The 57,310-nt window shown below is 60.2% G+C and carries 51 protein-coding genes and 2 pseudogenes (1 of these 53 running past the window's edge); 20 read left to right on the top strand and 33 right to left on the bottom strand.

From position 1 onward, the window contains the following. Positions 1–275: 275 nt before the first annotated feature. Complete coding sequence (locus U5G49_RS25430; RefSeq protein ID WP_193443550.1) at positions 276–710, bottom strand: hypothetical protein; 435 nt, start codon at positions 708–710, stop codon at positions 276–278. A 205-nt stretch (positions 711–915) separates the two neighbouring features. On the opposite strand from U5G49_RS25430, the gene U5G49_RS25425 reads away from it, so the two are divergent. After that, positions 916–1,812, top strand: a complete 897-nt coding sequence (locus tag U5G49_RS25425; protein ID WP_193443552.1) for a GGDEF domain-containing protein — start codon at positions 916–918, stop codon at positions 1,810–1,812. 134 nt (positions 1,813–1,946) lie between these two features. Here U5G49_RS25425 and U5G49_RS25420 read toward each other — a convergent pair whose 3' ends face one another. The 9 genes and pseudogenes from U5G49_RS25420 to U5G49_RS25380 form a co-directional block, all read right to left on the bottom strand. Continuing rightward, on the bottom strand, positions 1,947–2,252 hold the full coding sequence (locus U5G49_RS25420; protein WP_018246403.1) for a hypothetical protein: 306 nt from the start codon (positions 2,250–2,252) through the stop codon (positions 1,947–1,949). Positions 2,253–2,456: 204 nt separating this feature from the next. Continuing rightward, positions 2,457–2,762, bottom strand: coding sequence for a DUF982 domain-containing protein (locus tag U5G49_RS25415; protein WP_130653676.1), 306 nt, complete (start codon positions 2,760–2,762; stop codon positions 2,457–2,459). Positions 2,763–2,844: 82 nt separating this feature from the next. Next, positions 2,845–3,048 (bottom strand): hypothetical protein, encoded by a 204-nt coding sequence (locus tag U5G49_RS25410; RefSeq protein ID WP_370091309.1) that lies wholly within the window; start codon positions 3,046–3,048, stop codon positions 2,845–2,847. After that, a complete protein-coding gene (locus U5G49_RS25405; RefSeq protein ID WP_193443554.1) occupies positions 3,039–3,995 on the bottom strand; it encodes a ThiF family adenylyltransferase in 957 nt (318 codons plus the stop codon). Before U5G49_RS25405 ends, U5G49_RS25410 begins: the two co-directional genes overlap by 10 nt. Further along, positions 3,995–5,578, bottom strand: a complete 1,584-nt coding sequence (locus U5G49_RS25400; protein WP_193443557.1) for an aKG-HExxH-type peptide beta-hydroxylase — start codon at positions 5,576–5,578, stop codon at positions 3,995–3,997. Before U5G49_RS25400 ends, U5G49_RS25405 begins: the two co-directional genes overlap by 1 nt. Before the next feature lie 103 nt (positions 5,579–5,681). Further along, complete coding sequence (locus tag U5G49_RS25395) at positions 5,682–7,376, bottom strand: S8 family serine peptidase (protein ID WP_193443559.1); 1,695 nt, start codon at positions 7,374–7,376, stop codon at positions 5,682–5,684. 31 nt (positions 7,377–7,407) lie between these two features. Next, the gene (locus U5G49_RS25390) at positions 7,408–8,436 is read right to left on the bottom strand and encodes a phosphatase PAP2 family protein (RefSeq protein WP_193443561.1); all 1,029 of its coding nucleotides are present in this window, start codon (positions 8,434–8,436) and stop codon (positions 7,408–7,410) included. Positions 8,437–8,477: 41 nt separating this feature from the next. Beyond that, on the bottom strand, positions 8,478–10,433 hold the full coding sequence (locus U5G49_RS25385) for an SARP family transcriptional regulator (protein WP_193443564.1): 1,956 nt from the start codon (positions 10,431–10,433) through the stop codon (positions 8,478–8,480). A gap of 164 nt (positions 10,434–10,597) precedes the next feature. Beyond that, positions 10,598–10,723, bottom strand: a pseudogene (locus tag U5G49_RS25380) (ABC transporter ATP-binding protein); the annotation flags it as partial. Between the two features lie 209 nt (positions 10,724–10,932). On the opposite strand from U5G49_RS25380, the gene U5G49_RS25375 reads away from it, so the two are divergent. Further along, positions 10,933–12,708 (top strand): adenylate/guanylate cyclase domain-containing protein, encoded by a 1,776-nt coding sequence (locus U5G49_RS25375; RefSeq protein WP_193443566.1) that lies wholly within the window; start codon positions 10,933–10,935, stop codon positions 12,706–12,708. Between the two features lie 493 nt (positions 12,709–13,201). Next, positions 13,202–14,224, top strand: coding sequence for a class I SAM-dependent methyltransferase (locus U5G49_RS25370; RefSeq protein ID WP_193443568.1), 1,023 nt, complete (start codon positions 13,202–13,204; stop codon positions 14,222–14,224). Positions 14,225–14,367: 143 nt separating this feature from the next. On the opposite strand, the gene U5G49_RS25365 is transcribed toward U5G49_RS25370, so the two are convergent. Then, positions 14,368–14,637 (bottom strand): hypothetical protein, encoded by a 270-nt coding sequence (locus U5G49_RS25365; RefSeq protein WP_193443570.1) that lies wholly within the window; start codon positions 14,635–14,637, stop codon positions 14,368–14,370. Positions 14,638–14,827: 190 nt separating this feature from the next. Between U5G49_RS25365 and U5G49_RS25360 the strand changes: the two genes are divergently transcribed. Continuing rightward, positions 14,828–15,748, top strand: a complete 921-nt coding sequence (locus U5G49_RS25360) for an ArdC family protein (RefSeq protein WP_284199214.1) — start codon at positions 14,828–14,830, stop codon at positions 15,746–15,748. A gap of 43 nt (positions 15,749–15,791) precedes the next feature. Here U5G49_RS25360 and U5G49_RS25355 read toward each other — a convergent pair whose 3' ends face one another. From U5G49_RS25355 to U5G49_RS25305, 11 genes and pseudogenes are all read right to left on the bottom strand, one after another. Then, positions 15,792–16,037, bottom strand: a complete 246-nt coding sequence (locus U5G49_RS25355) for a WGR domain-containing protein (RefSeq protein WP_113543791.1) — start codon at positions 16,035–16,037, stop codon at positions 15,792–15,794. Between the two features lie 96 nt (positions 16,038–16,133). Further along, positions 16,134–16,283, bottom strand: a pseudogene (locus U5G49_RS25350) (type IV secretory system conjugative DNA transfer family protein); the annotation flags it as partial. Between the two features lie 58 nt (positions 16,284–16,341). Continuing rightward, positions 16,342–18,582, bottom strand: a complete 2,241-nt coding sequence (locus U5G49_RS25345; protein ID WP_193446638.1) for a bifunctional diguanylate cyclase/phosphodiesterase — start codon at positions 18,580–18,582, stop codon at positions 16,342–16,344. 124 nt (positions 18,583–18,706) lie between these two features. Beyond that, the gene (locus tag U5G49_RS25340; protein WP_018448473.1) at positions 18,707–19,519 is read right to left on the bottom strand and encodes an ABC transporter ATP-binding protein; all 813 of its coding nucleotides are present in this window, start codon (positions 19,517–19,519) and stop codon (positions 18,707–18,709) included. After that, on the bottom strand, positions 19,516–20,505 hold the full coding sequence (locus U5G49_RS25335; RefSeq protein ID WP_193446639.1) for an ABC transporter ATP-binding protein: 990 nt from the start codon (positions 20,503–20,505) through the stop codon (positions 19,516–19,518). The genes U5G49_RS25340 and U5G49_RS25335 overlap by 4 nt, the downstream gene beginning before the upstream one ends. A gap of 1 nt (position 20,506) precedes the next feature. Beyond that, positions 20,507–21,364 carry an ABC transporter permease gene (locus U5G49_RS25330; protein WP_018246418.1) on the bottom strand — a complete coding sequence of 286 codons (858 nt, stop codon included), beginning with the start codon at positions 21,362–21,364 and terminating at the stop codon, positions 20,507–20,509. A gap of 3 nt (positions 21,365–21,367) precedes the next feature. Beyond that, entirely contained in the window at positions 21,368–22,372 is a 1,005-nt protein-coding gene (locus U5G49_RS25325) for an ABC transporter permease (RefSeq protein WP_018246419.1), read from the bottom strand. A 112-nt stretch (positions 22,373–22,484) separates the two neighbouring features. Further along, complete coding sequence (locus U5G49_RS25320; RefSeq protein WP_018246420.1) at positions 22,485–24,389, bottom strand: ABC transporter substrate-binding protein; 1,905 nt, start codon at positions 24,387–24,389, stop codon at positions 22,485–22,487. A gap of 187 nt (positions 24,390–24,576) precedes the next feature. Next, positions 24,577–26,085, bottom strand: a complete 1,509-nt coding sequence (gene arfA, locus U5G49_RS25315) for an arabinosylfuranosidase ArfA (protein ID WP_193446640.1) — start codon at positions 26,083–26,085, stop codon at positions 24,577–24,579. 210 nt (positions 26,086–26,295) lie between these two features. Continuing rightward, positions 26,296–27,222: an ArsR/SmtB family transcription factor gene (locus tag U5G49_RS25310; RefSeq protein ID WP_182565565.1), complete on the bottom strand. Its 927-nt coding sequence runs from the start codon at positions 27,220–27,222 to the stop codon at positions 26,296–26,298. Positions 27,223–27,356: 134 nt separating this feature from the next. Further along, positions 27,357–28,646 carry a cytochrome-c peroxidase gene (locus tag U5G49_RS25305; RefSeq protein WP_193446641.1) on the bottom strand — a complete coding sequence of 430 codons (1,290 nt, stop codon included), beginning with the start codon at positions 28,644–28,646 and terminating at the stop codon, positions 27,357–27,359. A 198-nt stretch (positions 28,647–28,844) separates the two neighbouring features. On the opposite strand from U5G49_RS25305, the gene U5G49_RS25300 reads away from it, so the two are divergent. Further along, positions 28,845–30,389 carry an acid phosphatase gene (locus tag U5G49_RS25300; protein WP_193446642.1) on the top strand — a complete coding sequence of 515 codons (1,545 nt, stop codon included), beginning with the start codon at positions 28,845–28,847 and terminating at the stop codon, positions 30,387–30,389. A 55-nt stretch (positions 30,390–30,444) separates the two neighbouring features. On the opposite strand, the gene U5G49_RS25295 is transcribed toward U5G49_RS25300, so the two are convergent. Next, on the bottom strand, positions 30,445–31,203 hold the full coding sequence (locus U5G49_RS25295; RefSeq protein WP_018246425.1) for an IclR family transcriptional regulator: 759 nt from the start codon (positions 31,201–31,203) through the stop codon (positions 30,445–30,447). 156 nt (positions 31,204–31,359) lie between these two features. Here U5G49_RS25295 and U5G49_RS25290 point away from each other — a divergent pair, with 156 nt between their 5' ends. From U5G49_RS25290 to ligD, 9 genes are all read left to right on the top strand, one after another. Beyond that, positions 31,360–32,067 (top strand): 3-oxoacid CoA-transferase subunit A, encoded by a 708-nt coding sequence (locus tag U5G49_RS25290; protein WP_115156816.1) that lies wholly within the window; start codon positions 31,360–31,362, stop codon positions 32,065–32,067. After that, positions 32,064–32,753 carry a CoA transferase subunit B gene (locus U5G49_RS25285; RefSeq protein WP_193446643.1) on the top strand — a complete coding sequence of 230 codons (690 nt, stop codon included), beginning with the start codon at positions 32,064–32,066 and terminating at the stop codon, positions 32,751–32,753. The genes U5G49_RS25290 and U5G49_RS25285 overlap by 4 nt, the downstream gene beginning before the upstream one ends. A gap of 9 nt (positions 32,754–32,762) precedes the next feature. Further along, on the top strand, positions 32,763–33,968 hold the full coding sequence (pcaF, locus tag U5G49_RS25280) for a 3-oxoadipyl-CoA thiolase (protein ID WP_193446644.1): 1,206 nt from the start codon (positions 32,763–32,765) through the stop codon (positions 33,966–33,968). A gap of 85 nt (positions 33,969–34,053) precedes the next feature. Further along, a complete protein-coding gene (locus U5G49_RS25275) occupies positions 34,054–34,536 on the top strand; it encodes a GNAT family N-acetyltransferase (protein WP_112908607.1) in 483 nt (160 codons plus the stop codon). A gap of 132 nt (positions 34,537–34,668) precedes the next feature. After that, positions 34,669–35,883, top strand: a complete 1,215-nt coding sequence (locus U5G49_RS25270) for an MFS transporter (RefSeq protein ID WP_193446645.1) — start codon at positions 34,669–34,671, stop codon at positions 35,881–35,883. A 197-nt stretch (positions 35,884–36,080) separates the two neighbouring features. Continuing rightward, entirely contained in the window at positions 36,081–36,875 is a 795-nt protein-coding gene (locus U5G49_RS25265; RefSeq protein ID WP_024319955.1) for an SDR family NAD(P)-dependent oxidoreductase, read from the top strand. A 95-nt stretch (positions 36,876–36,970) separates the two neighbouring features. Continuing rightward, entirely contained in the window at positions 36,971–39,127 is a 2,157-nt protein-coding gene (gene glgX, locus U5G49_RS25260) for a glycogen debranching protein GlgX (protein ID WP_018246432.1), read from the top strand. 8 nt (positions 39,128–39,135) lie between these two features. Next, on the top strand, positions 39,136–40,143 hold the full coding sequence (locus U5G49_RS25255; protein ID WP_193446646.1) for a DNA topoisomerase IB: 1,008 nt from the start codon (positions 39,136–39,138) through the stop codon (positions 40,141–40,143). Next, positions 40,140–41,018, top strand: a complete 879-nt coding sequence (gene ligD, locus U5G49_RS25250) for a non-homologous end-joining DNA ligase (RefSeq protein ID WP_018246434.1) — start codon at positions 40,140–40,142, stop codon at positions 41,016–41,018. Before U5G49_RS25255 ends, ligD begins: the two co-directional genes overlap by 4 nt. Positions 41,019–41,030: 12 nt before the next feature. On the opposite strand, the gene U5G49_RS25245 is transcribed toward ligD, so the two are convergent. The 3 genes from U5G49_RS25245 to U5G49_RS25235 are packed head-to-tail and all read right to left on the bottom strand — an operon-like array spanning position 41,031 to position 42,427. After that, on the bottom strand, positions 41,031–41,756 hold the full coding sequence (locus U5G49_RS25245; protein ID WP_193446647.1) for a glutathione S-transferase: 726 nt from the start codon (positions 41,754–41,756) through the stop codon (positions 41,031–41,033). Positions 41,757–41,762: 6 nt separating this feature from the next. Beyond that, positions 41,763–42,053, bottom strand: coding sequence for a DUF3175 domain-containing protein (locus U5G49_RS25240; RefSeq protein ID WP_193446648.1), 291 nt, complete (start codon positions 42,051–42,053; stop codon positions 41,763–41,765). A 59-nt stretch (positions 42,054–42,112) separates the two neighbouring features. Then, a complete protein-coding gene (locus tag U5G49_RS25235; protein WP_193446649.1) occupies positions 42,113–42,427 on the bottom strand; it encodes a plasmid stabilization protein in 315 nt (104 codons plus the stop codon). A 163-nt stretch (positions 42,428–42,590) separates the two neighbouring features. Between U5G49_RS25235 and U5G49_RS25230 the strand changes: the two genes are divergently transcribed. Further along, a complete protein-coding gene (locus U5G49_RS25230) occupies positions 42,591–42,959 on the top strand; it encodes a hypothetical protein (RefSeq protein ID WP_193446650.1) in 369 nt (122 codons plus the stop codon). 97 nt (positions 42,960–43,056) lie between these two features. Here the strand turns inward: U5G49_RS25230 and U5G49_RS25225 are convergent, their stop codons facing one another. The 4 genes from U5G49_RS25225 to U5G49_RS25210 form a co-directional block, all read right to left on the bottom strand. Beyond that, positions 43,057–45,774, bottom strand: coding sequence for a hybrid sensor histidine kinase/response regulator (locus U5G49_RS25225; protein ID WP_193446651.1), 2,718 nt, complete (start codon positions 45,772–45,774; stop codon positions 43,057–43,059). A 216-nt stretch (positions 45,775–45,990) separates the two neighbouring features. Then, positions 45,991–46,164 (bottom strand): hypothetical protein, encoded by a 174-nt coding sequence (locus tag U5G49_RS25220; protein WP_003548963.1) that lies wholly within the window; start codon positions 46,162–46,164, stop codon positions 45,991–45,993. A 317-nt stretch (positions 46,165–46,481) separates the two neighbouring features. Beyond that, the gene (locus U5G49_RS25215; RefSeq protein ID WP_193446652.1) at positions 46,482–46,736 is read right to left on the bottom strand and encodes a DUF2934 domain-containing protein; all 255 of its coding nucleotides are present in this window, start codon (positions 46,734–46,736) and stop codon (positions 46,482–46,484) included. A gap of 144 nt (positions 46,737–46,880) precedes the next feature. Continuing rightward, a complete protein-coding gene (locus U5G49_RS25210) occupies positions 46,881–47,522 on the bottom strand; it encodes a UdgX family uracil-DNA binding protein (RefSeq protein ID WP_193446653.1) in 642 nt (213 codons plus the stop codon). 214 nt (positions 47,523–47,736) lie between these two features. Here U5G49_RS25210 and U5G49_RS25205 point away from each other — a divergent pair, with 214 nt between their 5' ends. Further along, entirely contained in the window at positions 47,737–49,200 is a 1,464-nt protein-coding gene (locus tag U5G49_RS25205; protein ID WP_193446656.1) for a phospholipase D-like domain-containing protein, read from the top strand. A 92-nt stretch (positions 49,201–49,292) separates the two neighbouring features. Next, entirely contained in the window at positions 49,293–50,108 is an 816-nt protein-coding gene (locus tag U5G49_RS25200; RefSeq protein ID WP_026231006.1) for an endonuclease/exonuclease/phosphatase family protein, read from the top strand. 250 nt (positions 50,109–50,358) lie between these two features. On the opposite strand, the gene U5G49_RS25195 is transcribed toward U5G49_RS25200, so the two are convergent. Together U5G49_RS25195 and U5G49_RS25190 are read right to left on the bottom strand one after the other, a co-directional pair. Further along, complete coding sequence (locus U5G49_RS25195) at positions 50,359–51,282, bottom strand: nucleotidyltransferase and HEPN domain-containing protein (RefSeq protein ID WP_193446654.1); 924 nt, start codon at positions 51,280–51,282, stop codon at positions 50,359–50,361. After that, a complete protein-coding gene (locus tag U5G49_RS25190) occupies positions 51,279–51,707 on the bottom strand; it encodes a WGR domain-containing protein (RefSeq protein ID WP_326522710.1) in 429 nt (142 codons plus the stop codon). Before U5G49_RS25190 ends, U5G49_RS25195 begins: the two co-directional genes overlap by 4 nt. 593 nt (positions 51,708–52,300) lie before the next feature. On the opposite strand from U5G49_RS25190, the gene U5G49_RS25185 reads away from it, so the two are divergent. After that, positions 52,301–52,624, top strand: coding sequence for a DUF736 domain-containing protein (locus tag U5G49_RS25185; protein ID WP_322790939.1), 324 nt, complete (start codon positions 52,301–52,303; stop codon positions 52,622–52,624). Between the two features lie 338 nt (positions 52,625–52,962). Beyond that, on the top strand, positions 52,963–53,130 hold the full coding sequence (locus tag U5G49_RS25180; protein WP_164903098.1) for a hypothetical protein: 168 nt from the start codon (positions 52,963–52,965) through the stop codon (positions 53,128–53,130). 319 nt (positions 53,131–53,449) lie between these two features. Here U5G49_RS25180 and U5G49_RS25175 read toward each other — a convergent pair whose 3' ends face one another. Then, on the bottom strand, positions 53,450–53,620 hold the full coding sequence (locus tag U5G49_RS25175; protein ID WP_193446655.1) for a hypothetical protein: 171 nt from the start codon (positions 53,618–53,620) through the stop codon (positions 53,450–53,452). 648 nt (positions 53,621–54,268) lie between these two features. Here U5G49_RS25175 and traA point away from each other — a divergent pair. Next, positions 54,269–57,310, top strand: partial view of a Ti-type conjugative transfer relaxase TraA gene (traA, locus tag U5G49_RS25170; RefSeq protein ID WP_322790943.1) — the 5' portion only. It continues 1,596 nt past the right edge of the window; only the first 3,042 of its 4,638 coding nucleotides appear in the window; the start codon lies at positions 54,269–54,271; its stop codon lies beyond the right edge, outside the window.

Here is a 57,310-nt window from a genome sequence, read left to right as displayed (position 1 = left end):
TTTCCCCAGCACGCTTACATAGTGGGTGCTGCTGGTGAACGCCTTGACCCAAATCCCTCGGGGGCGTGGTGGTCGGCCAGCGCAAAAGACCTGGACCCGCCAGTTGACCAGCAGGAACCAACTGCTTCAGAAATCTGTCCCTCAAAATGTCGGCGATAGTCGATGCCCCAGGAGCAACGACCCGACCGGTCCGGCCTCGGTCGTCGCGCGTGCCACCCGCGACGGGGATCGATGCATCCCCGACCAGCACGTCAGATGGTGGCCTTTCGCCTCAATCAGGCAAACAACGCACGAAGCTGAGCGAAAAACCCACTTGGTTTGGAACCTGACATCTTCCGCAAACGGCGAGCGACGACTGCCGCGCTGACGCGTTCACCGAAATGGCAGAAGCAGACAAGATCATGCAATTGCTCATCGCTGAGTTCGAAGAACCGTTTGGCTTCTCCATAGCTGTCATTTTCCATTCCCGCCGCCCGCAGAATGGGATCAGCGAATGCAACGGAGATCGGGGTGCCGTCATCCCTGAGAGCAAGCCGATCGGCCATTGGCTGATATTCGGTTTCGTGAAGCGTCTTAAGAAACGGTCTGGGGCTGCCTTCGAGACTTTCGGCCCACCGTTCAAGCCGTTCGCGCCTCGGCATTTCGAGGCGCTTGCAGGTCGTGCTGACCTTTGCAATGGTTTTCAACTGATCGAGTGCGTACTGTTCCATCTCGGCCTCCTATCTCCGGAAAAATAGATGGTCCGCCTCCCAAAAATAGCGTCGCTCAGGTCTCAGCAGATGTCCAATCACGATTGAAAACGGCATCTCGTTGACGCTTCCGTAATCAGTAGAGGCGCCTTCTGCTTGCTGACGGGCTCTTTTCTCATAGGGTTTCTGCGCCATCTCATACCAAGGCAACCAGACAGGGTTCGGTATGGACGAGATATTCGAACAGCTTCTGCACCTTTCCGCACGCACCGAAACGCTGATTGCCGTCTACGATGGTCATGACCGGCTGCGATACGCCAACAGCGCCTTTCGTTCGGTTTATTTCATCGAGCCGGATGAAACTCCACTCTGGCCGGATCTCATGCGGCGCAATTTTGAGCTGCGGCGAGGCACGGTCATTCAAACGAGCAATTTCGACGAATGGCTGCGGTCGACACAGTCGCGCCGTGGCAAGATGGGCTATCGAGCTTTCGAGACGGACCTGTGTGATGGCCGATGGTTTTGGATGACCGAGGCGGTCCAGAAGAACGGTTGGATGTTGTGCATTGCGAGCGACATCACCAGTTTGCGAGCGCATGGCAGAACTGTCAGGCAAGATCGCGATCAGGCGATCAAGGCGTCTTACACTGACGAACTCACCGGTGTCTCCAACCGCCGCTTTGTGATGGCCCGCGTCGACGACATGCTGGCAACCGCCCAGCACGGAGACAACGGATGTCTTGCCGTCTTCGACATCGACAATTTCAAACACATCAATGATCGGCTTGGTCACCACGCCGGGGATGTCGTCCTGCGCGATTTTGCTCATCGCATTCATCAGAATGTTCGCCGCAACGATTGTTTTGGGCGGGTCGGCGGAGAAGAGTTCCTTCTCGTGATGCCGGCAACCGGTCCGGAAGATGCCATTGCCATGGTCGAGTGCATGCTAACGGTGATCCGCTTCTCCCGGCCTCTGCCTGAATCTCCCGACTTCAGCTACACCTGTTCTGCTGGCATCGCCACTTGTGTCCCGTCTGAGAGCGCGTCGGACCTTTATCGACGCGCTGATCAAGCACTCTATGCTGCCAAGTTAAGCGGCCGGGACAGGGTGCGCGCAGCGTAGGCGCCTCGGCTAAGGTTGAACCTCAATTTGGCGTGCCGTTCCAGAGCAGGGGCTTCGTGGCGCGCCGCAGTCGTGTCGGACGGCAATCTGGACCTCTCGCGGCGGCAGGAACCATTTTTATTCGGCCGGGTCTCTTAAATCCCTGACCCGTAGAGCTCCTGGTCATCGTCACCTTCCCAAGGGGAGGGCATCGAGGTGCGATTGAGGTTGGCCGAGGGCATCGGCATCCAACACTTCAATTCCGGCTCGGCATATTCGATGATGTGCCCGGGCGAGGAATCGGAGGCGCGCCAGCCTTCTGCACCGAACTGATCGCCATTCGACCAATAGGCGAGGTCAACTTCTGCCGGCCCCTGTTCGGACTGGCGAATCGTGACGAGGATCCGGCTGCCGTCTCTCGGTGCGCTTGCCATGTCGCGCCAGCGGTCTAGGTCGTCCATCGTTTCTCCTCCTGCCTCGCTGCAGGCTGCGAGTGTCGCCTCGCCATCGGAAACGGTCAATTGAGACTTTGCTGAACCGATCGCCTGTCGGATCCAAAGAGCTTCTTCGGCTCGCTCCGCAGTAAGAGCTCCGCAGAGCCCACGGCGATAGCCGCAGCGGCGCGATGGGAGCGGGATTGCGCTGAGCGCGTGAACGGCTGTCAACTATCTGACCTGGCTGACTGGATAGATCCTGAAAATACCAAGGCTGTTATCAGTCGTGATCGCCGCAACACCCGCTTCATATGCGGCGCGGACGATCGCCTCATGCAATTTCTCGGGGTCGGTATCGCCGGTAAGGACCTCCAAACAGGTTCTCACCGCCGTGAAGAATTCTTCACCATCGTCGATGGGCCATTCCTTCAGCAACAGCTGGGCAGCCTCGCGAGCGGTGCAGATCACCTTGCGATCTTTCCCTTCGTCAAAAACAAGAATTATCGTTGGGAAGCTTCTCGACATATCGAACCTCATTGTGCCTGAACTCCTCCTGGCGACCAGTACCAATGCGGGCGATGGTTTCGCACCGAGATTGGCCACACGTGCTCGTCAACCATCAGCTAGCCAGATTGGCTTTTAGCGCACGGGCCGCCGCCTCAAGGAGTCGCTTGAATTCTTCGATGGTCACGCCATCGGCGCGCATCACCATGGCGATCAGTGGATCGCAAAGAGCTTCGGATATCGTCAGCTCATCGTTCTTTCCGGTAGTTGCGCCAACGGAGCAACAATATCCCGACGAAAATAGCGTGTTCATGGACATACCTTGGATTCGGGGTGTTCGCAGCGAGAACGCAGCTCGGCCTGATCGCTTTTGAGGTCCGATATCCATCTGCGTCCCCGTGCGGCGGAGTGTCTCGAAAGGCATTTTTGGGCAATCCGCGACACGGCAAGGCCGGCGATAAATGCGTTCTCGGCAGCGGCCGGTGGAGCGAGAAAGCCGTCGTCGGTTGTGACCTCGGCGCAATGGCAGACGGGACATGCGTCCTCATGCACTGCGACCGAGGGACCTGCCATGCCATGTACTTGGGAGCGGCCGACATGCAGATAGGGCGGCAGGCCGGCTTTCGATGCGTGGCAGGCCGTGAGGAACTCCTGGGCCGGATGAGAATCGTCGCGGGCAAGAACGACGAACGGATTGTGGGCGTAATCTGCGATTAGTCGGAGCGCTGCGGCCCCTTCCGCAAATTCCGGCAGCGCGAAGGCATTGGCCGAGAAACACGCGGCCAGACAGGTCGCCAGCTTGTCCGTCTTCAGCCGGCCGAGATCAGCTTCGCTCGCCCATGGCACATGGTTCAAGTTGTTCTCGTCGATACGATCCGCATCCGCGAGAAAGAAATGGCGCGCGCCGTGGGCCGCAAGCTGGATGGCAATCTGCGAGCCCAAGCCGCCGCATCCGATAATGACGAAGTCGATTTCGCGAAAACCTGCGAAGTCGCGTTGCCGATGGCGAAGAGCCGTCAGGAAGGCGTCGTCGTGATCCATTGCGGTGGAGACATATTCGTCCTCATCCATCATATTGGAACCCTCCAACGAGACGCCGAACGCAGGCCTGGTAACATTGGGGCTCCGTTCCTCGGCAAGATCGACACTATTGCCGGTGAACAGAGCCCCTCTGCCGCCCCACCCCAGGCTGTGGGCGAAGAAGTTCGGGAAGTCGACGGGCGCGCTAGCGGCGGCCGGTAGTCGTTGGGACCGATAATTAACCATCAGATCGCCTCCATCTCGCTGGGCGCAACTTGGCGGATCGCCGCGGCGTAGTGACCGTAATCCTCGCCCATCGCATGGTCGGGGGTCTTCGCAATCACGTGGAATTTGCCGTCGTACCAGAGGCTGACATTCTCGCCGCTGTCATCGATCTCCCGCCGGCCCATCCGAGGATCGATCGGCTCCTTGCCGCGCAGCAGCATCTGTCCGATATCCCAGGCTTGGCGATCGAGAACTCGCTGGCACTCGGCCAGATGCGCCTGGCGGTGCGCAATGGGTTCTTCGGCAAGCAACTGGCTCACGAGGAACAAGATCCGACTGCTCCAGGAAGGAATGGCGGCGATGTCTGGGAGGTCGAGGAGGACATCGCCGCCGAGACGTTCGATACCTTTCCGAGCGATGTCGATGAGCGGGACTTGCCGCGCGGCATAGGCAATTATGAATGCCGTCTTCCAGGCGCGGCGCTCAGGATCCGTCTCGGTGGATAGGCATGCCATGCGCAAGGCGCATTCCCAGGGAATGGTGTAGGCCGTATGCAGGATGCTCTCGAGCGTCTGTAGGTCCTTCTTGTATGGGGAAACATATTGGAACTCGCCAGGCAGGGATGCTGCCGCCGAGGTCGTATAAAACCCGAGCAGGATATTCCCCGCCTCATGAAGCAGTTGGGCCGCTGTCGCGGCATGATCGCCGGCGCGCAATCTCTCTCTGGAAAGGACGATGAGCGCGCTGCCCGGCAATTCGTTCGAGCTCGAAAAGGAGCACTGCGGTTCGCGCCGGACGCCAACGTAAAGCGTGTGCAGGCCGGCGATCAGGCGCTGATGGCCGTACTCGTCCAAGTCCGCGATTAATGCGAAGGCCTTCTCCAGATGGTCGGCGATGCGATCCAGTTCCGCGTCGTCGGTGATCGGGTAGCCGGGCCGGGGATAGTCCGGCATGCATTGGCGCAGCAGGGCTTGCATGATACGGCTTCGCGCCGGGCTTTCGATGTGCACCAGGCCGATGCCGCAAGAGAGCCGGCACGCTGGCTGACGTTCGAGTTCAAGATCCGATGCGATCAGATCCGGCTGCAGATAGCGGCCGACGACCTGCACATCGGGGCGGGCCGCCTGCCATTCCAGACTGCGCGCGAGCGCACCCATCCAGGCTGCAAGTACGGATGAACGGTAAGGGTCGGCGCCGACCGGTCCGGCAACCGCTGGCGGAAGCTCCGGCAGGCGCGTGTATCCGCCATCGGCAAGGTCGGGGAAATAACCTGACAATGCCTCCACCCCAGCCGAACAACCGGCGAGCTTCGAAGCCGCCGCAAGCGTGCGGCCATATTGCAAGCGTCGCTTCAAAAGGTTGCGTGTTGCCACGCGCTGCAGGGAGACGGTACTTGCCATCAGGGGATTGCGCTTGAGCAGGAGGCGCGCCTCATCTGCCAATTGTTGTATGCGGGACGCGGACATCGGCAGCCTCCGTGAGTTTGTCTTCGGGCAGATCAAGATTGCATCTCGGGCAAAAATGCCGGAGTTCGAGACGACGCCGTCCGTCATCGGAACGTTGTGCGTCGTCTGTTGAGAGCCACTATTCCCCAAGGGCGTCATTCGCCCGCCAGTTCCGCGTTAAAAATCCGTAAAAATGACGTAAACAAAGAAAAAGCCTCCTCGATCGAGGAGGCTTGGAATTCTGGATAAGGCAGCCGCGGGGTCAGATCGCCAGAGCCGCCTGCACCGCTGCCCGCGCATTCGGCAGGCCCGACCCGAAGAAATAGGCCATCTCGACGGCGTCCTCGCTCTCGGCGTTCATACAATCCGCCGTCAATTTCCTCGTTCCGGGCGCGACAATGGTGTCCAGGCGGGACGCAGCTTTCAGAATGGATTTCACTTGAGGCCCCGAGAGGCGGTCACCGGCATTGTGGCGGCTTTTGTAAGCCCGCTGTATCAGGGCGCATAACCCGCCCACCTGCGCCGACGCGCCTGATGTGCCTCCGAAGGGAGTGTAGTATCCGCCTCCGATGCCCGGATTGGTTCCGAACGGCACGATGGCCGACCACGGATCCGAGCCCTGATTATAGCCGAAAATCCCCGACAGGTCCGTCGTCAGCAGCGAGAAGTGCGAATAGTAGTATTCCCGTGTTCGAAAAGCGCTGTAGTCGTGCTGCGCGGCAAATGGAGAAAGCCGGTCGAGGCGCAACTGATGCCTGTTGAAGACCTCCCCGTCGTCGGAGGGGGAGACTAACGTCAATCCTTCGCCGTAATTGCTATAGCCCGAACGGAAACCTTCGACGGTAACGGCCCCAACTGCAATGACGCCGTTGTTGTCGGCGGCAAGACTTGCCGGATATATCAGCTGGCTCTCGCCACTGTTTCCTGCGGCGCAGACGATCGGGATGTGCCGGCTGATGGCGAGGATGAGTTGCTTGAGGACATGCCACGGACGATCCGGATTGGAGCCTTTCTGCGCAGCCTTCGGCTCCAGTTCAGGTCCACCTTGATCAGCAAGGGCAATGCGCGCGAAGAGATTGGCGGCATCCTGGTTTTTCCATAATTCCAGGTCGGCCTTCAGCTCGTTCTTCGGATCTACGATGCTGCGTCTCGGGTCAGGCAGACCGCGCGGCAAGACGATCACATCTGCTTTCTGAAGATAGGCATAAAGGAAGGCCGCAATGAACTGCCTGACATCGTCTTCGAAGGACGTTCTGATCGAGATGAGCCTTGAGAAAGGATCAACGCCGAAATAGGGGATGACATTGCGATTGCCGCTCGTGCGCAGCTCGTCACTATCACCGTAGAAGGCTCCTTCCGGCGGAAGGCTTGGCGTGCCTTCTTCCGCAACAACGGCGGGTTCTCCGACGATCAGCCCTGCACAGCAGGTACCATGCGACGCAAACAGCGATTCCGGATTGTAGAGCCGCCGGAGAACACCCTCCGACGTGGCATATTCGGCAACCAGGTCACTGAGATAGTCCCGGTCGTCATTCGAAAGGCCGATATTGCCGAGCGGAGCGATGTCGAGCCCGGCAAAGAAGGCATGTCTTTCCTCGCGGTCAAACGACGTCGTCGTATCGAGTATTTCGAGCACGCGCGCGCCGTAACGATGGGTCGTCAAATCAATTGACGCCTCCCGGTCAAGCCGGGTTGCCAGATTGGGATGATCCGGAGATACGCCGACATCGATCAGCGCGACCCGCGCGGGTCGCAACGGGCCGGCGGAAGCGATGGCATCCCAGACCGTGCCGGTGATGAGGGGATCGGGGAGCGCGCGTACAGCGCTCGCATCGAGCGCTGGTGGAGCAGGCAGAGCCGATCCGTATTCCGCGTCGACCACGCCAAGGGCAGTCAGGTGCCAGAGATAATAGTAGTTGATCGGTGCGGGCTCAGGCATTTGTGTTTGATCCGTCATGTTCATGATCCCTGTTGTGCAACTGGCGATTTCAGACCCATTCGTCGTGTACGGCCTGGAACAGAGGACCGAACGCGTCGTGGAGGTAGGGAGCGAAACGTCGGGCGAGATCTCGTCCTGCCAGCGTATCGCTCGGATAGTGCAGGCCGGCCCATTCGCGATTTTCGGCGACGTTCTGGGCGATGCGGGCAAGCTCGTCGGTGGCCGGATGTTCCGGCAGGATCGTCGAGAACGCAAAGGCGATCGAAAAGCACTGGAACGAATGGTTGCTGGGATAGGACTCGTGGACCGGCACGGCCAGCAACGGCCGCAGCATCGGCTCGAACTGGTTTGGCCGCAGCCGGTTGAACTGGCTCTTGTAGATCAGTCCGACATATTCGCAGGCCGTCAGGATCGCCTGGAAAAGGCCTTCCGTCTGCTCGAAACCGCCGAGATCCTCGATATGCAATGCGCGGGTGAATTCTCCCACGGAGATCGTCGACTCGATTTGGATATCGGGCAGGCGTCGCATGCGTTCGCGGTCGCGGCGTTGCATAGAGAGCAGCACCGTCGTTTCGAGGCGGGTATAATCCGGGCCGGGCGGCGGAAGTATATCCAGCATTTCCCACGTGAAGCGCCGCGCCGCGGTATAGGCGTTGCGTGACGGCTGCTGGTGCAGCCTGCGCAGCTCGAAGGAGGGAATAAGCTGCGACACGCCGAGGCTGCCGCCGTCCATCGTCGACTTGTTCTTGTTCTTATTCTTATTTTTATTCTTGTTTTTGTTCAGCGACGCCTTGTTGAGCACCGACTTGTTTGCGACGCTCTTGTTGAGGACAGAGGCTACGGCCATCGTTGCCATCATGGGCCCGGGCAGGGGCGATCCATCGTCATCCGTGCCGAGGAAAAGCACAGCTTCGGGGGCTTCATCAGGTGCAGCCGGTGATGCACCGGCGAGAGGATCAGCACCGGCATCGTCCCTGGGTTCGCATGGAAGGACCGTATCCGGCTCAATCCTGAATTTATAACTGTTTAGAAATGAAACAATTTTCGATTGCGATTCCTCAGTAGTGTCCGCTTCCATTGGAGCCTCCTTGCGCGATGATAGGAAGATTTGTCCGGAGTTCAGCGCAGCTTGGCGCCGGCCTTGAGCAGGCCGTCGATCAAGATCTGGCCGCCGCCTGTGTCGAGCAGCGGATAGCCGCTGCCGCGGAAGGCGTTGATGGAGAAGCCGCCCTCGACCGCCTGAAGACGCTGCAGGTAATGCCGCGCGCCGCCGAGATTGTTGGAATGGGCGTGACTGGAGGCAAGATAGCGCAGCAGACTGTTGAAGTTCGGCCGGGCCCGCAGGGCTTCTTCGCCTGCAGCTATGGCTGCGGCATGATCGCCCGCAAGCGCTGCTGCAATGCATTTGGTCGTATCAAAATAATATTTATGCGGACTGTAGACGCCGAGCTCTTGTACCCAACGCGCCATGGCCACCGCCTTGTCGGGCTGGCCTGCATAGCAGTGCAGCATCGCGTAGAGGTCCCAACTGAGCGGCAGGGCCGGATTCAGGCGGATCGATTTTTCGAACAGGTTGGCCGCATAGTCGTATTCGCCGAACAGGAACGAATGGACGTGGCCGACGAGCGCGAGCGACACGGAATTCTGCGGGTCGAGTTCCAGCGCTTTGCGCGCATATGCCTGAGCTTCCTCGATCAGATGCGCGTCAAGCGCGTTGAAACGTTGGCCAACCTGGAAAGTCCGGATGAATGACAGCCAGGCAAAAGTCGATGACCGCGGCTGATACTGGATCTGTTCTTCCAGGCGCCGCTCCGCATTATCCAGATCGCTGCGCGACAGCCGAAAGATCGCATTGACGGCGTCGATCAGGAGGCCGTCTTGCGACAATCGACGGTCGTTTGCCTGGGTCTCCAGGAAATAGGCCAGTTGATCGACGGCCTGGCTGATCAGCGCAGCGGCGGTGCCGAACTCGCCCCGCTCGAACTGCGTGCGGCTGATTGCCTGACTGCTCAGCCAATGAATGCGGTTATTGATCAGGTGCTTCATCACCAGTTCGATCATCACCATGTCACCGTCAAACGTGAGGCGAAGCTGTAGGCATATCGGAAGGCTGATCCGCTGTTCGCTCTCTTCAATATCCGGCAAGGTGAAGGAGAGGTCGCTGACGCCAATCGCCAGCCCATCGGTGATGGCTTTTGCAATGAGATTCTGGAACCGGGTCGCAGCAATCTGTCCGCCCTCTCCAACACCCACCACGATGGGGGGCTGAAGGACCATGACCCATTGCCAGTCACCGTCTGCCGGCTGCCGATATGGGTTGCTGCCGGCGATTTCCGCGGGTTTGCCATGTCTTGGCACATCCGGGGCACCCGTCAGAGGTAGCAGGGCGGAATGTTTGGCGATATCGCGGCTCGGCTGCTGTCGCGGCTCGAAGACGTCGTGGACTTCTCCGACATTGAGCCGGCTATACCAGTTCTGCCGTTCAAGCGTTAACCAGTCCTCGAATTCCGGATCGCGGATGTCTATACCTTCGAGCAACTCGTCGGTGATTTGATCCGCGGACCGGTTTGTCCGAACCACCAGTTCGGTATCAAGCACGAGTCGGTCCATATCCAGCCAAACGGTATTCTTATCCGCAATCAAGAGATCACGTGCGGACCCGAGAGTCTTATGAATGTCCAAAAGGGCCTGGCGCAGACTGGCTGCCGCCTGGTCGTCGGAGCGATCACTCCACAACTTGTCCCGAAGCCAGATTCTCGAGCGCGAGCCCCGGGCGGACAGTGCAAGCATCGCCAGAAGAGCCTGGGCTTTTTTGGATTTCGGAGTAACCGACCGCCCTTCAGCATCCACAAGGGCAAAAGGCCCGAGCAGGAACATCCGAAACGGATCGTGCCCCTTTTTCATGCGATCCACCGGCCCCGCCCCCGTTGCCTCCGATGCGCTCGTTTGGCAGGTCGAAGACCTGGCATCCAGAGACCAGTCTGCCATACCTGCGGCGCCTGGCAAGCAACCGGGAAGGGAAATCGGGATTCCGAAAGGAAGATCGATGCTTTTGCGATAATCGAACTGAAGCATAACCGGCTGAAATCCCTCTGCGTAACTTCGCAAACCGGTCGTAGCGCCCTACCGTCAAAGCAGCGTCAAAGAACTGTTGCTTTAGGCACCGTAATTTCGCAGGCATCCGCCAAAGGCTGCGAATTACGCAACGCGAATACCAGTCTCGATCTAGGCGAAAAGACCGACCATGTTAAATTGCGGGCCATCTCGAAGAGATAACGATCGACACGTTTCAGTGGATTGAAAGCTTCGAAGGGGTTCTGCAGAACCGGCTGGAACTCTTTCATGAAAGACTTGCGTTCGGATCTGAACACCTGACTTGAGCACGCGTACTACTCAAAGTCGAGTCAATCTCAACTAGTGATAAGCGACAGCCCGATGCGGCCGTCAAGCGTATTGGTCAAGGCGGCGGCCGGAATTGTTGGCGCCATCCAGGTCTCGCGGTGGAATTTGACCTTTGTCAGATGTAAGGTTGAGGCAGGGCACTGAGTGCGGATAGACAGCCACCAGAGGAGCGGTGACCGCTGTGAATCGAAAGCTTGCAGCCATTCTCTCCACTGACGTCGTGGGCTTCAGCCGCCTTACGGCGCTTGATGAGGAGACCACCGTTCGTGAACTCACCCTTTGCCACGATCAGATAGCGGCACTGGTGCTCGAGCATGGCGGTCGCATCTTCGGCAGCGCGGGTGACGGCCTTGTCGCGGAGTTTCCAAGTGCGGTTCAGGCCGTACGGTGCTCAGTCGAAATGCAGCGCAGCCTGCTAAGCCGCTCAAACGACTTTCCACAGGATCGCCGCCTGGAATTTCGCATCGGTATTAATCTTGGCGACGTGATCGTGTCTGGCGATGATCTTCTTGGCGACGGCGTGAACATCGCGGCGCGCCTGCAGGAGATGGCCGCTCCCTCAGGCATATGCATTTCCGGGTCGGTGCGCGAGCATCTCGACGGCAAGGTGCTGTTCACACTCACCAGCCTTGGAGAGCGCGTCCTGAAAAATATCCCCAAGCCAGTTTCTGTCTTTCGAGTGGATTGGCCCGAAGAGAACGGTGAAGGGAATGAGGCAGGGTCGGTGCGATCGTTTTCGGCCCGCTTTGGTAAGGACCAACCATCGATCGTGGTGATGCCCTTCGACAATCTCAGCGGCCAGAGCGATGAATATTTTGTGGACGGCGTCGTGGAGGAAATCACCGCCGCTCTCTCCCGAGTACGAAATTTCTTCGTGATCGCGCGCCAGTCAGCGTTCACGTACAAGGGTCGCTTCGTCGACGTGCGTAGTGTCGGCAGGGAACTTGGCGTGACCTACGTGGTCGAAGGTACCGTCCGACGGGGAGGGGACCGGTTGCGGATTTCGGTCCAACTTGTTGAAGCCGAGATGCGGACCCAGCTTTGGTCCGAGCGCTATGAGGGCGCGACCCAGGACATCTTCGAGTTCCAGGACAGGATCGCGGCGCAGGTCGCTGGCGCAGTCCATCCAGCCATTCGCAGCGCGGAAATCGAGCTCGCGATGCGCAAACCGCCCAGCAGTCTGCGCGCCTACGACCTCGTCATGCGGGCTTACCCGTACCTCTGGGGTCAGAATAAGGATGCTATCAAGCGGGCAATCCCGCTCCTTCAGGACGCAATCGAGATCGATCCTGCGTACGGCCGAGCCCATGCTTTCCTAGCCTGGTGCCACGCCCAGAACCTCGGCTACATCTGGACTGACGAACCAGAGAAGGACCTCGAATGCGCATTACGCGCCATCGAGGTTGCAGCGGCCTCGATTGACGATGATCCGACTGCCTTGACCGCTACCGGGGGAGCGTTGAGCCACTGCGGCGATCAGGAGGGGGCGTCGGCCTATCTCGAAAGAGCACTGGCGCTCGATCCAAACAATGCCTGGGGATGGGCGAGATATGGATGGGTCGCGAGCTACAGAGGCCAGCCTGATTGCGCGCGGGAGCGTTTCGAGCGGGCGATGACGCTTAGTCCGGCGGATCCACTCGCCTTCAATATGAGAATGGGCTTGGCCCTTTCCTTGGCCTTGGCAGGCAAACTTTCCGAGGCGATCTCCATTGCCCGGGAGGTAGTTAACAAACACCCGGAGGTGACGTGGCCATACCGGATGATGTCTGCCTGGTCGGCAATGAGTGGTGACGAGGACACAGCTCGATGGGCGGCGAAAAAGCTGCTGGCAGCCGAGCCGGGCTTTACGATCCAGCGCTATATGACACGGCCTGTGTTTCGAGCCTCACCGCAATGGGCAGATCAAATGGCCGAGGGCCTGCGGCAAGCGGGGTTGCCCGAACACTGACTGTGAGCGAGAGGGTTAGATTGACCCCTCATTGCTCGTCGATCTCGACCCCCGTATCCCTTCGATCGAACGGAGCTGTTGTCGCCGAGGGACTTGAACATCCCGGTGCACGGCCGCGCGCACATGAGCATCTTGCGGCGACTCAATCCAGCGATCGGCCTGACCTTGCTCGCGCCGCAGCGCGACGTTGCATCAAACCTGTTTTCTGGCTCCGCGACATCGTCTCGAGCATGCATCCGAGACGGACGGGTGCTGACAGCGATCGAGATGGGAAAAGCGTATCGTCCGGCAACTATGGGGAAACTGGTGTAGGCACGACAACGCAGCCATCTTGGTCGGCATGAACGGCGCGCCGGCCGCAGGACAGCTCGCCCATTAGGGCGTGGCACCCGATAAGGTTAGCGCGGTAAGTATTGTAGAATATGTGGATATACGCATAATTTCTGCGGCTGGCGCTGCCAGGCAAGATCGACCGAGGGCTCTGGGGGATCCCATGCAAACAATCGTCGAGGACGCCCATGCTGGCGTCGTGTCGCCCGAACTCGTGATCGATGCGCTGTTTGCATGCCGCAAGACGGCGGCGATCAGGGCGGCCATCGAGCTTGATCTCTTTACTCATATCGGCGAGGGCAAAACGGCAGCATTGCTGGCGTCGGTAACAGGCGCCTCGGAGCGTGGGATACGCATCCTGTGCGATTACCTTGTGGTCCACGGTTTCCTGACCAAGGAGAGCGGACAGTACAGAGTGACGCCCTCGACCAAAATGTTCCTCGATCGCAATTCGCCAGCCTATATGGGCTCTGCCGTCGAGTTCGTCGCTGCACCCGAAATACTCGATAATTTTCTGCGCGATCCGGCCGCGGTCGTGCGAAACGGCGGTTCGGTTGGGCTTGCAAACATTTCTGCGGACAACCCTGTCTGGTTGAAGTTTGCACGCGGCATGGGCTCCTTTACGGGGCTCAGCGCTAAAATACTGGCCGGCGAAATCTGCGGCTGGGCCAAGCATCCCAAGAAAGTTTTGGACATTGCTGCAGGTCCAGGCTTTTTCGGGATCGAAATTGCGAAGGGCCTTCCATCGGCGGAGATCGTCGCCGTCGACTGGACCGCCGTGTTGGAGCTTTCGAGGCAGAATGCGGTAAATGCCGGCGTGTCTGACCGGTACCAGACAATTGCCGGCAGTGCTTTCGATGTTGAATGGGGCACGGGTTATGATCTTGTCCTTCTTCCGAATTTTCTGCACCATTTCGATCTGCCGACTTGTGCCAAACTGTTACGAAAGATCGTCGCGAGCCTTGCAAAGGATGGTCGGATCGTCGCGGTGGATTTCGTACCGAACGAAAATGGCGTGTCGCCGCCTTTTCCTGCGTCGTTCTCTTGGGAGATGCTCGCCAGCACGCCGGCGGGTCAGGCTTATACGCAAAGTGAGCTGACTGAGATGGCAGGACTGGCCGGCCTTGCCGGCGTCACGGTGGCGGCGATGCCGCCAACCCCGGCAAGCCTCATTCTCTTTGAATAGCCCCATCGACCGTCGCCTGCGTCGCTCTGGTTCAGGTGTCTTCGATTGGGAAACCGCAACATCCTGATCTGATCCGCAAGCGCGAGGCACGCCCCAACCGTCCGATCGGACATCGATTCCACGCCTGTCGAGATGTCCTCGATTTACTCGCTCAGCCGATTGGTCCAATGGCGCGCGCGCCATCGTCGGCATTCGGAGCCATTATGCAATTGGATTCTGCCGATTTGCCGCCGGTTATTTCCGAGATAGCCGTTGACGCCAAATTCCTCATGTGAGGAAGACCAAACCGCCTCGCGCGCCGACATCGCCCGGTCATTGGCGCGGCCGGCCAGCAAGCGATCTGCGCTGCGGTTCATCGGCGATGTGAGCGACGTGATGCCGACTCGCTGATCTGCCACTTCCGCCTCCGTCAAAACCTCCTACTAAGATTGCAGTCATCGCGTCCTGCCCCGGCTCTGGTCCTGCCAGGCTCGCGCCGCCGGCAACGGCTTTGCCGTCCTCCACTGCGTTGCGGCCCTGCGGGTGCAGGCAGCACTTGCCGCCCGGCTTTCGGACCGCCGTAGCAGGTCGCGATGGCCGCGACCTCGAAACGGAGGTTCAGACATGAGCAGGCAACCATCCAATCAACGATCCGATATCTACAGCCGCATCACCACCAGGATCATCGCCGATCTCGAACAGGGTGTGCGGCCATGGACCAGGCCCTGGACGACGGGACAGGCGGCAAGTGAGGTCAGCCGGCCACTGCGCCACAATGGCCAACCCTATACCGGGATCAATGTCCTGCTCCTCTGGTCCGAAACCATCGCCCGCGGCTTTGCCTCATCACGCTGGATGACGTTTCGCCAGGCAATCGAACTCGGCGGCGCCGTCCGCAAGGGCGAAACCGGCACGACCGTAGTCTTTGCCAGTTCGTTCATCCGCACCGAGACGACCGAGACAGGCACGGAGATCGAACACGATATTCCATTTCTCAAGACCTACACCGTGTTCAACGCCGATCAGATCGCCGGTCTTCCTGGCCGCTTTCATGAGATCGCACCTGTCCACGATCCGATGAGCCGGATCGGCGATGCCGGCCGCTTCTTTGCCAATACCGGCGCACTCATCCGGCACGGCGGATCGGCTGCCTATTATGCTGCCATTCGTGATTACATCCAGATGCCATGCTTGGATGCCTTCCGGGACGATGCCGCCTATGTCGCGGTCCTCAGTCACGAGATGACGCACTGGACCGGGGCACCGCGACGGCTTGATCGTGATCTCAGCCGCTACGCAAAAGACAGGAGCGAACGCGCCCGCGAAGAACTGATTGCCGAACTCGGCAGCTCGTTTCTCTGCGCCGATCTTGGCATCGTCCCCGAGCTCGAACCACGCCCCGACCACGCAAGCTATCTCGATGGCTGGCTTAAGGTTCTTGGCAACGACAAGCGCGCCATCTTTTCCGCGGCAGCGCATGCCCAGCGCGCCGTCGACTACCTGCATTCCTTGCAGCCGGAGTTCGACGAGGAGGCGGCGGCGTGAGCCGTCTCTTCCTTCACTCAACCATGAGAGACGCGGATGCGGATCACTGCAGCGGCCGATAACCTCGCGAGCGCTTCTTGCGCAAAAGGGCGAGCAGGAGATCGACGGCTTTTGCCTCGCTGTCGAAGACATGGATCTTCTGCTGTCCGCGGCTGCCGATGCGTCCCCAGCTGCGCACGAGCGAGGTCTCGCCAAAGAGGTTCGCCTCGATCGACAGCGCATAAAAGCGAGCCATGTTTTTGGCACGCTCTCTGCGTTCGATATAGACGTGATAGGGCTGAACTGTCATGCCGGCAGGATCGCAAACACCAGGTGAGGGTGTCCAACGACATTTGTGAATCGGTCAGGCCCGATCGATTCATCGGGGTGATGTGAACCGCTTGGCTCATCTCTCCTGGCTTATCTCCTGCTTGGCAAACAATCTGGCAAATTCCGGGTCGGCATAATAGCGCAACTTTGTCGCAACGATTGGCAGCTGAACGGTGAACAGCAGTTCGGTCTCGGCATGCATGTTGCGAACTTCGTCGGGCGTCAGCGGCGATGAGTCTAGGATCGACGGAAGATAGTCATACAGGGAATGCGGGGCTTGGCTATCAGCCTGCCTCGGTCATTCCTGTGTCCTTTATGCAGCAAAATTCAATCAACTGCTCCGAGGTCATTGGTCGTGCCAGAGCGTAACCTTGCAATATATGGCAACCGAGATCTTTCAGGATCTTCGCATGCTCCATGGTCTCCACGCCCTCTGCAACGATGTCGATGTTCTGCGATCGGCCGATTTCGATGATGGAGGAGACCAGACGGCGCTGAGATGGAGATGCGATAATCGGCTTGATAATTTCGCGATCGATCTTCAGGCGTCGCGGCTCAAATCGAAGCAAACTGACGATACTGGCATGTTCGGTGCCGAAGTCATCGATCTCGATTTCGATGCCAAGCTTTTTGACGGCTGGAATGATCTCCTTGAGAACAGGTTGAAGATCATTGAAGGAGATTGTCTCGAGCAGCTCGAAACACAGACGACCCTTCGCGATGGGAAGCTCGGACAGCTCGGCAAGCAGATTTGCCTGCGCCAGTCGACGCGCTGAAATGTTGACCGAGACACGTGGAATTTGCATTCCTAAGCTGTCCCATCTTGTCAGCTCGAACAGGGCCTTTTGCAGGATCAGCCTATCCATGTCGCCGGTGCGCCCCAGCTTTTCCGCGACGTCAAGAAATCTGTTCGGGGCGAGCAGACCCTTTTTCGGGTGATCCCAACGGGCCAGTGTCTCGACGCCGGCAATATCCAATGTGTTTGCATCGAACTGCGGTTGGAAGAATGCAACGAGTTCATCACGATCGAGCGCATGCGTGAATTCATCCGCCAATTCTTTCGAATGGATCGCGGCGCTGCGAAGCTCTTCTGTAAAGACCGCAGCGCGGCCGCGGCCGGCCTTCTTCGCCTCGTAGAGAGCCAAATCGGCATCGAGAAGCAATTGGCCGAGGTCCCGCCCGAGAGCACCTTCAGTCTCCCAGGCGACGCCGACGCTTGCACCGACAATACAGGCCGCACCGTCAATGAAGAGGGGTTGCTCGAGGGCATCGACAATTTGCCGGGCCAATGCGTTTGCCTTCGGCTCCGGATCTGCACTCCAGCTGGCGAAGATGAACTCATCTCCACCGATCCGAGCCGCTTCGTCGTTTGGACCAGCCAAATCGGCAAGGCGCGAAGCCGTTGCTTGCAAGACCGCGTCACCGCCGGCGTGCCCTTTCGTGTCGTTGATTTCTTTAAATCGATCGAGGTCGATATGAATGAGTATCAGACAATCTTGTGGACGAGGTCTCGGCGGTTGCGAGATCATCTGGTCGACAAATCGTCGATTGGGAAGCCCCGTCAACGCGTCATGCAATGACAGGTACTCCAGCCTCTGTCGTGCTCGAACGAGCTTTTTCTTGTGAAGGCGAAGCTTTTCGATCGTTCTTTGGCGTGATTTGGTCAGAAAACCGATCCAGACAATCGGCGCAACGACGCAAAATGCCAATAGGCTCGCGTAGAACTCAAAAGTGCCGATCCCGCTATTTTGACCCCATCCCTGCTTTGGCAGTGCGGCGAGGGTCCATCGGCCATAAACCATATCAACGGATGTCTGGACCGGTCTCCTGGAAAAGGTTGCCAGGCTGCCGAAAAAAACCTGTTTGGGCGAATTCGGCTCCGGTACGGTGCTGATGGCGATCTCAAGCTCGGTCGAACCAAGGCCACTTTCCTGGTAAAGCTTTGGTATGTCTACTATTCCGGAAAGCAGCCCCCAAAAGATCTGGCTTGTTCCGTCATTGATGTAGATCGGGCACCTGACCACAAAAGCGGTTCCACCTTGGACAAGCTCCACCGGGCCGGTCAGAACGATATTGTGCGTGTTGCGCGCCAGCATCGCGGCAGCCCGTTGCTTTTCATTGGTTCGGTAGTCGAGCCCGATGGCCTTTTCGTTTCCTTTCTCCGGATAAACCCACCTGACCACCATGTCGGGTGCAGCGGCGAAGCTTCGCAATTGTGAATCGGGCTGCAGGATCTGCGCGGCAAGTTTTGAAAAGCCGCTTTGGCCCATCTCTGGATTGACTGCAATGCCGGCCGCCAGCCCCTGCAACAACTTCACATTGCTGTTGAGGTTCGTCTGAAGCCGGGAGGATATTGTGGCAAGCTCGCCGGCAACGATGGAGCGTTCATCGGCCAGCGATCGCTCCAGCCGCCAATTGGTTGCGACCCAGACGACGATTGCTGCAATAATTGCCGCAAATATTGCGGGCGCGAATGCGCTGGTATGGCTTATTACGGAGCGAGCGAGATTTCTTCGAAACTTCATCAGGTTGCCGGCGTGGATGACAGGCCCTCATCCTTGCACAGTTTCTTTAAGGCAACGCTAAACCTGCCAAGCCTCATAAAGGAAAGCTGCCTATTCGTCCTGGCTGCGCCATCCCCCGCAGCACCTACGTCGCCGGGCTGAAGTCGGCGGCCAGAACCGCGTCCTTGAGTGCCCGCGAATACGGATGCTGCGGGTTGTCCAGGACGGTGCGGGCCTGTCCGCGCTCGACGATTTCGCCTTTGCGCATGATGATGATGTTGTCGCTGATATAATAGGCGGTGGCGAGGTCGTGGGTGATGTAGACGATTGAAAGGCCGAGCTCGTTTTTCAAGCGGCCAAAGAGGTTGACGATGGCCATGCGCAGCGATGCGTCGACCATGGAGACCGGTTCATCTGCCACAAGCAGGCGGGGTTGCGGGATCAGCGCGCGGGCGATGGCGACGCGCTGAAGCTGGCCGCCCGACAATTCGTGGGGAAACCGGCCTTTCACCTCTTCAAGGGTCAGGCCGACATGCACCAGCGCGGCATCCGCCATCCGCTCCGCCTGCTCTCGGTCCGGTCGTTTTCCCGAGAACGAAAAATTGCGGGCGGTCTCGAAGAGATAACGGTCGACGCGTTTCAGCGGATTGAAGGCTTCGAAGGGGTTCTGCAGAACCGGCTGGACCTCTTTCATGAAGGCCCTGCGCTCGGCTCTGCTATGGATGGCGACGGTCCTGCCGCTGAATTGGAGCTCGCCTTCCGTTGGTTCGGTCTGGCCGAGGATCATCGCCGCGATCGTCGATTTTCCCGAGCCGGATTCGCCAACGATCGAGAGAATCTCCGGCTCCTCTCCCAGTTCGAAGCTGACATCCTTGACCGCCGTGATCAGGCGCCGGCCGAGCATGCCGCCCTGGCGGTAGACTTTCGTGACATGCGAGAGGCTAAGAAGAGCACTCAAACCTGATCTCCCGTAACGGCAAAACACGCCACGCGCCGCTGCGGCTCGACGGTGACGAGCGGCGGAACCTTCCGCGAGCAAATCTCCATGCGCTTCGGACAGCGCGGGTGAAACCGGCAGCCTTCCGGCGGCATGGCGAGGTTCGGCGGACGACCCTCCAGCGAAGGGCGGGCCGTCGCATCGCCGATGCGCGGCAGGCTGCCGACGAGGTGCTGCGTATAGGGGTGGAGCGGCATGTTGAAGAGTTTGGCGGTCGGCGCTTCCTCGACAAGACGCCCGGCATAGACAATGCCGATGCGGTCGGAGACCGTCGCGTGAACCCCCATATCATGGGTAACGAACAGGAAGGACGAGCCCATCTCGCGCTGGATTTCGCGGATCATCGACAGAACGTCGCGCTGAACGATCACGTCGAGCGCGGTCGTCGGTTCGTCGGCGATGATGAATTCCGGCGTCAGGATCGTCGCCAGTGCAATGGTCATGCGCTGGCGCATGCCGCCTGACAGTTCGTGGGGGTAGGCGTCGAGCAGATGCGGATCCAGCTTCAGCCGCTGCAGATGGGTGGCGACCCTTTCGAAAAACTCGCTCTTGCCGACCTTCATGTGGCGAAAGGCGAAATCGGTAAAGGAGTGACGGATCCGGCGCACCGGATTGAGCACATTCATCGAGCCCTGCATGATATAGGACAGATGCCGCCAGCGCAGCGCCAGGCGCTCTTCCGGCTTCATCGCGTAGATATCCTGGGTGCCGCCGTCGAAATGGAATGTCACTTTCCCGGACACGACCCTCAGCGGCGGCCGGATTGCGCCGGCAATGGTTTTGATCAAGGTCGTCTTGCCGCTGCTCGATTCACCGGCAACGCCATAGACCTCACCGCGGGCGATCGTCAGGCTGATATCGTCGACGGCGCGCACCTCGCGATCGACGCCGTAGAGGAAGGCACGGTAATAGGCTTTCAGATTCTCAATTTCGACCAAAGGATCCATACTAACTTCCCATCCGGTTCAGCCGGCTGCGCGGATCGTTGTATTCGTTCATCGACATGGACAGCAGGAAGAGCGCCAGGAAGAGGACGACGATGACGGCGACGGGGGCGGCCACCCACCACCATATGCCTGATATCAGCGCCGAATGCGCATTGGCCCAATAGATCATCATGCCCATGGTCGGCGTCTCGATATCGGTGAAGCCGAGCACCGACAGGGTGATCTCCATGCCGATCGACCAGATCATGTTGTTCATCGTGGTGGCAAAGACGATCGGCAGAACGTAAGGCAGGTGCTCCTCGACGAGGATCTTGCGCATGCTCATGCCGGAATAGACGCTCTGGGTGGTGAAGGATCTCGTCTTCAGACTGATCGCCACCGACCGGATGAGGCGTGCGTCATAGGACCAGCCGAGCGAGGCCATGATGACGATCAGCGCCGTCCAGGTCATGCTGTCCTTCAGTACGAAATAGAAAAGGATCAGCAGCGGAAATTGCGGGATGACCATGACGCTGTCGTTGATGGCCATCAGCACCCGGTCGACCGCACCGCCGGCATAACCGGCGACGAGGCCGACGACCAGCGAGATGATGCGTGAAATGAAGGCGACGCCGATGCCGAAAAACAGGGTGTTGCGAAGGGCGGTCGTCAATTGCCAGAAAACGTCCTGGCCACGCGATGTCGTGCCGAGCCAATATTCGCCGTCGGGCGGCATATCGGGCGGTAGAAGATAGATGTCCGTCGCGCCGTAAGGCGAGAAATAGGACACGACTATCAATCCGACGATGACGGCAAAGAGCAGCAGGCCGCAGAGGAATTCCATATTCTGGCGTGCGAGGTCGCGGACGATCGTAAACATGTTCTATTCCACCTTGATACGCGGATCGATCAGCGGGCTCAGAATGTCGATGATGAATACGGCCGCGGCAACGCCGACGATCGACAATGCGCTGAGGCCGAGCACCAGGCTGTAATCGCCGGCATGCACCGCTTCGATCAGCAGGTTGCCGATGCCGGGATAGCCGAAGACGATTTCGGTAATGACCGTGCCGTTGAAGATCGCGCCGAGCGACATGGCAAGCCCAGTAAATTGCGGCACCATGGCATTGCGGGAGATGTAAGAGCGGAGAATTTTCCGTTTGGGAACACCGCCGAGTTCGGCGAAGACGACATAATCCTCGGTGATGATGTTGGATACGAGGGCGCGCATCCCGATCAGCCAACTGCCGGTTCCCACAAGTATGAGAGAAAAGGCCGGCAGGATGGAGTGCTTCAGTATATCGAGGACCAGGGCGAAGGAGAGGTCCAGATTGGCGTTCATCTCGTAGCCGCCATTGATCGGCAGCACCGGCCAGAGATAGCCGAACACAATCAGAAGCACGAAGGCCAGAATGTAATAGGGAATGGGAAGCAGGGCGATGAAGACGAGGCTGACGGCCTTCATCACCATATTCTTCCGGTAATAGCCGGCGAGCGCGCCGATCGCATTGCCGAGCACGAACGTGATCAGGGTCGACATCGTCATCAGCCCGATGGTCCAGGGCAGGGACCGGAGGATGATAGTGGAAACGGGTGTGGGAAAAGCCGATAGCGAGGGACCGAGATCACCGGTTGCAAGCCGAAGCCAGAAATGCAGGTATTGCTGCCAGATCGAGCCCTCCATTCCGTAAAGCTCGCGAAGCGACTGGCGCATCAGTTCGATCGCATTGGGATCGGACTGCCCCATCTGCGTGATGGCGCCTATGCTTTCTTCGACCGGATCGATCGGGGTCAGGTGGGTGACGAAGAATGTGATGGTCACGCCAAGAAATACGACGAGCAGAAACTGACCGAACCGCTTCAGCACAAAGAGCAGATAAGACGTCATAGGGCAGTGGTTCCTCTCTGGTTCCCTTCATCGACAGGAAAGGATCGACGGACATGCCACATGCCCGTCGATAGGGGGCCGGCGCGCAACACTCGCGCCGGCGTTGGGAGGATTATTTCGGTTGTGCCGGCTTGAGTTTGACCATCATCAGCCTGGAGTTTGCCCAATTCGGCACTGGGTCGGTATAGGGGTCTGATATCGTCGGATAGCCGGTCCAATAGGTCGTATCCATCGAGGTAAAGACGTTATACGACATCAGCGGGATCGTCGGCATTTCGCGGGCGACCAGCTTCAGATAATCCTTGCCGAGTTCGACGCCCTTCGGATCGTCGGCACTGATGCCGCGGATGCTTTCGATGATCTTGTCGAGCTCCGGATTGCTCCAGCGCTGCCAGTTGCGCGGCGGCTGATTGTCACCCTTCTTGGCCACGAACTGCGAGTGCCAGCTGTCGAGGAAGAACGACAGGTCAGGATCGCCGCCCCAGGTCTCGACGCTCCAGGCAATCGCCACCTGGAAATCGCCGGGCTGGAGTGCCACCTGCCAAAGTTTCGCGGCCGGTACGGCTTTGGCGTCGATGCCGAATGCGGCCCATTGCTGTGCGATCAGCGTTCCGGCGCGGGTGAAGACCGAGCGTGTGTCGCCTTCCACCGTCATCCGGATCTTGAAGGGCTGTCCATCAGGGGTCAGCCATTTGCCGCCGGATTTCTTGAAGCCTGCCTTCTCCAGCAGTTCGCCGGCAGCCTTCGGATCCGGTTTCCACCAGCCATAGCCGAAGGCACCGCTGATTGCCTGCGGGTCGGTCGGGATCTGGTCCTTGAACTTCGGCTGCTTGCGCAGAATATCGGCGATCTGTTGCCCGACCGTCGGGTCATAAGGCTTAATCTTGCTCTTGCCGGTATCGATCTCGAAATTCTTCAGCCAATCCTGCATCGGCGCCTGATAGTCCTTCATCGTGGCCGCCGTCGGCGGCACGCCGAGCGCCGAAAGCGTCGCTGCCCCGCGATAGCTCGCCATGTCGACCGCCTTGATGTCGATCAGCAGGGCAAGCGCCCAGCGTACATCAGCGTTGTCAAATGGCGGATCCTGCGTGTTGAAAATGACAGCCGGAAGTGTCGGATCCGGATGGGCGAAGGGGAAGCCCGGAAACCAGGTTTCGATCGACTTGGATTTCTCCTTGAGGGTGAACATGCCCTCTGGCGTATTGTCGTGGATGATATCGAGATTGTGCTCGAGCTGGGCGATCGTCCGCTTATCCGGCGGGCCGGGATCGGTATAGGTCACGTATTTCGGGGCCGGCTCGCCGAAGCGGGCAAGCGAGGTCCGTTGCCAGTCGTCACGCTTCTCCCAGGTATACCATTTGCCCTGGGGATCAAACGACTTGAGCTTGTATGCGCCGAGCGAGACGGGATTGGCGAAGTCATAACGAAGCGGATCTTCGACTTTTTCGAAGACATGCTTGGGCATGATCCAGGCGCCGTTCCAGCGAACGGTGAAAATGGCGTGGAAGCGCGAATTGGGCTTCTTCAGCTTGAACACGACAGTCGAGGGGTCTGTCGCCTCGACGCTTGCCACCTGCACCGAGAAGGCAGCACTCCAGACCATGCCGGGGTGATCCATCTGCGTCTTGACGGTGTAGACCACGTCGTCTGCCGTGAACTCCACACCGTCGCTCCAGAAGAGCCCCTTGCGCAGTTTCACGGTCATCTCGGTGAAGTCGGCATTATATTGCGGCTTGTCGGCAGCCAGCGAATTGTCCCAGGTCGCGCCGCCAAGCCCTTGTTCGGGATCGATATACCAGAGCGTATCCATGGTCAGCTGCTGCAGGCCGGTCGATACGCCGCCGCCGCCATTGACCCAGATGTTGAACCAGCCGGGATTTTTGATCGTCCCTTCCGGATTTTCGACGATGAGCGTCTCCTTGCGCGGCAAGGAGGTGTAGTCATCGGCCTTGGCCGTCGCTGTCAGGCCGAGTGCGGCCAGCGCGACGCCAAATGCAAGCCTCTTCCACTGTTGCATGAACTCCTCCCTAGAAAGCGACGATACGGCGGCCGCAAAGGCACGCATGGGCACGTCGCGGTTGTCGGTTCGCGGAAGCGTTAGGACTTGAACGGTCAGGTCCGGGACCTCAGTGAACCATCGCTCCGGCTCCCTGCCTCCTCGCAGCGAGCCGAATATTTTCAGCCGGAATGTCCGGCGGTAGCTGTCACACCGACAGCCGGATGACGTTGTAGGAGAACGGTTTCAACGCCGCCCGCAGCCGTCCATCCTCAATCTTTCCACTCTCGACATTGACGGGAGCAACCGTTTGCGGTCGCGCCGCCGTATTGACGGCTTCCAGATCACCGTGGGTCATTTCCACCTGCTCGACCACCCGGGCATTTCCGAAGCCTTCCAACCGCACATCGAGATCGAGCGCCGTGCTCGGATGGCGGTTGACGGCAAAGAAGGTCAGCGACCTGCCGTCTTCGGAATGGACTGCCGATACGTCGAGATAGGGGACGTCGTTTTCCTCGTCGCTGTCATAGGTCGGGCCATCGACGACCAGCTGCAGCGCCGTTCCACGGCCATATCTGGAGGCGTAATAGAACGGGTAGTAGATGGTCTGGCGCCACGCCGCACCGCCGTCTTCGGTCATGATCGGGGCGATGACGTTGACGAGCTGCGCGATGCAGGCGATGCGCACGCGGTCGGAGCGACGGATGAAGGTGTTCAGGATGCCGCCGACCTGCAGCACGTCTTCGAAATTATAGATGTCTTCCAAGAGATGCGGCGCATCCGGCCATTCGTCGCGCGCCAGGATCTCCTTGTCCTGCTGGTTGGAATGATACCAGACATTCCATTCGTCGAAGGAAATGCCGATCGTCTTCTTCGAGCGTTTTTTTGCCTTGATGTAGTCGATCACGCCGCCGATCGTGGTGATGTAGCGGTCGAGCTTCGTCGCGCGGGCGAGATAGTTGAGCGTATTTTTCTCGCGGTTGGCAAAATACATATGCAGCGAGATATGGTCGGCGCTGTCATAGCACTGCTCGAGGACCTGGGCTTCCCACTCGGGATAGGTCTTCATGTCGGAATTGGACGAGCCGCAGACCACGAGTTCGAGGGACTTGTCGAACCCGCGCATGGCCTTCGCCGTCTCATCCGCCAGCCGGCCATATTCATAGGCCGACTTGTGGCCGACCTGCCAGGGGCCATCCATCTCGTTGCCGAGGCACCACAATCTGACATCGTGCGGATTAGACCAGCCGTGCTTGCGGCGCAGATCCGACCAGTAGGTGCCGCCGGGATGATTGCAATATTCCAGGAAATTGCGGGCCGCATCCAGGCCGCGTGATCCGAGATTGACGGCGAGCATCGGCTTGGTATTCGCCTTCTTGCACCAGTCGACGAATTCATTCACGCCGATCTGGTTGGCTTCGCGGGTGCGCCAGGCAAGGTCGAGGCGAACTGGACGCTCCGCACGGGGCCCTACGCCGTCTTCCCAATTATAGGCCGAGACGAAATTACCGCCGGGATAGCGGCAGTATGGCGTGTCAAGATCACGCACCAGATCAAGGACATCCTGCCGGAATCCATCCTCATCGGCCGTCGGGTGTCCGGGCTCATAAATGCCCCCGTAGATCGCCCTGCCGAGATGCTCGAGAAATGAACTGTAGAGCCTGGAGTCAATGGTCGCGATGCGGAAATCGCGGTGAACCACAACGTTCGTCTTCAACGGATCCTCCCGTTTATATATCAGATATTTTGTTTTCTTGCCTCTAACTTGATATCAGGAATGTTGTTCTGTCAACCAAGTTGCGACTTTAATCATACTAATAAGGATTTCAGAAAAAAGCGTCTAATTACAGTTACTTGGATGACTTTATCGGTCGTCGCAACTGGAAAGAATCGTGATATTTAAATCAAGATTTCCGATTTTGAGTTTTCAGACGTGTAGCCGCATGATGATATCGCGGCCGTGATTTCCGAAGCCGCGACCGAAAATATTGACGCCGCCGGTATGGCCGGCATTTTCTGCGATGCCGACCCGGAGCCGGATGGAGGAATGCTGGGCAAGCGCGAGATCGCTGAGCGTGACATTCGAGGCGGCCATACCGTCGATGAAGGTGCCGCGCGTGGAGATCCGCCAGGTCTTCATCATCCCATATTGCGAGCCCTCGAGCTTCCACCATGCCGGCGTGAAGGCGCCGCGCTTGTCGCCGTAATCGCCAGGGGACGTCCAGGTTCCGATCGCCATTCCATTGACCCAGAGCGTTATATCCGAAGGCCAGTCCGGATTGGTGCCCGGCACCTCGGACGACAGCTCCAGCGAGAACTCTATGGCGCGGATATCCTTGTTTAACACCTTGGCGTTGTTGGGGAATTTATATTCCACATATCCCCGGCCGAACCAGACGAGCCCAGCCTGCATGCGCTGCGGATCGAGGAAATAGTCGGGGACATCGAGGGGGCCGATGACGCTCTCGGTGGAGCAAAGACCGCACGGCGCATGGACGTCGCAACTGGTGTAGAGCCCCACAGGCATCTCGACTTCGATGATATTATTGGCCCTTTGGGCTGCACTTTCCTCGAAGCTGATCAGAATTTCGCTGTAGATCGCCGAGCAGATCTTCTGGTTTCCCTTCCGGGCCTTCGTCAGCTGGGAATCGACCAGCCGGGCGTCTTCCAAAATCTGGATCCCGGTGGCGACAGTCGATTGAGGAAGAGAAAGGGCACGCGCGATATCGTTGATATTCATTGGTCCCTTGGCGCAGAGCAGCTTGAGCATCTCCAGCCGCGCCGGCGCCGAAAGCGCGCGTATCGCATCATTATTCTCGCCGGCGGCAATGGTCAAAAACGAGCGTTCCATCATTCCCCCACTATTTCCGATGAAATGATGTATATCTGAAATTATGATACATCAAGTGGAAATGCGTCGACGGGTTTGATTGTTATTGTTGAGAAAGACGTCATTGGTCCTGGGCATTTCTTAAAATTCCAGGCGTCCTAATGCCCGGTCGCCTCGGGCTGCAGATCGGCATCGGTCAGGGTTTTGAGGAAAGCGACGATGTCGTCGATTTCGGGATCGGTGAGGGCAGGCGCGTCGCCCGGCTTCCTGCCGAAGGGCGGATCCTGGTTGAGGTTATCCCAATAGGCCTGCGGCAGGTCGTCATATTTCCGAACCGTGCCATCTGAATTTTTCGGATACCAACGGCCGGGATCGTTGTCGCGCGTCGCATAGAAGGAGACGACGTCGCGCAGCGAGTGGAAATAGCCGTTGTGGAAGAAGCTCTGCTTCAGCGCGACATTGCGCAGCGTCGGGGTGCGGAACAGACCGCAATATTTGCCACGTCCGGCAAAGTCGGTGCGTTGGGGACCGCAGAGACCGAGATCATGATAGTTCGGATCGTTGTTGGCCGGGATCGCCATGTTGCGCGGTGCGGCAAGCCCGAGGAAGCCGAAATCGGAAAATTGCGGCGGCTCGCCGTCATTGGCGGGTTCGCTTAAGTGACAGCTCGAACAGTTGCCCTTGGCTGGGTCCTCGAACAACTGCCGTCCGCGCAGTTCCTGCGTCGTCAGCGTCGCCTTGCCGGCGAGAAAGGCGTCGTAGCGGCTGGAATAGGGATAAAAATCCGGGCCGCTCTGCTCGAAGGTGGCGAGCGCCTCGGCGGCGGCATCAAAGGCATCCTTAGAATTGTCGAACACCGTTTCGCCGAAGGCCGCCTTGATGTCGTCGGCATAGGCGGCCTTGCGCAGCTTCGCCACCACCTGGGCCGCATCCTTGTTGCCCATTTCGAAAGGCGAGAGCAGCGGGATCTTCGCCTGATCGGCACCGTGATCGACCCGGCCGTCCCAGGTCAGGCCGCCCGTCGGGCCGTTGTCGACGCTTTCGTCTCCCTCGTCCTCGGAATCGTAATAATGCTCGGTGAAAGCAGGTACCGATTGCAGGTAACGCAGCGTCGGAACAGCGCGCAACCCCGGCTGGTCCCGATGTTCGCCGCCCATTTCGACCGGCATGGCCGATGCCGGGCCGAAGGCGTGATTGGGATCATGGCAGGACGCGCAGGCCTGCAAGCCAGAGGCCGACAGCGAGGTATCTGAGAATATCTTGCGGCCAAGTGCGGTCAGCGTTTCGGCTCGGGCGAAGGCCTCAGCGCGCGACATCGGTCCGGGATGAACGCCGACAGCAGGCGCCGCGCTGCTTTGCCGCAGGGGAAGAATGGCAAGACCAAGCGCCACGGCACCCATGCCGACGGCCAGGCCGGAGCGCACAAGCCAGATGATCTTCGTCGTCATGATAAGGATTCCAATAAGTTAGTACTGGTTTCCGCCATGATCGAACCTCGCTGCAACAAATTGATGACGGCCAGTCTCCTGCGGCATCACGGCAACCCTGATGTCACAAAGTTGATAGACGGCCGGAATAGCGTCCGAACGCCCCCCGAGCGTTCTCCGCTCCCTCTAGCCAACGCCCCTAGCCATGAGGTACCACCCGTGACAAGACTGAAACTCCTCCATTCGATCTGTCTCGCCGGATCGGCCATCGTGCCGTTCGCGGTGGCGACGGCAGCCCATGCGGCACCGGCCGGTTACGACAAGATCGACAATGTCGTCGTCATCTATGCCGAAAACCGTAGTTTCGATAATCTCTATGGCAGTTTTCCCGGCGCCGACGGGCTCTCGAACGCGACCGCCGATCGCGCACGCCAGCTCGACCGCGACGGCCAGCCGCTGTCCGAACTACCGCCGGCCTGGGGCGGCCTCACCGCCAAGGGTGTCTCGCCTGCCGTCACCGAGGCGCAGTCGGCCCATCTCGCCAACGCCTCCTTCGCGATCGACGATCCGCAGGGCTTCGCAGAGGCGCCTTCGGTCATCACCCGCGACCTCTGGCATCGCTTCTACCAGGAGCAGATGCAGATCGACGGCGGCAAGAACGACAAGTTCGTCGCCTGGGCCGATTCCGGCAGCCTGGTCATGGGCCATTACGACGGCTCCATCCTGCCGATGTGGCAGGTCGCCAAGAAATACGTCATTGCCGACAATTTCTTCCAGGGCGCCTTCGGCGGTTCTTTCCTCAACCATTTCGCGCTGGTCTGCGCCTGCACGCCCTATTATCCCAACGCCGACAAGAGCCCGGCCAAGCCCACCATCGCCAAGGTGGATGCGGATGGCACGTCGCTGACCGTGGCGGAGAACGCCCCGAAGTCGGCGCTGGACGGCGCACCGAAATTCGTTTCCGACGGCACGCTGACGCCTGACTTCTACGCCGTCAACACCATGCAGCCGCCCTACCAGCCGAGCGCCAATCCGCCGGCCAAGGATGGTGACGCGGCCTATGCCGATCCGGCGGCGGCAACGACGCTGCCGCCGCAGCATGAAATCACCATCGGCGACCTGCTGTCGCTGAAGGGTGTCAGCTGGGCCTGGTATAGCGGCGCCTGGCAGGCAGCCCTTGATGGCAAGAATGCCACCCCGGTGCCGAACTTCCAGTTCCATCACCAGCCGTTCAACTATTTCGCCAATTTCGCGCCCGGCACGCCGGCGCGTGCGGATCATCTGAGGGATGGTGGCCTAGGCGGTGAAGCCTTCCTTAGGGATATCGACGACGGCAAGCTGCCGGCGGTTTCCTTCTACAAGCCGCAGGGCAACCTCAACGAACATGGCGGTTATGCCGATGTTTCGAGCGGTGACCAGCATCTTGCCGATGTCGTCTCCCACCTGGAGAAGAGCCCGCAATGGGGCCATATGCTCGTCATCGTCACCTATGACGAGAATGGCGGGTTCTGGGATCACGTCGCGCCGCCGAAGGCCGATCGCTGGGGCCCGGGCAACCGCATTCCGGCCTTCATCATCTCGCCCTTCGCCAAGGGCGGCATGGTCGATCATACGCAGTACGACACGACGTCGATCATCCGCTTCATCACCGCGCGCTACGATCTGCCGGTGCTGCCCGGCATCGTCGCCCGCGACAAGGCGCTGCGCAACAACGACCGGCCGCCGATGGGCGACCTGACTGCCGCGCTCGACCTGACGCATTGACCGATTATGAGCCGCCCCGGCGCTGGCCGGGGTCGCTTTCCCTTCAGGCTTACCGTCACCGCCGCAGCAGCGGCCGCAATGCCGCCTGCGTTTCCTTCAGCAGCGGCAGATAGCGCTCCTTCATCTCCGCCGCCGGGACGAGAGCAGCCGGCGCGCCGATATTGATCGCCGCGACCGTTTCGCCACGGTCGTTGTCGATAGGCACGGCAATGGAGCAGAGGCCGATCTCCAGCTCCTGATCGATGATGGCGTAACCCTCAGTGCGGACGCGGCGGAATTCGGCGATCAGCTCATCCGGATCGGTTCTGGTATTTGCAGTGTTTTGTTTCAGCTCGCTGCGGGCCAGGATCGCGCGGGCCTCGCTCTCGGTAAGGGCTGCGAGCAGCACGCGCCCCATCGAGGCGCAGTAGGCGGGCAGGCGGCTGCCGGGGGTGAGATTGATCGACATGACGCGGCGCTGCGAGGCGCGGGCGATATAGACGATGTCGGTGCCGTCGAGCACCGAAGCCGAGGCGCTCTGGCCGGCCTTTTCCGAGAGAAGATCGAGATGTGGCTGCAGCAGCGCCGGCAGCGGCGTCGCTGAGAGATAGGCATGGCCAAGGCGCAGGATCTTCGGCGTCAGCGTGAAGAACTTGCCGTCATAATCGGCATAACCGAGTTCGGCGAGCGTGAGCAGCGACCGACGCACGGTGGCGCGGTCAAGCTCCGTCAGCTTGGCGGCCTCGGCAATGGAAAGCCGCTGCCGCGTTTCACCGAACGCTTCGATGACCTTCAGGCCGCGGGCAAAGCCGCTGACGAAATCCGTTTCGCGCATGGGTCCAGTCTCCAATGGATTCATTCACTTTGTGCGATATATGAACAAATGTCAAATATCGCACAAATACATTGCCGCTTGGCCCGCCGCTCTTTATGTCTACCCCAGAGGACGGGATGGAGAGTTCCCGATCGCATAGCCAAGGAGAGATCCCGCATGGACAAGACAGTCGGGAGCACGGCGGAAGCCGTCTCTGAGATCGGTGATGGCGCGACCGTCATGATCGGTGGTTTTGGTGGCTCGGGCGCGCCGATCGAGCTCATTCATGCCTTGATCGACAAGGGCGCCAAAAACCTTACCGTGATCAACAACAATGCCGGCAACGGGCGCATCGGTATCGCCGCGATGATCGATGCCGGCATGGTGCGGAAGATGATCTGCTCTTTCCCGCGTTCGTCGGATCCGCGCGCCTTCACCGACAAATATTTGGCCGGCGAAATCGAGCTCGAGCTTGTGCCGCAGGGAACGCTTGCCGAGCGCATCCGCGCCGGCGGGGCCGGCATCCCGGCCTTTTATACGCCGACGGCCTACGGCACCGAACTGGCCAACGGTAAGGTCATCGCCGAATTCGAAGGCCGTCACTACGTGCAGGAGCGCTGGCTGAAGGCCGACTTCGCGATCGTGAAGGCCGAGATCGGCGATATCCAGGGCAACCTCACCTACAACAAGGCCGGCCGCAACTTCAATCCGCTGATGTGCATGGCCGCGGCGAAGACCATCGTCCAGGTCTCATCCATCGTGCCGGCCGGCGGCATCGATCCCGAACATGTGGTGACACCTGGTATTTTCGTCAACCGCGTTGTCGCCGTCCCCAGTCCCCAGCAGGAAGAAGAGCTCATTCGAGCCGGAGTGGCCTACGTATGACCATCGACACTCGTGAAGACATCAAGCTTTCCAATGCGCAGATCGCCTGGCGCGCCGCGCAGGATATTGCCGATGGCGCCTATGTGAACCTCGGCATCGGCTTTCCCGAAATGGTCGCCCGTTATCAGCCGCCCGGCCGTCAGGCGATCTTCCACACCGAAAACGGCATCCTGAATTTCGGCGAGCCGCCGGCGGCAGGAGAGGAAGACTGGGACCTGATCAACGCCGGCAAGAAGGCGGTGACGCTGAAGCCGGGTGCCGCCTTCTTCCATCACGCCGACAGCTTCGCCATGGTGCGCGGCGGCCATCTCGACGTTGCGATCCTCGGCGCCTATCAGGTCGCCCAGAATGGCGATCTCGCCAACTGGCGGGTGGGCAGCAAAGGGGTGCCGGCCGTTGGCGGCGCCATGGACCTCGTGCATGGTGCCAAGCAGGTCTGCGTCATCACCGAGCACGTCACCAAAACAGGCGAGCCGAAGCTGGTGGAGAAATGCACCTTCCCGCTGACCGGCGTTGGCTGCATCACCCGCATCTATACCAGCCATGCCGTCATCGACATCGTGAAGGAACGCTTCGTTCTGCGCGAGAAGCTGGCCGCTATGTCGCAAGAGGAATTGCAGGCCATGACCGGTGCGCCGCTGCACGTCGAGGGCCCCGTCGGCGACCTCGTCGTCCCCAAACTCTGAGGAAAAGCCATGACCGAAGCCTTTATCTGCGACTATGTCAGAACGCCGATCGGCCGCTTCGCCGGCTCGCTGTCCCAGGTGCGCGCCGACGACCTCGGTGCGATCCCGCTGAAGGCATTGATGGCACGCAACAGCGCCGTCGATTGGGAAGCTGTCGATGACGTGATCTTCGGCTGCGCCAACCAGGCGGGCGAAGACAACCGCAATGTCGCGCGCATGTCGGCCCTGCTTGCCGGCCTGCCGATCGGTGTTCCGGGCACGACGATCAACCGGCTCTGCGGCTCCGGCATGGATGCCGTAATCACGGCGGCGCGCGCCGTCCGCTCCGGCGAGGCCGAGCTGATGATCGCTGGCGGCGTCGAGAGCATGTCGCGCGCGCCCTTCGTCATGCCGAAGGCCGAGACGGCCTTTTCACGGGCCGCCGAAATCCACGACACGACGATCGGCTGGCGCTTCGTCAACCCGCTGATGAAGAAGCAATATGGCGTCGATTCGATGCCGGAGACGGGTGAGAACGTCGCCGCAGACTATCATGTCAGTCGCGAAGACCAGGATGCATTCGCGGTGCGAAGCCAGGCGAAGGCGGCTGCCGCCCAGGCGAACGGACGGTTGGCAAAGGAGATCACCCCGGTGACCGTCCCGCAGCGCAAGGGCGATCCCGTTATCATTGACAAGGACGAGCATCCGCGCGTGACGACGATCGAAACGCTGGCGAAACTCGCCACGCCCTTCAAGAAGGAAGGCGGCACGGTGACGGCTGGCAATGCCTCCGGCGTCAATGACGGGGCAGCGGCGCTGATCGTCGCCTCCGAAGCGGCGGCGCGGAAATATGGCCTGACGCCGATCGCCCGTATCCTTGGTGGCGCGGCCGCCGCCGTTCCGCCAAGGGTGATGGGTGTCGGGCCGATCCCGGCCTCGCGCAAGCTGATGGCACGGCTCGGCATGACCGCGGAGCAGTTCGATGTGATCGAACTCAACGAGGCCTTCGCCAGCCAGGGACTGGCGGTGCTGCGCGCGCTCGGGATTGCCGATGATGACGCGCGGGTGAACCGCAATGGCGGCGCGATCGCGCTCGGCCACCCGCTTGGTATGTCGGGCGCACGCATCACTGGCACGGCGGCATTCGAACTTCTGCAGACCGGTGGAAAATATTCGCTGTCGACCATGTGCATCGGTGTCGGGCAGGGGATCGCGGTTGCGCTTGAAAGGGTTTGAGGTCGGTTGAAAACGGGACGCTGCCGGCGTTCGCGGAGGCTTTCGACCCGTTGCGCGCCATATCAGGCTTCTGTAGAAATCGGGCATGTTGATCCGACCCGCAGACGAGAATGATCAAAGCGCCATCTGGAGGATCATCGGTCCGACGATCCGCGCCGGCGAAACCTATGCGCTCGATCGCGATCTGACTGAGGCCGATGCGCTCGCCTACTGGATGGGACCGGATCGCGAGACCTTCGTCGCCGAAGAGAATGGCGTGATCCTCGGCACCTATTACATCAAGGCCAATCAGGCAGGCGGCGGCCGGCATGTCTGCAACTGCGGCTACATGACCGACGCTGCCGCCAGCGGCCGGGGCGTCGCCCGCATGATGCACGAGCATTCCCTGGAACATGCCCGCTTGCGGGGCTTTCGGGCGATGCAGTTCAATTTCGTCGTCAGCAGCAATGAACGTGCGGTCGCGCTGTGGCAGTCTCTCGGCTTCGATATCGTCGGCCGGCTCCCTGGCGTGTTCCTTCATCCGACGCAGGGCTATGTCGACGCATTGGTGATGTTTCGCACCCTCTAAGTACGACGAAAAAAGATGTGAGTGCGCTGTCCAATTTGCAGCGCTTCAAACGTCTTTGGATTGCAGGCGCGAAATGTGGCAGGCTTGCCGCATGCGTCGCGATCACTCTGTCGGCATGGAGGTTATGAAGCCATGAGTGTTTCCTATCGTTGGGTCATCGTCGCTGTGGGCGCTTTGATGACATGCGTTGCGCTCGGCGCGATGTTCTCGCTGGCGATTTTCCAGGAGCCGATTGCAACGGCGACCGGCTGGTCGCATGTCGGCATAGCGAGTGCGATGACGCTGAACTTCATCGTCATGGGCTTCGGCGGATTCTTCTGGGGTGCGGCAAGCGATCGCTTCGGCCCCCGCGTCGTCGTGCTGATCGGGTCGGTGCTGCTCGGCCTGGCGCTGGTCCTCGCGAGCCGCGCCGAGACGCTGCTGCAGTTCCAGCTGACCTACGGTATCCTCGTCGGATTGGCCGCCAGCACGTTTTTCGCGCCGATGATCGCGGCGACGACCGCCTGGTTCGACGAAAACCGCGGCCTTGCGGTGTCGCTGGTTTCCGCCGGCATGGGTGTCGCGCCGATGACCATCTCACCCTTCGCGCGCTGGCTGATCTCGGCCTATGATTGGCGGCCGGCCATGCTGATCATCGGTGTCGCGGCCTGGGTGCTGCTGGTGCCGGCCGCGCTTCTCGTCAGGCGCCCGCCTGTCGAGACCGCCGATACCGGAACTGAGTTCGCGGCCGACGGCGCTCGGCCGCAGCTGTCGAAAGTATTTCGATCGCCGCAATTCATCGTGCTTGGCCTGACCTTTTCAGCCTGCTGCGCAGCGCATTCCGGGCCGATCTTCCACATGGTGAACTATGCGACGATCTGCGGCGTAGCACCTATGGCGGCCGTCAGTATCTACAGCGTCGAGGGCCTGGCTGGACTGGGCGGCCGGCTGCTTTATGGCAGCCTTGCCGACAGGATCGGGGTGAAGCCGGTGCTCGTCGCCGGGCTGCTGGTGCAGGCGGCAGCACTTGCCACCTATCTCTTGGTCAGCCGGCTCGGCGAATTCTATGCGCTCGCCATCGTCTTCGGCAGTGCCTATGGCGGTGTGATGCCGCTCTATGCGGTGCTGGCGCGGGAATATTTCGGGCCGCGCATCATCGGCACCGTCTTCGGTGCTGCAACGATGCTCTCCAGCCTCGGCATGGCCTTCGGCCCTCTCGTCGGCGGCTGGATATTCGACACTTTCGGCAATTATTCCTGGCTGTTCATTGGCTCCGCAATGGTCGGGTTGGGGGCGGCGGCAATAGCGCTGGCATTCCCGCCTGTCGCCCACCAGAAACCACAGCCGGCCTTTGGCGTGGCTCCGTAACGAGACCCCTTTCGGTGCTCGCACGCAATCTCAGGCGGCCGTCGGTGACGATGGCCGCTTGTATGAAGACCGCCCAGCGCTCCTATGGCGATGCAATCTCGCTCTTTCGTGCATTGCCCTTCATCGATTTCCCCTAGATACTTCTCCTATTCGTTTCATCACCTATGTCCTTGGTTTTTCGGGAGGCTATCGTCGCCATGGTCGAACTTGCGCAATCGCTCGCATCCATCAAGCTGCCGGACCTGTCCGGCAAGGCCGTGCTGATCACCGGCGCCTCGACCGGTATTGGCGCGGCACTCGCCCGCGCCTTTGCGGCTCAAGGGGCCAAGGTCGGTGTGCATTACAATGCCAGCCGCGAGCCGGCGGAAAAACTTGCAGACGAGATCCGGGCTGCCGGCGGCACGGTGCATCTGATCCAGGGCGACGTGTCGAGGGAAGGCGAGACCGAGCGTGTCGTCGAGGAGACGGCGAAGACCTTCGGTCATCTCGACGGCCTCATCAACAATGCCGGCGGCATGCTGGGGCGCAAGCCGACTTCGGAGTATACCGACGCGCATTATGCCGCGGTCATGGACCTCAACGCCCGTTCGGTGCTGGCGGCAACGCGTGCGGCGCATCCCTGGCTGAAGAAGCAGGGCGGCTTCATCATCAATACCACCTCGATCGCCGCGCGCAATGGCGGCGGCAATGGTGCGATCCTTTATGCGGCATCCAAGGGCTTCGTCTCGACGATCACCCGCGGTCATGCCAAGGAATTCGTCGCCGACAGGATCCGTGTCAACGCGGTGGCGCCGGGCGTTATCGCAACACCCTTCCATGAGCGTTATACCAATGACGAGCAGATGGAACTGCAGCGCAAATCGATCCCGATGGGCTTCGTCGGCACATCGGAGGATTGCGTCGGGGCCTATCTCTTCCTCGCCTCGCCGACGCTGTCTGGCTACATCACCGGCCAGATTATCGAGGTTAACGGCGGACAGTTGATGCCTTAATCTCCGCCTCCTCAAGAGATCTTCCCTTGCGAGGCAAGGGAACTTTCGAGCCGCCGTTACGTTTCCCGCATGGTCTTTTTATCGAGCGGGGCATTATGAGCTATTCATTTTCGGAACTCGACTTCCTCAAGCCGGAGCTCGGGGCGGAATATACGGGTTCGGGCACCCATTTCGCGGTATTCTCAGCGCATGCAGAACAGATTGAGCTCTGCCTCTTCTCGCCTGATGGCAAGAAGGAGGTGGCGCGATTGCCGCTGCCGAAGCGCGAAGGCGATATCTGGTCCGGCTATATCGCCGGCGTCGGACCGGGCACGGTCTACGGCTATCGCGCCCATGGTCCCTATGATCCCAACGCCGGCCATCGCTTCAATGCGAACAAGCTGCTGCTCGACCCCTATGCCAAACAGGTCACCGGCGAGCTGACATGGGATGACGCGCTGTTCGGCTATCAGATCGGCGAAGACGATCTTTCCTTCGACGAGCGCGACAGCGCGCCATTCACGGTCAAGGGCGTGGTGCAGGATCCGGATTTCGATTGGGCGGGTGAAGAGGCGATCCGCCGTCCCTGGCCGGATACGATCATCTACGAGGCGCATGTGCGCGGCCTGACGATGACGCATCCGAAGGTGCCGGACCGGCTGCGTGGCACCTTTCTCGGCATGTGCAGCGATCCGATCATCGATCATCTCGTCAAGCTCGGCATCTCGGCGATCGAGCTTCTGCCGATCCAATATTTCCTCGACGATCGCTATCTCCTGGAAAACAACCTACGCAATTATTGGGGCTACCAGACACTCGGTTTCTTCGCGCCGCAATCGCGCTACATGTCCGGCGACAAGATCACCGAAATCAAGACCATGGTGAAGAAGTTCCATGCCGCCGGCATCGAAGTCATCATGGACGTGGTCTACAACCACACCGCCGAGGGCAGCGAGAAAGGTCCGACGCTCTCCTTCCGTGGGCTGGATAATGCGAGCTACTATATCCTCTCCCCTGATGATCCGCGCCACACCTTCGATACGACGGGCACGGGCAATACGCTGAATGCCGCCAATCCTATGGTGATGCGCATGGTGCTCGACAGCCTGCGTTATTGGGTCGGCGTCATGCATATCGACGGCTTTCGTTTCGACCTTGCCAGCACGCTCGGCCGCCAGGATATGGAATTCGACCGGCAGGGCCTGTTCTTCGGCGCCATCCGCCAGGATCCGATCCTCGCCGGCGTCAAGCTGATCGCCGAGCCCTGGGACGTGGGCGATGGCGGCTATCAGGTTGGTGGTTTTCCGCATCCCTTCCGTGAGTGGAACGACAAGTTTCGCGACGACGTGCGCCGCTTTTGGAAGGGCGACGGCGGCATGGTGTCGGAGATCTCGCAGCGCATCACCGGCTCGGCGGTACAGTTCAACCACTCGGATCGCGGCGCGACCTCATCGATCAATCTGCTGTCGGCCCATGACGGCTTCACCCTGATGGACACGGTTTCCTTCAACGACAAGCACAATGACGCGAACGGTGAGGATAACCGGGACGGACATTCGGACAATCATTCGGACAATATGGGTGCCGAAGGTGTGACGGATAACGAGGACATCAACAGCCTTCGGGCACGGCGGCGGCGCAACATGATGGCGACGCTGATGCTCTCCCAGGGCGTTCCGATGATCCTTGCCGGTGATGAGGTGGGCAACAGCCAGGGCGGCAATAACAACGCCTATTGCCAGGATAACGAGATCGGCTGGACGGATTGGTCGGGGCTCGACGACCCCTTCCTCGATTTCTGCCGACAGGCCGTCGCATTCCGCAAGGCCCATCCCGTCCTGCGGCAAGAGCGGTTTCTGACCGGCGAGACTGCCGAGGACGGCCGCATCGAGATCGCCTGGTACAAGCCGGATGGCAGTTTCATGGACGATGGGGCCTGGAACGACGACGGATTGCAGGTGCTCGGGGTCTATGTCTCGAGGAGCGTGAATGCCCCAGACACCGAGACGATGGACGACCTCTTCCTCATCTTCAATGCCGGCGGCGATTGCGAGGTGCACCTGCCTGTCGTGAATGGGCTGAAGCAGTGGTCGCGGGTTCTCGACACGGGGACGGAGACGGATGCCTTCGAGGTGCACGAGCCGGAGAACCCGGTCATCGTCTATGCCCAGAGCGTGGCGGTCTTCGCGCCGAAGGGACAGACCGAGCCGCCGAAGGGCGCGACAAAAGCCGAGCGCCGCCGCTGGTTCCAGTTCGGCCGCAGGAGCAAGTAGCAGAGACCATGAATGCCGAAGCCATCACCGACCTTGGTCTCGTCTATGTCAGCGATACTGAACCAGGCATCCGCAGACGAAGGAAGGGCAAGGGCTTCAGCTACGTGCTGCCCGACGGCACGACGCTTGCCGACGAATTGCAGCGGGCGCGCATCGGCGCGCTCGGTCTGCCGCCGGCCTATGAAAATGTCTGGATCTGCCTCTACGAGAACGGCCATCTGCAGGCGACAGGCTTCGATGCGCGCGGACGCAAGCAATACCGCTACCACAAGGAATGGCAATCTTTCCGAAGTGCCGGAAAATTCCATCAGCTGATCGAATTCGGTCGGGCGTTGCCTCGCATACGCCGCACCGTGTTGCGCCATCTCGCCACCGGCGCGGAGGATGTCAACGGCGTGCTTGCGGCTTTGACGACCCTGCTTGACGAGGCGCATTTGCGCGTCGGCAACCAGGCCTATGTCAGGGAGAACGGCACCTATGGTGCAACGACGCTGCTGAAGCGCCACCTGAAGATCGTCGACGGGCAGATAGAGCTGAAATTCCGCGCCAAGGGTGGCAAGCGTGTCCAGCGCAGTCTCAAACATCCCAGGCTGCAGAAGATCCTGGAGGAGATAGCGGACCTGCCCGGCCGCCAGCTCTTCGTCTGGAAGGATGAAAGCGGCGCGCTGAAGCCAATCGATTCCGGCCGGTTGAACGCCTATCTGGCCGAGATATCGGGGATTCCCATTTCGGCGAAGACCTTCCGCACCTGGGCCGGATCGCTGGCGGCCTTCGGAGCGGCGCGCGAGACGATTGTCGGCGGCGGCCGGCCGACGGTAAAGCAGATGTCGGAAGCCGCAGCCGAGGCGCTGCACAACACACCGGCGATCTCGCGCTCGAGCTATATCCATCCCGCGATCATCGCGCTCGCCGGCAACGATCATCCGCTGATCGAGAATGGCAACGAGCCGCTGCGGGGCTTGCGGGCCGAGGAAAACAGGCTACTTGATTTCCTCACAAGCGAGATCGAAGAATGAGCCCCAGAAATCCGCCGGCAGCAGATGTATCGCTGACCCATCCCGACCGGCTCTATTGGCCGGATGAGGGCGTAACCAAGCAGGCGCTAGCGGATTATTACGCGGCGGTCTGGCCATTCATGGTGCCTTATGTCGTCAATCGGCCGTTGGCATTGCTGCGTCTGCCGGACGGGATAAAAAGCCAACAGCGGTTCTTCCAGAAACATGCCTGGAAGGGCATGAATCCGCATATCGAGGAGATCGCCGACCCGCAGGATGCGGACGGCGAAAAGCTGCTGCGCATCGCCGATTTCAACGGTCTCGTGGCGCTGGTGCAATCGGCCGTGCTCGAAATTCATCCCTGGGGTGTAACGACCGACAATTGGGAAAAACCCGATATGATCACCATGGACCTCGATCCTGGCGAGGACGTAGCCTGGAGCGCTGTCATAACAGCAGCGATTGAATTGAAGGCGCGGCTGGAAGCCCGTGGCCTGGCGGCCTTCGTCAAGACATCAGGCGGCAAGGGGCTGCATGTGGTGACACCGCTTTCGCCGAAGGCCGGCTGGGCGGAGGTGAAGGATTTCGCCCATTCGCTGGCCGAAAGCATGTCGGCCGATGCGCCGGAGAAATATCTGGCAACCGCGACGAAGGCAAAACGCGGCGGGCATATCTACATCGACTATCTCCGCAACGGCCGCGGCAACACGGCGGTCGCGGCCTATTCGACGCGGGCACGACCGGGTGCGCCGGTTTCGATGCCGCTCGATTGGCCCGATTTGGACGAGGTCAGCGGTCCGGCCGCTTTTACACTCGGCAACGTGCCGCATCGGCTGGAGACCCGGCCGAAGGACCCGTGGGGAAATTTCTTTGATGCGGCCGTGCCACTCGAGTGAACGGCTGTTAACTCATCCCGCGCTGTCGAGCTCAGGATAATGCCTGAAAATCCCTTCCTCGTTGAAGGCGAGGCGGCGGGGGGAGGCGAGATAGCGGGCAATGTTCGGACGTTTCGCTACCGCATCATGCAGAGCCAGCAGCGCGGGATATTCGGCCTTGCGGTTTGCCATGGCTTTCGGAAAGGCATAGGTCAGCCCCTCGATCACCTGGAAAAGCGAGAGGTCGACATAGGTCAGCGCACCGCCGACTATATGAATGCGACCCTTCGGGTTCTGCCGCAGCACACGCTCGAAATAGCCGAGGAATTTCGGAATGCGTTCGCGGATGAAGGCGGCTGAGCGAGCCTTCGCCTCGTCCTTCTGGTCCTCGTAATAGAGCGACATGTCGATCGGATGGTGCGTGTCGTGCACTTCGGCGACGAAATCGGCGACGGTCAGCTGCAGGCCGTTGACGACGTGGCGAAGGCCTTCGTCCTCAGGCGCAAGGCGGAGCTTCGGACCGAGGTAAAACAGGATGTTGGCGACATGCGAGATGATGAGGTCGCCGTCCTTCAAGAAGGGTGGCGCGAAAGGAATATGCGGTTCGCTTTCACTCTCCATGATGTCGATCATGGCGCTGGTGCCACGCCCGGGCTGGCGGGTGATATCGATATAGTCGGCGCCGGCTTCTTCCAGAGCTAACCGCACGAATTCGCCGCGACCTTGAATGCCGTCCCAATAATAAAGCTCGTATGCCATGGCTGCTCAATCCTTCGGTTGACGACCGAAGTCTTTTCGCAATTCGTCCTTGGCTTTTTCAAGAGTGCCGCGTCGCCTATTCGTCAGTTGGTCGCCAGCGCGGTTGATGTAGAAGGTCAGCATCGACATGGCGGCGCGATAAGGGCTCGACTTGCGGCGATCGCTCTCTTCGGCGGAGTGCTTGACGGAACGGGCAATCTTCTTCGGATCGTCCGATTTGAATACGCCTTCTTTCAGGTCCATTGCATCGCTGTGTTCGGTAACGTCCTGCGACCATTTCTTCTTCGATTTGGCCATGTCGAAAATCCTTTTGCGGGATGCGGTCAGCGGCAAGTCACCGCCTGTCCTATTTCCAATCAGTGGTGGGTATGGTGTTCGTTTCGCTTGCGCGTCGCAGCGGCCTTCTTCGCAGAGGCGGACCGCTCCTCCTTCGAGCGTGCGGCGGATGCCGCGCCGCCGATGCGGCCGCCCTTTTCGGAGGATTCATGCGTGTCCTTCTTGCCGCGGCCGGAACCGGATTTATTGCCGCCGCCGCTTTCCTTGTTGACGGTCGCCCAGGCACGCCGTTCGGCCTCCTTCTCGGAGACGCCGCCCTCTTCGTAGCTTTCCTCGATGTGCTCGGCTTTGCGCTTCTGCTTGTCGGTATAGTCGGATTTGTCACCTTTCGGCATCTCAGCCTCCTTTGATTTTCAAAGGGATTGAACCGGTACGGCGCCCAAAAGTTCCGGCCGCGGGCATGGCTTGCAAGCCCGGATTCGGGAACAAAAGCCGGTTTTGTCAGGTTCCCGATGGGAAAGCCTTCACACCGCCCGCACATGAGAAGGAGCCGAGAACATGGAAAAACACATCGTCAAAGCCGATGGAAACGGCGCGATCGACGTGAACGGCCAGGTGTCGCCGGTCACCTATACCGTCAGCCTCAAGCAAGGGAAGGGGCACTCCTACGAGGTTGACATCCGCCTGATGGCGCCGCGCGACTGGCTGCTGCAGAGGGGTTTCGAGCGGGATGCCGTGTTGGTCAGCCAAAGCGGCGCGCGCATTCCCGTCTATCACGATGATGGCAATCATCACGATGATGACAGTCATCACGATGATGGCCGGCTCGATCCTGCCGACACGATCTCGATCGAACTGGCGGCGCGCGACGACAGCTGCACCAGCGAGGTGGATCTGATGCGCAAATATCCCGAGTTCGACGGCTAGCGCATTTCCGTTTTTTTCCGAATCACGGAAATGCTCTATCTCTTTGTCTCCACGCAATTCCGGACGCAACACCGCTGCGCACTTTTGCTGAATTGCTCTAGCCAACAGGCCGTTGCTGAACGGCGGTCTTCACCGCCCGTTCGAGCGCGGTGCTGCTGAACGGTTTTGACAGCAGCACAGAGCCGGACAGGCGGCTTGCATCCGGCAGGCTGCTGTGGCCGGTGGCAAAGACCAGGCCGACCGACGGAAAGGCCTCGCGCGCCTTGGCGGCAAAGACCGGACCCGACATGCCGGGCAGGCTGACATCGGCGACGATGATGTCGATGACGGTCTGTCCGAGGATTTCCACGCCCCGTTCGCCGCTATCAGCCTCGATGACGTCATAACCGAGATCCTGGAGAATCTCGGCAGTATCCATGCGGATGAAGGCGTCGTCTTCCACAAGCAGCAGCTTCAACTTTTCATCGGTGATATCGGGATGTTTGGGAACGGGCGCTGCGGCATCGCTCACCCCCTGGCGGCGTTGCGTCCGGCTGGCAAGCACGTGGCGGATCTTGCGGGCGAGCTCCTCGCGCGTATAGGGCTTGGAGAGCAGTTCCAGACCAGGATCGAGCCTGCCGCCATGGACGATCGAATTTTCGGTATAGCCCGATGTGTAGAGCACGGCGATATCAGGCAGGCGCTCGCGCGCCATGCGCGCAAGTTCCGGGCTTCTCAATGGGCCGGGCATGACGACATCGGTAAAGAGCAGGTCGATATGGGCGCCGCTTTCGATAACGGTGAGCGCGCTTTGCGCATCCTTGGCTTTCAGCACGTGGTAGCCGAGATCCGTCAGCATCTCGATGACAGTCGTGCGCACACCCTCGTCATCCTCGGCGACGAGGATTGTTTCCGTGCCCCCGGTTGCCGGCACACTGTCGATGTTGGTGATGCGATCTTCGCTCTGGAACGAGCGGGGCAGATAGAGCTTGACGGTCGTGCCTTCGCCGATCTCGCTGTAGATCTTCACGTGGCCGCCGGACTGCTTGACGAAGCCATAGACCATCGACAGGCCAAGACCGGTACCCTTGCCTTCCGGCTTGGTCGAGAAGAAGGGCTCGAATGCCTGTTCTATTACCTCCTGCATCATGCCGGAACCGGTATCGGTGACCGCCAGCACGACATATTGGCCGGCGGTGACTTCGGGATGGGTGCGGCTGTAGGAATCGTCGAGGAAGGCGTTGCCGACCTCGATCGTCAGCTTGCCGGCGCCATCCATCGCGTCGCGGGAGTTGATCGCAAGGTTGAGCAGGGCGTTCTCGATCTGGGTGGGATCGGCAAAGCTGTTCCAGAGACCGCCGGAAACCATGGTCTCAACTTCGATCTCCTCGCCGAGCGCGCGGCGCAGCATGTCGTCCATGCCGGTGACGAGACGGCCGATATTGACGACCTTCGGTTCCAACGGTTGGCGACGGCCGAAGGCGAGCAGTTGGCTTGCCAGCCGCGAGCCGCGTTCGACGGCGGCAAGCGCGTTGGAAATGCGTTCCTTGGCCCGGCCGCTCTCTGCCACGTCCTTGCCGAGAAGCTGCAGGTTGCCTGAGATCACTTGCAGCAGATTGTTGAAATCATGGGCGACGCCGCCGGTAAGCTTGCCGATCGATTCCATCTTCTGCGATTGCTGGAGTGCTGCTTCGGCCTGCTGACGCTCGGCAATCTCGGCCGCGACGCGGACTTCGAGCATTTCATTGAGTTTTCGCAGCTGATCTTCCATGCCGCGGCGCTGGTCGATTTCGACTTTGGCAGCACGGAAGAGCCGGATATTGTCGATCGCGACGGCTGATTGGCCGGCGAGACTGACGAGGCTCGACTCGGTCGCTTGGGAAAAACGGCCGGGCTGGCCGTGGCCGAAGAACAAGCCGCCGATGACGCTGCCGTCGCGTGATTTCACCGGCACGGCAAGATAGCTCCTGACCGGCAGATGCCCCTTGGGCATGCCTGTATGTGGCGCATTCTGCCCGTAGCGCGGGTCGAGCAGGATGTCGTCGGAGCGCACGATGCCTTCGCCCTCGAAGGTTGGCGCGAAGACCTTGGTATTGCGCGGCATCGGGAATTTCTCGAAGTTCTTCCGATCGACACCGGAGAGCGCATAGAGCATATAGCTGCCGCCCTCGCCATCGTCGACATTGTAGAAGAAGGCGCCGAATTCCGCGCCGGTCAGCGTCACGCCGGCATCGACGACAATCTGGGTAAGGCGTTCGACACTGGGCTCGGCGGTGATGGCGGCTCCCGCCCGGTTGACGACCGCAAGCGCCTCCGATTTCACGCGCAGCTCTTCCAGCGCCGTCTCTTCGCCGCGCTTGGCCGACACCTGGTCGGTGACATCAAGGGCCGCACAGAGGATGCCGGCGATTGTGCCGTCATCGTCGCGCAGCGGCGTGTATGAGAAGGTGAACCAGGTGTCCTCGGTGCGGCCGTCGCGGCGCATCGGGATGAGCAGCTCTTTGAACAGCTGCGAACTGCCGTCGAGCGTGCTGGCGACGATCGGCGAGAACTGTTCCCAAATATCCGCCCAGACCTCGCGGAAAGGTCTTCCGAGTGCGTCGGGATGGCGCTGCGGGAAAACAGGCACGTAGGCGTCATTGTAGAGAAAGGCGAGATCCGGACCCCAGGCGACGAATTTGGGCTGGCGGGAATTCAACACCATTTCGGCGATATTTTTGAGAGAAGCGGGCCAGCTTTCGACCGGACCGAGACCGACGGCGTGGAAAGCCGGATGCCGTAACAATTCGCCGATTTCGCCGCCGCCTCTCGGCCAGCCGTTCCCGACGCTTCCCATTCAAAATCGCTTCCTTGTCGTCCGCTGCGCTGGAGTGTTGGCCACCTCGGGATTCAGCCCTTCCAAACCCTCAACATAGAGGCTTCCGATAGGAGGGAAAGGGCGCGGTCGAAATATCCTTAACCCAGAGCTTTGTGCGTCCTTTCGCACGCGCAATGCTCGATGCGCCAGGGCGTCCAACACTTTTAGCCGTCTACGGATGGCGCCTGCGGGCTGTTATTTTCGATAGAGTTTTTGCGATGCGGCGAAGGCTCGGCCGATATAGACGGAGACCAACTGCACCGGCGCGCGCGGATCGCGGAAAACCAGTCCGACTAGGTTATCGACGACAAGGATGAACCCGAGCGCGAGACCGAGGTAGAGCAGCGCGGCGATGACGAGGAGCGACATCTCCATCCCTCACACGATCGCAGTCGAAGCGCGGTTGCTGGCTAAAAAGAGGATTTCGGTTTGACCGTCGTTCATGGCAACTTCCCCGTCCCGCCATAAACTGTCATCGTAACTTCTTGTTCCCGGTTATCGGGCGAAGGTTCAACTTTTTTCGGAAGCCTCAAAGCTTGCAGCGTCATCCGGCCTCTGTTCACCCCCGCATGGAAGCCCCACCTCTGAAATTGCATAAAGCACAACTAATTCAGGCATATGACAAACGGGCCCCAAAGGGCGTCGCGACGACGCCCTTTTTCTCGACGTGCTCGGTATTTCGGTGTTCAGGACGCCGTCTTGCGGCTCGCAGTCCGTTTCGGTGCCGGTGTCACGACGCCGTTCGTCTTGCTGCCCGTCACGCTGCGCTTCGCCTTGGGCTTGACTTCCTTGCCGTCGGAAGACGCAGCAGAACCTTCGAGCCTGTCGCGCTCGTGTCGTGCCTGTTCCCAATGGATGGAATCTCGCCCTGTCGGATAGCCCTCTTCTTCCCAGAGGGCGTATGCACGTTTTTTGATCCACTCTTCCCGAGTTTCTGTCATCGCTGATCTCCAGTCACATGATGCCGTCGTTCGAACGCGATACTGCTTTAGATGGTTCCAGAGGAGGGGAACTCTTTCAAGCGAAATCGCGCTGCGCCCGCGAATATTTCGCGTTGCAGCATATTAGGGTTGAGAATCGACCTTTCATTGGGGCCGAAACTCCCCCGCCCTGTGCAGATCTGACACGAAATCCCGGCGCTGCCGGCGCCGCTCCGCCTCGTCGCGGATGCGCAAGAGATAGGAGGGGTGGATGGTGACCAGAACGGGTGGACGGTTTGTCGGATGCAGGATATGGCCGCGCTGCGGCGTCAGCTTCACCTTTGGCCCGAGCACCGCATAAAGTGCGCTTGCGCCGAGCGTCACGATAAGTTTCGGCTGCAGGATGTTGAGTTCGGCGCCGAGCCACCAGGCGCAACGCATGATCTCGCCGGCATTCGGTTTTGAATGCAGCCGCCGTTTGCCGCGCGGCGTGAACTTGAAGTGCTTGACGGCATTGGTGACATAGCAGCGCTGCCGGTCGAGACCGGCCTCTTCCAGGCAGCGATCGAGCAGTTGGCCGGCGGGACCGACGAAGGGCCTGCCGGTCAGATCCTCCTGATCGCCCGGCTGCTCTCCGATGAAGACGATCTCGGCTTTCACAGAACCTTCGCCGAAGACGATTTGCGTGGCATTCCTATAGAGATCACAACGGGTGCAGCCTTCCGCCTGATGCCGGAGTTCGGCAATGCTTGCGGCATCCGCGACTTCGAGCGCCAAGGCAGGGCCGACACTTGCGGCTATGTTCATGATGGCGATCCTCATCTCCTCGGGATCAATCGATCTGTGCCGGCATTGTTCCCATTCGGGAATGGGCAGCGCGCTTTCGAAATCGCAGGCCCCCCTTTCTGAACTTTTCGCGATCGATCCCGGGCCGGCAAAATGATCACGGTAAGAAATTTCGCGTCATGGGAGAGCGGCGGCGTGATTGAACGTCGCCATTTCGCGGCTATATTCGCCAGCGATGTTCTATCTTCTGTCGACCTACTGGCCGCATATCCTCTTTGTCGTTTCGATCGCCATGGGGGCCGCGGCGGCGATCCATGCCGCCATGACCAAGGAGGAAGTGCGCGCGGCGATCGGCTGGGTCGGCGTCATCATTCTGTCTCCGATTATCGGTGCGCTGCTCTATGCAATTGCCGGCATCAACCGCATCCGCCGCAAATCGCTGAGCGTCCGTCGCGACGCGCTGCTGCTTGCGGCCGAATTCGACGAACTGGAGACATTCGATGCCGAGGCCGAGACGGTGATCAGCCAGTTCGGCCGCCGTTTTGCCGCACTGCAGACGCTGGGCGACCGGGTGACGCGCAATCCGCTGACGACAGGCAATTCGATCGATGTGCTGGAGACCGGCGACGAGGCCTATGCGGCGATGAAATCAAATATCGACGAGGCGACACGCAGCATTCTGCTCGAAACCTATATTTTCGACCGTGACGCTGTCGGCCTTCGCATCGCCGATGCGCTGATTGCGGCGGTCAGCCGCGGTGTCGAGGTCCGGGTGCTGATCGACGCGGTCGGTGCGCGTTATTCGGTGCCGAGCATTCTCGGCCATCTCAGGGAAGGCGGCGTCACCGTTGCCGTCTTCAACGGCAACGTCATCATGGGCTTGCGGCTGCCCTATGCCAATCTGCGCACCCACCGCAAGATCCTGATCGTCGACGGGAAAATTGCGCTGACGGGCGGAATGAACATCAGGGCGGGCTTCAGCGAGGAGGCAACAGGCGAGAGCTTTGCCCACGACACGCATTTCAGCGTCACCGGCCCTGTCGTGGCCGACCTTTTCGACCTCGCCGCCGAAGACTGGCGCTTCTCGACGCAGGAGTTGTTGAACGACGAGCCCTGGCGCATCGAACCCCCAGAGCGCAGCCCCGGTGATCCCATCCTGATGCGTGTCGTCGCCTCCGGCCCGGACCGCAGCGTCGAGACCAACCACAAGATGCTGATGGGCGCCTTTTCCGTGGCGCGCCAATCGATCCGCATCATGTCGCCCTATTTCCTGCCGGACCGCGAACTCATCAGCGCGCTGGTGACGGCGGCGCGGCGCGGGGTCGAAGTCGATATCGTCGTGCCTGCGGTCAACAACCTCGTGCTGGTCGACCGGGCGATGACGGGGCAATTCGATCAGATCCTCAAGAATTATTGCCGCATCTGGCGTTCCACCGGCAGCTTCAGCCATTCGAAGCTGCTGACGATCGACGGCACCTGGGCCTATGTCGGCTCTTCCAATCTCGACCCGCGTTCGCTGCGGCTGAATTTTGAGGTCGATCTCGAAGTGCTGAACGAGGGCTTCGCCACCGAGATCGACGAGCACATCGAGGAAACCTTGAAAACGGCAACGCCGGTGACACTTGACGGGCTGCAGGCGCGACCCTTCGCGGTGCGGCTGCTCGAGAAGGTGCTATGGCTAGGGTCGCCCTATCTCTGAAGGATTTTTTGTGATCGGACGTGGCAAGTCCGGCTTGCCTGCCTATACTGCGGAGAGAAGCCTTTCGATCAACGGAACAAGTGCGCCTGCCGATGCACGCCAGAAAAGACAGCCTTCCCGCCAGCATTCTCGCCTCGATCAGGAGCAGGAAAAAGCGGCTCGATGCAGCCTATACCGAGGCAAGGCCGCGCAGTGCTGGAACGCTCATCGCCTCCTACAACGTGCATAAGTGCATCGGCACCGACCGCCGCTTCGATCCGGAGCGCACCAGCCGGGTGATCCATGAAATCGGCGCCGACGTGATCGCGCTGCAGGAGGCCGATACGCGCTTCGGCGAACGCACCGGCATTCTCGATCTCGGCCGGCTGGAGCGGGAGACGGGGCTGATCCCGGTGCCGGTGGCCGGCATGGCGAAGGCGCATGGCTGGCACGGCAACGTCGTGCTCTTCAAGAAGGGGCTGGTGCATGACGTGCATCAGGTCAAGCTGCCGGGACTGGAGCCGCGCGGCGCGCTGGTTGCCGAGATCGAGCTCGAGCAGGGCGGCGTGCTGCGCATCATCGCCGCGCATTTCGGATTGCTGCGCCATAGCAGAGCCCAGCAGGCTCGCACCCTGGTCGAACTCATCAACGACAGGCACGAGATGCCGACCATCCTGCTCGGCGACCTCAACGAATGGCGGCTCGGCGACCGGTCTTCGCTCAATACCTTCCAATCCGCCTTCGGACCGCTGCCGCCCGCTGTCCCGAGTTTCCCCGCCGGCCTGCCGCTTCTGGCGCTCGACCGGATCATCGCCAACCGCAAGGGGATTATCTCGCAGGTGGAAGCGCATGATACGCCGCTTGCGCGCATCGCCTCCGATCACCTGCCGATCAAGGCACTAGTCGATCTGGAACCGGTGGGCGGTTAAAGCCGGTCGGAGACTTGTGCTACTCCAATAACCTTGCGCCGGTCTGTGATAAGCTTAGCCCCGTTGCCTGTCCGGCTTCGGCTGGTCTTCCGACCGTTTCAAAGATCCAAACACCAGCCATGTTGGATGAATTCAACCAGGCTTACTGGAATCCTCGCTTGGTCACGGTGCGCGCCACTATTCAGCCCTGATAGGGCTCCGAAGGGGAAAAGCCGGCTCCAAGGCGAGCGTGGGAAATCGTAGTGCCGACTCACGTTTCGACATCGTTGCCACTGATCCGCTCAAGTGTCTCCAGATGCTCGGCGCACGCCGTCTTGACCAGCTCAAGCAGCAAAGCGGTTTTCTCTGCAAGCCAGCCAAGAGCCTCCTCACTGATCTCGTAATGTTTGGAGTAGCGCGCCTTCACATAGGCCTCGTTCAGTGTGTTGAACCAGGCGCGCTCACGATGCTGATCGCGAGGAAAAGCTTCGGCCAATCGCCGATCCTGTTCTTCGGCAAGGGAGCGTAGGAATTTGATGTTGTGAGAAGGCGGGCCGTAGTTTGTTAGGGTTAGCAGGACGCAGGAATAGGCTTGTTCGAGCGATTGATGCATAATGAACGCGGCTTCGTTGTAGTCCTTCTCACTCAGACAGAACATCGATACCTTGTGGAGCTTCGAGGCACTCCTGAACCGATGTTCAAAGTGGTCTCTCGCTAACCGAAACCGATCGCCCGGCGAAAGCGGTTCAGGCTCGGGAAGCGATTCATCGTCCAGTTCGTAGAGAACGATACCTTCCTTGCGGATGTCGGAGAAGAAATACTGCCCTTCCTTGAGATAGGTGTTCACCTCCCGCCTGGAGTGGACGATGAAGCTCACCGGCGTTTCGATCGAGGCTTCGTGGATCAGCCGTTCTGCCGCCTTGTGCCAATATTCGGCGAACTCGCAGAGCTTGCGGTTGTTGACGATGATCAAGAGATCGAAATCCGACCGATAACCTTTCATGGTAAAAGGTTCATCGACCCATCCACCCTTGGCGTAGGAGCCGAAGAGGATGATCTTCAAGATCCTGCCGCGCTTCTTGAAATCGGCCGTGCCTTCCTTCAGCCCATCCTCGAACTCCTCGTGGAGGATTTCGAGAACCCGGCCTATTTCTCGCTGCTTGCGAAGCGGCATATGATCGAGCGATGACTTCATGAGCAATCGATAGGCGAAAGATCCTGCACCGTCCAGCCGCAGGTTTCACATTGTACGACCCTAGGTTCGCGTCGGAATAAGTGCACTTTAGTCGGCCCTGCCGACGCAGCCTTAAGGTTCGCCGAGGCACTGGGGCTGCCCTGGTTTACTCTCAGGAATTTCCAGGCCCGCTGGGAGCATATCGTCCGGACAGGGCTCCATTCCGCCCGCGTCGCCGTCGCCGTAGCTACGAAACCTGCTGAAGCAGTCTTCGCACCTTTCGGCGTGACGATCTCCTGGGCGCAGCATGGCGCACCGTCGTACCGATAGCTCCGACGTAGCTTGCGGCCGATCACGCGCTCAAAGGCAGTGTCAGCCTCTTCGGGCGTATCGTACAGTTCCACCATCGGCCGGCCTTCGGTACCGATCTGGCCCCAATTGCGCACGAGAGAGCTGCCTCCGAGCAACGTCGGCTAGATCGACAGACGATAGAAACGCGCCACATTTCGGGGCGGATCGATCCGATAGAACAGCATAATGTCAGTCGTTGTATCCATGATCGGATCATGCGCGCTCACCAATTGGCCGTCCAACGAGTTTCCTGAATCGGTCGTGGCGGATCGATTCATGTTCTTGATGCACGCTACCGCCCGACGGTTTCTTCAACACCCGGTGAAGAGCTCTTGCCGACGATGGCGATGAGAGAACCGATCTTACCGATCACAGGAGGCTGTCGCGCGCGAGATGGCTTGCTGCCCGACGCACATACGCGGAAGGAAGACCCATCCAGCTCGTGTAGACATCCGGGGCAGGGCTTCCGCACGAGGCGGCAATCGGATAGCCATGGATTGCTGTCTCCGTTTACGGTCGCTGTTCAGGACTATTCCCGTTCACCATGCCGCCTTTCTAAGGGACCGGCCGCCATCAGCGTCAACCCGCAAGGGGTTCCCCTGCGCTGGCGCTCCGGTGACGCCTACGGCTCGGCCCCTTCTTCGGGCGCCATCGGGAATGGTCCCGAGCAACCGAAGGAGACAATACCATGGCCACCACGATAGCAACCCTGACGCAGAAGAGTGACGGCAGCCTTGAAGGCATCTTCGCCACCATCCGGGTCAACGCCCCGATCGCCATCGTCCCGAACGCCCGCAAGGCGAACGATGAAGCACCCGACTACCGCATCATCCACCGTAAGACCGGCTTCGAGATCGGCGCGGGCTGGAACCGCATCGCTCGCCTGACCGGCGAGGAATACCTCTCGGTCAAGCTGGAGGCTCCGGAGATCGGCGTAATCTTCGGCAATCTCGCACAAGCCCCCGGCGGCGAGCCGAACCGGAAGGTTATCCTCTGGAACAGCCCCGCCTGAGGCCTACAGGCCGGCCCCGAAAGCGGGGCCGGCTCCGAGCGTGTCTCTGCCGCGAGCCTTGTTGTTGTTCGAGCCGTCAAGGGCGTCGAGCCCATTGACGGCTATTCTGGTGCCATACGGAGAAGGAAAGACTGCTCAGTCGATCCGAGGGTGCCATGGCGGCATAAAGGCCTCAAGCACTTCGTGGTTCCCCCAATTTTGCCTCCGCTGCGGTTCCCTCCACTCCGACCAAATCGGCTCCCCCACTCGCCGGCTCCGCCGGTCGCTGACGCGATCCTTGACCCCTCCATCCCGCCATGACCGGGACGCTCGTCTTTCACAACGTCAAGGAGACGACAATGACCATTTGCATCGACGAAGTCATCGAGCTGCTGCGCGCCGAACTCGGGAATGCCGATCCTGTCGAGCGCCGGCAGATCGAGAGCGAACTCGAACTGGCACTGGCCGAGCGGGAAATCATCGAGGCCGAACAGGATGGCCGCATCGACGTCGAGCCTCCGTTCTGACGGAGGCTTATCGCCGTGTCCATGAGCCTGACCGGCCAGATCGACCGGCCGCCAGGCTGTCAGGGGTTTCCACCCCTCGACACTCCCGCTACCTCGCGCCGGATAGGGTCGCGTCCCCTTCAGGGACGCGGGTCTCTTCTCTCTCTGGCGTCCTATTCTACTCCAGCAAATCCGGCGTCAAGGACGGCCCGGGCTCCCGCATTTTCCGCAACTGCGCTTCTTAGAAAAATGGGTTCTCCCGCTTGCGAGCCGCGTCCGCGGTCCTTGACCCTCTCTGCAACGGAGTGGCCGATCTCCGCCATCAACGAAGGATGTCACATTATGACAACCGATCTAAGCCTGATGCCCTATACCAAGATTGCTGCTTCGGCTCGTCGTCTCTGAAACCGCTTCGCAAGAGCTTCACGATCATCCAGCCGGCGAGAAAGAGATCAGGCGCTTCTTCAGCATCAATCTGCTGGACGGTCTCGAGATCGATTTCGATACGCATGATATTGCGTCAACTGCGGCGACTGAATCACCACGCTGACCGCGGACACTGGCGTCGTCGTCGAAGTCAACAAAGGGCATCCGGCAGCAAACCGGAATTCCGGTTGATGCCGCCCGTGTCGTTTATGGCCGAGGAGCAGTTGATGACAAGCTGCCATAAGCAGCGTCCCCACTCCTGGCGCTTCCCCTCCAGACCGTGGTGTGCTCGACTGCCGGTACAGTTAGCCTTCCGGCTAGACCCACGCAAAACCATCAGTATCTTTTTACCAGACGTAGTCCGCTCATGCGTAGCGATCGACTATGATCCTGGGTGATGATCTGCTCGACCCAATGTTTTCGACTGGGTAGTCGTGCGGCCCGATCAGCGGTCGACGCTGCAATCTGACGCGCCCGCTTTCCCGCGTTCGACCGTTTCGGTTGCCCCAGCTTAGATGGCGCGAGAAGCCTTCACCCTGACCATGGAAGACCTCACCATCCTACTGTTCCTTTTGTTTTCGATGAGCGATGCCAGCCAACATACTAACTAGAATAAAGTAGTAAAATACGTTAACCTGCAGCGGCAAAAGCGGCATCGGCCCTGCGTTCCGATTGGTTTGAGGGCGCAATATACGTCGCTGTCGCGACGTGCTCGGGTGAGGTGGAGACGACAGTGGCGATCATGTTCGTCAGAGCACAGGTGATCGGCAGGGGCGCGGGACGCAGCGTCGTCTCGGCCGCCGCCTATCGCCATCGCGCCCGGATGATGGACGAACAGGCCGGCACATCGTTCAGCTATCGCGGCGGAGCTTCCGAACTGGTGCATGAGGAGCTGGCTCTTCCGGACCAAATACCGGCCTGGCTGCGGTCGGCGATTTCTGGTCAATCCGTCGCCAAGGCGAGCGAAGCGCTGTGGAATGCCGTCGATGCTTTCGAGAAACGCGCCGACGCGCAGCTGGCGCGCGAGTTGATCATCGCGTTGCCGGAAGAGCTGACGCGGGCTGAGAACATCGCGCTGGTGCGCGAGTTCGTGCTCGACAATTTGACTGCGAAAGGGATGGTCGCCGATTGGGTCTATCACGACAAGGACGGCAACCCGCATATCCATCTGATGACGACGCTCAGGCCGCTGGCGGAGGAGGGGTTCGGGCCAAAGAAGGTTCCTGTCCGTGGCGAGGACGGAAAGCCGCTGCGGGTCGTCACGCCGGATCGCCCGAATGGCAAGGTCGTCTACAAACTCTGGGGTTGCGACAAGGAAACCTTGCAGGCGTGGAAGATCGCCTGGGCGGAGACGGCCAGCCGGCACCTGGCGCTTGCCGGTCACGAGATCCGGCTCGACGGCCGCTCCTATGCCGAACAGGGCCTTGATGGCATCGCGCAGAAGCACCTCGGACCGGAGAAGGCAGCACTCTCCCGCAGGGACGCGGAGATGTATTTTGCTCCGGCCGACCTTGCCAGACGCCAGAAGATGGCCGACCGGCTGCTTGCCGATCCTGCGCTCCTGCTGAAGCAGTTGAGCAATGAACGCTCCACCTTCGATGAGCGCGATATCGCCAAGGCGCTGCATCGCACTGTCGACGATCCCGCGGACTTCGCCAATATCCGCGCGCGACTGATGGCGTCGGACGATCTCATCATGCTGAAGCCGCAGCAGATCGATGCCGAAACGGGAAAGGTGAGCGAACCTGCCGTCTTCACCACGCGGGAGATGCTGCGCATCGAATATGACATGGGGCGGTCGGCGCGGGTTTTGGCGAAGCGCCGCGGCTTTGCCGTTTCCGATCGGGTGGTTGCGGCGGCGATCAGGCAGGTCGAAACGCAGGATCCGGAAAACTCCTTCCGGCTCGATCCGGAACAGGTCGACGCCATCCACCATATCACCCGGGACAATGCTATCGCCGCTGTGGTCGGCCTTGCCGGCGCCGGCAAATCGACCTTGCTTGCCGCCGCCCGCGTCGCCTGGGAAAGTGGTGGCCGCCGGGTGATAGGTGCTGCCCTTGCCGGGAAAGCCGCCGAAGGGCTGGAAGACAGTTCCGGCATCAGGTCGCGGACACTCGCCGCCTGGGAACTCGCCTGGGCCAGCGGACGCGAACTGCTCGAACGTGGCAATGTGCTCGTCATCGACGAGGCCGGCATGGTGTCGTCGCAGCAGATGGCCCGCCTGCTTGACATCGCCGAGCAAGCCGAGGTGAAGGTCGTGCTGGTTGGTGACGCGATGCAGCTGCAGCCGATCCAGGCGGGGGCGGCGTTCCGGGCGATCACTGAACGCATCGGTTTTGCCGAACTTGCCGGCGTGCGCCGCCAGCGCCAGCCATGGGCGCGCGAGGCGTCACGACTTTTTGCGCGCGGCGAGGTCGAACAAGGCCTCGACGCTTATGCCCGACATGGCCACCTGATCGAGGCAGGGACACGGGACGACGTCATCGCGCGGATTGTTGGCGACTGGACGGAGGCACGCCGACAGGCGATCCGGAACTCAACCACGGCCGGCAATGACGGTCGTCTTCGCGGTGACGAGCTTCTGGTGCTCGCCCACACCAACGAGGACGTAAAGCGTCTGAACGAGGCGCTGCGATCGGTGATGACAGGCGAGGGTGCGCTCAGTGAGAACCGTGCCTTCCGGACCGAACGTGGTGCGCGGGACTTCGCTATCGGTGACCGCATCATCTTCCTGGAGAATGCCCGCTTCGTTGAACCGCGCGCAAGTCGTCTCGGCCCGCAACATGTGAAGAACGGCATGCTCGGCACGGTCGTTTCCACCGGCGACAAACGTGGCGATACCTTGCTTTCGGTCCGTCTCGACAGTGGCCGCGATGTCGTCATCAGCGAGAGCAGCTATCGCAATGTCGATCATGGCTACGCCGCGACCATTCACAAGTCTCAAGGCGCCACGGTCGAGCGAAGCTTCGTGCTCGCCACCGGCATGATGGACCAGCACCTGACCTATGTGTCGATGACGAGACACAGAGACCGCGTCGACCTCTATGCGGCGAAGGACGAGTTTGAAGCAAAGCCGGAATGGGGCAGGAAACCACGTGTCGATCATGCCGCCGGCGTCACCGGCGCGCTCGTGGAAACAGGACAAGCCAAGTTCCGGCCGAATGACGAGGATGCCGACGACAGTCCCTATGCCGATGTCAGGACGGATGACGGCACCCTCCATCGTCTATGGGGCGTCAGCCTGCCGAAGGCGCTCGAGGACGGTGGCGTCTCAGAAGGCGATACCGTCACGCTGCGCAAGGACGGCGTCGAGCGGGTGACGATCAAGGTTGCGATCGTCGACGAGCAAACCGGCCAGAAGCGGTTCGAGGAAAGAGAGGTCGACCGCAACGTCTGGACCGCCAAGCGGATCGAAACCGCCGCAGAACGTCAGCAACGTGTCGAGCGGGAAAGCCATCGACCGGATGTGTTCAAGCAGCTGGTAGAGCGCCTGTCGCGTTCCGGCGCCAAGACGACGACGCTCGATTTTGAAAGCGAGGCCGGTTATCGCGCCCATGCCCAAGATTTTGCCCGCCGTCGAGGGATCGACAGCCTCTCTCAAGCTGCAGCCGGGATAGAGGAAAGCCTTTCCCGGCGGTGGGCCGGGATTGCCGAGAGGCGCGAGCAGCTGGCGAAGCTGTGGGAGCGGGCAAGCGTGGCGCTGGGCTTCACGATCGAGCGGGAACGGCGCATCGCCTACAACGAGGAACGGGCTGAACCCCAAACCGCCTTGGAG

The sequence above is a fragment of the Rhizobium indigoferae genome, from assembly GCF_034554815.1.
In the GTDB taxonomy this organism is placed as follows: domain Bacteria; phylum Pseudomonadota; class Alphaproteobacteria; order Rhizobiales; family Rhizobiaceae; genus Rhizobium; species Rhizobium leguminosarum.
The sequence above is the reverse complement of the archived record's forward strand: the minus strand, read 5'-3'. Positions and strand labels throughout refer to the sequence as shown.

What these genes read in the sequence shown, in the direction of transcription:
- U5G49_RS25430 (WP_193443550.1), bottom strand. Translation starts at nt 710, where the DNA reads ATGGAACAGTACGCACTCGATCAGTTGAAAACCATTGCAAAGGTCAGC.
- U5G49_RS25425 (WP_193443552.1), top strand. Translation starts at nt 916, where the DNA reads ATGGACGAGATATTCGAACAGCTTCTGCACCTTTCCGCACGCACCGAA.
- U5G49_RS25420 (WP_018246403.1), bottom strand. Translation starts at nt 2,252, where the DNA reads ATGGACGACCTAGACCGCTGGCGCGACATGGCAAGCGCACCGAGAGAC.
- U5G49_RS25415 (WP_130653676.1), bottom strand. Translation starts at nt 2,762, where the DNA reads ATGAGGTTCGATATGTCGAGAAGCTTCCCAACGATAATTCTTGTTTTT.
- U5G49_RS25410 (WP_370091309.1), bottom strand. Translation starts at nt 3,048, where the DNA reads ATGTCCATGAACACGCTATTTTCGTCGGGATATTGTTGCTCCGTTGGC.
- U5G49_RS25405 (WP_193443554.1), bottom strand. Translation starts at nt 3,995, where the DNA reads ATGGTTAATTATCGGTCCCAACGACTACCGGCCGCCGCTAGCGCGCCC.
- U5G49_RS25400 (WP_193443557.1), bottom strand. Translation starts at nt 5,578, where the DNA reads ATGACGCCCTTGGGGAATAGTGGCTCTCAACAGACGACGCACAACGTT.
- U5G49_RS25395 (WP_193443559.1), bottom strand. Translation starts at nt 7,376, where the DNA reads ATGACGGATCAAACACAAATGCCTGAGCCCGCACCGATCAACTACTAT.
- U5G49_RS25390 (WP_193443561.1), bottom strand. Translation starts at nt 8,436, where the DNA reads ATGGAAGCGGACACTACTGAGGAATCGCAATCGAAAATTGTTTCATTT.
- U5G49_RS25385 (WP_193443564.1), bottom strand. Translation starts at nt 10,433, where the DNA reads ATGCTTCAGTTCGATTATCGCAAAAGCATCGATCTTCCTTTCGGAATC.
- U5G49_RS25370 (WP_193443568.1), top strand. Translation starts at nt 13,202, where the DNA reads ATGCAAACAATCGTCGAGGACGCCCATGCTGGCGTCGTGTCGCCCGAA.
- U5G49_RS25360 (WP_284199214.1), top strand. Translation starts at nt 14,828, where the DNA reads ATGAGCAGGCAACCATCCAATCAACGATCCGATATCTACAGCCGCATC.
- U5G49_RS25355 (WP_113543791.1), bottom strand. Translation starts at nt 16,037, where the DNA reads ATGACAGTTCAGCCCTATCACGTCTATATCGAACGCAGAGAGCGTGCC.
- U5G49_RS25345 (WP_193446638.1), bottom strand. Translation starts at nt 18,582, where the DNA reads ATGAAGTTTCGAAGAAATCTCGCTCGCTCCGTAATAAGCCATACCAGC.
- U5G49_RS25335 (WP_193446639.1), bottom strand. Translation starts at nt 20,505, where the DNA reads ATGGATCCTTTGGTCGAAATTGAGAATCTGAAAGCCTATTACCGTGCC.
- U5G49_RS25330 (WP_018246418.1), bottom strand. Translation starts at nt 21,364, where the DNA reads ATGTTTACGATCGTCCGCGACCTCGCACGCCAGAATATGGAATTCCTC.
- U5G49_RS25325 (WP_018246419.1), bottom strand. Translation starts at nt 22,372, where the DNA reads ATGACGTCTTATCTGCTCTTTGTGCTGAAGCGGTTCGGTCAGTTTCTG.
- U5G49_RS25320 (WP_018246420.1), bottom strand. Translation starts at nt 24,389, where the DNA reads ATGCAACAGTGGAAGAGGCTTGCATTTGGCGTCGCGCTGGCCGCACTC.
- U5G49_RS25310 (WP_182565565.1), bottom strand. Translation starts at nt 27,222, where the DNA reads ATGATGGAACGCTCGTTTTTGACCATTGCCGCCGGCGAGAATAATGAT.
- U5G49_RS25305 (WP_193446641.1), bottom strand. Translation starts at nt 28,646, where the DNA reads ATGACGACGAAGATCATCTGGCTTGTGCGCTCCGGCCTGGCCGTCGGC.
- U5G49_RS25295 (WP_018246425.1), bottom strand. Translation starts at nt 31,203, where the DNA reads ATGCGCGAAACGGATTTCGTCAGCGGCTTTGCCCGCGGCCTGAAGGTC.
- U5G49_RS25290 (WP_115156816.1), top strand. Translation starts at nt 31,360, where the DNA reads ATGGACAAGACAGTCGGGAGCACGGCGGAAGCCGTCTCTGAGATCGGT.
- U5G49_RS25285 (WP_193446643.1), top strand. Translation starts at nt 32,064, where the DNA reads ATGACCATCGACACTCGTGAAGACATCAAGCTTTCCAATGCGCAGATC.
- pcaF (WP_193446644.1), top strand. Translation starts at nt 32,763, where the DNA reads ATGACCGAAGCCTTTATCTGCGACTATGTCAGAACGCCGATCGGCCGC.
- U5G49_RS25275 (WP_112908607.1), top strand. Translation starts at nt 34,054, where the DNA reads ATGTTGATCCGACCCGCAGACGAGAATGATCAAAGCGCCATCTGGAGG.
- U5G49_RS25270 (WP_193446645.1), top strand. Translation starts at nt 34,669, where the DNA reads ATGAGTGTTTCCTATCGTTGGGTCATCGTCGCTGTGGGCGCTTTGATG.
- U5G49_RS25265 (WP_024319955.1), top strand. Translation starts at nt 36,081, where the DNA reads ATGGTCGAACTTGCGCAATCGCTCGCATCCATCAAGCTGCCGGACCTG.
- glgX (WP_018246432.1), top strand. Translation starts at nt 36,971, where the DNA reads ATGAGCTATTCATTTTCGGAACTCGACTTCCTCAAGCCGGAGCTCGGG.
- U5G49_RS25255 (WP_193446646.1), top strand. Translation starts at nt 39,136, where the DNA reads ATGAATGCCGAAGCCATCACCGACCTTGGTCTCGTCTATGTCAGCGAT.
- ligD (WP_018246434.1), top strand. Translation starts at nt 40,140, where the DNA reads ATGAGCCCCAGAAATCCGCCGGCAGCAGATGTATCGCTGACCCATCCC.
- U5G49_RS25245 (WP_193446647.1), bottom strand. Translation starts at nt 41,756, where the DNA reads ATGGCATACGAGCTTTATTATTGGGACGGCATTCAAGGTCGCGGCGAA.
- U5G49_RS25240 (WP_193446648.1), bottom strand. Translation starts at nt 42,053, where the DNA reads ATGGCCAAATCGAAGAAGAAATGGTCGCAGGACGTTACCGAACACAGC.
- U5G49_RS25235 (WP_193446649.1), bottom strand. Translation starts at nt 42,427, where the DNA reads ATGCCGAAAGGTGACAAATCCGACTATACCGACAAGCAGAAGCGCAAA.
- U5G49_RS25230 (WP_193446650.1), top strand. Translation starts at nt 42,591, where the DNA reads ATGGAAAAACACATCGTCAAAGCCGATGGAAACGGCGCGATCGACGTG.
- U5G49_RS25225 (WP_193446651.1), bottom strand. Translation starts at nt 45,774, where the DNA reads ATGGGAAGCGTCGGGAACGGCTGGCCGAGAGGCGGCGGCGAAATCGGC.
- U5G49_RS25220 (WP_003548963.1), bottom strand. Translation starts at nt 46,164, where the DNA reads ATGTCGCTCCTCGTCATCGCCGCGCTGCTCTACCTCGGTCTCGCGCTC.
- U5G49_RS25215 (WP_193446652.1), bottom strand. Translation starts at nt 46,736, where the DNA reads ATGACAGAAACTCGGGAAGAGTGGATCAAAAAACGTGCATACGCCCTC.
- U5G49_RS25210 (WP_193446653.1), bottom strand. Translation starts at nt 47,522, where the DNA reads ATGAACATAGCCGCAAGTGTCGGCCCTGCCTTGGCGCTCGAAGTCGCG.
- U5G49_RS25205 (WP_193446656.1), top strand. Translation starts at nt 47,737, where the DNA reads ATGTTCTATCTTCTGTCGACCTACTGGCCGCATATCCTCTTTGTCGTT.
- U5G49_RS25200 (WP_026231006.1), top strand. Translation starts at nt 49,293, where the DNA reads ATGCACGCCAGAAAAGACAGCCTTCCCGCCAGCATTCTCGCCTCGATC.
- U5G49_RS25195 (WP_193446654.1), bottom strand. Translation starts at nt 51,282, where the DNA reads ATGAAGTCATCGCTCGATCATATGCCGCTTCGCAAGCAGCGAGAAATA.
- U5G49_RS25185 (WP_322790939.1), top strand. Translation starts at nt 52,301, where the DNA reads ATGGCCACCACGATAGCAACCCTGACGCAGAAGAGTGACGGCAGCCTT.
- U5G49_RS25180 (WP_164903098.1), top strand. Translation starts at nt 52,963, where the DNA reads ATGACCATTTGCATCGACGAAGTCATCGAGCTGCTGCGCGCCGAACTC.
- U5G49_RS25175 (WP_193446655.1), bottom strand. Translation starts at nt 53,620, where the DNA reads ATGCGTATCGAAATCGATCTCGAGACCGTCCAGCAGATTGATGCTGAA.